This window comes from Trichocoleus sp. FACHB-591, assembly GCF_014695845.1.
Lineage (GTDB): Bacteria > Cyanobacteriota > Cyanobacteriia > FACHB-46 > FACHB-46 > Trichocoleus.
Genome location: NZ_JACJPA010000099.1, coordinates 57,672 through 106,464 on the forward strand (window position 1 = coordinate 57,672; position 48,793 = coordinate 106,464).

Genomic DNA, 48,793 nt, shown 5'->3' on the forward strand with positions numbered 1-48,793 from the left:
CAAGCAGAAGAAAAGGTGCGACAAGCCATGCAAGAGCAGGAGCAGATCTGGGGAGAGATGCAGCAGACGCTGAGTTTGTATGGCGAGGAAGCAGGAGGGGGAATTAGGGAAAGAGACAGGATAAAGCAGGAGGGATGAAGCAGGAAAGAGGGCCGAGCTAGCGGGTTATCGTTTAGCTGGCTTGGTTGGCTTCTGAATTTCTGGAGCTTTGAAATAAAATTTGACGCAACAAATTAGCGCTTTTCTCAGCCTCATGGGCCCGCTCCTGAAACTGATTTTCGGTGTGAGCATAATTTTGTTGGCGAGCATGAGAGGACATCCGCCGCGCCAAGGCTGCTTTTTCTTCTAAGGCTCGAACTGCGGCCCAGAGAGCTTGCTCTACCATATCGGCTTGCTCTGAGATTAAGCTATCCAGGGAGTAAGCATGCCCCACGTGGCAGCGGAAGCGCACCAAATTATCGTTGCGGATTTCCCAAAGCACACCTCCACACTCCGGGCAAGTGACAGCCGAAGCTCTGTTAGAATTCTCACCCTGCTCTGAAGCAGCTTTATCTGCGGCAACCACCTCCGCTTCTTGTTCGATCTGAGTTTCATCAGGGGGCATAGGTTTCTCTGTCAGAGGGCTAGACACTAACTTAGTTAAAATGAAGGCGATGTCGGTAGCAGGCAACACATAATCTATCTCTACATTCGCGATCGCACTGCGAGGCATGCTATCGAATACGGCTTCATTTGGGTCTTGAGCGATCGCAATGCCACCTTTGGATTTAATCAGCTCCAAACCTACGGTGCCATCGTCCAAAGCTCCAGATAGCACTACGCCAATGGCACGCGATTGGTAAGCTCTAGCGGCTGAACGAAATAACAGATCAATGGCAGGTCGGTGGCCGTTCTCACGGGGGCCATGACTCAGAAACATAGAATTTTGCCTGAGTAGCAAATGGTAGCCTGGGGGCGCAATGTAAATGTGCCCTGGCAAAATGCCATCTCCATCTTCGGCATGTTTAGCCAGCAAAGATCCAGAACGGTTGAGAATTTGGGGTAAGACGCTCTTACCGTAAGGCGGGAAGTGCACTACTATAAAAACTGCCGCTGAGAGATTTGCAGGTAGTTTTTTGACCAGTCGCACAAGCGCTTCCACCCCGCCTGCCGAGGCACCGATCACAATCGCAAACGGTACATCTAGATCTTTACTACTATCAGCATTGTGGTTAGCAGCCTGAGTCAAAGTAAGTTGAAATGAGGGGGTACTTCGAAAGTATCAAAATATATCTAGAAGCTCGTCCCCCTACAGGCAGCTTTAGCCTAGGCTGAGGCGGCGCGGCAGTTCTACACGAAAGGTTGAGCCTCGCCCGATCTGACTCTCGACTGTAATTTGGCCTTGCATTAGTTGCACTAGAGCATTGGTAATCGAGAGGCCCAAACCTGTGCCGTTATGTCGTCGAGCGATCGACTGATCTAGTTGGCGAAAAGCTTCAAAAATATGCGCCTGGTTGACGGGATCAATACCCATGCCCGTATCACTGACGGTAATCACGATTTGCTCTCTCGACAACTCGTGCACTTCTAAATAGACGCTGCCGCTGTCAGTAAACTTAATTGCGTTGGAAACCAAATTGATCAAAATCTGCCGCAGTCGGCCTGAGTCGTTGACGATCGCAATATTGGGTTGGGCCACATGCACTTTGAACTTCAGATGCTTTTCCTCCGCCAGGGCAGACATTTCTGCTGCGATAGCCTGTACAAGTTGAGCTAAATCCAGGACTTCTAGCTTGAGTGTTAAATGGTTTTCTTCGAGCTTGGAGAAGTCCAAGATTTCCTCAATCATGTCCAACAGATGTTTGCCATTTCTAAAAATGCATTCCAGCATGGCTCGTTGCTGTCGCTGTTGCCCTGGGTCAAACTGACGCAAGAGCAAATCGGAAAACCCCAGAATCGCATTCATCGGAGTGCGGAGTTCGTGAGACATCGTCGCCATAAACTGCGATTTTAGGCGATCGGCCTCGACGAGGTGGAGATTTTGCATTTGTAACTGCTGAATTTTTGCTTCAGCTTGCTTGCGGCTGGTAATGTCTCGCACCAGCCACCGTAGGGCGATCGCTTTGCCATCAGAGGGGCAACGAGCTGCTTCCACGGTCAAGGCTGCATCAAAGCGATCGGCCCTCCAGCCCTGCAACTGTACTTCCCACTCCTGCACCCGGCTAATTTGGGGTAGCTGATTAACCACAGAGCGAAACCCACGCCGAGCCTCTTCTGGGACAAAACTTGCAATCGGCTTACCAACCAGATACATCGGGTCAATATTGAGTAGGCGAGCTGCGGCTTGATTGGCTTCTTGCACAACTCCATAGAGATCAGTCACCAAGTAGCCATCGGGCGCAGACTCAAACAGGTCTAGATAGCGTTGCCGCTCAATTTCTATGACTGCCCGAGCTATCTGAAGTTCTTCATTTTGCTGGCACAACTCCTCCTCGGCCACGCGCAGTTCTTCTAGAGCCAGTTGGAGCTCTGTTAAACACTCGATCAGGATCTCTGGATGCTGCTCGAGTAGGTTCTGAGCCTTATCAACTAGTTTCTCAGCGTGTTGGGTTACTACTTCAAGTCGCTGAGCCAACATGCTCTCGTTGCACTTGGCATTCATGTGATTCTTGGTAAAAAATGGGTTTGTTTAAAGAGAGTTGAGCTTAAAAAACTAGTGGCCAGTAGAGAAAAATACTTAATCCAAGTGCCATGTAGTTTACTGAAGCCACAAGGATTAATCAAGCAATACGCCAACTAGCTTCTAAATTATTTAATACACCCAATCATAATGAGATCCCGAAATTTGATTTTCAGTCTTAAAGCAGAGACTTTCAAATCGTTGGAAATAGAAGCGATTATCTCAAATTTCCTTTGCAAAACATTTAAAGATAACCTGAAAAGCCACGTAAAACATGATTAGAAAACACAAAAAAGGGACAGGTAAAAACCTATCCCTTGTCTTACGATATTACCTACCACGAAAATTTTAAGGTTCTTAAAAAGCTCCAATCAATCCTAAGTGCTGCTTTGTCTATCAGTATAACCAATGACAGCAATTTTGTGGCGGTAAACGAGTTCAGCTCCATACCAACCAGAAAGACCTAAGAGCGTTGCAACAATTGTTGAAATAATGATCCCCGTTGGTAAAATTGCACCTGTGGTATTGCCCCAGCGCAATGCAAAGTTAGCGATCGAGAGTAACAGCACTGCCACATTCAAAGACATATGCGCCCAACCTGCTGTGCGCTTGCGAACGCGCTCGATCTTCAGGAAGTCCAGCATCCCAGTGATTGCAGCTACCACACCTGAGACTAAACCAACGGCTAATAACCAAAAAGAAGCTCTCGCCCAAAAAGCATCCTGGGTCAGCCAGTAGGCAAAATCTGTGCCTGCGGCTAAAACCAAGACTGCGATCGGAAAAGTTACGATTAATGGATGCAAAGGATGGCCCGCGATCGCCACAGTACTAACGATGCCATTATCACGATAGTCGCTTTCTTCGCTTTCAATAATAGGTGGAATATTGGGGGTCTGTACCATAATTGGTCTCCTTAGGTTTCAACTACTAATAACTCAAATCTCACTGTTTTTACAATTTAGACATAATCCAACTAGTAAAAACAGCTAAACATCCCATGACTCCAAAGTGAAGACGATGTGATGTCTAGCCAAGTTCAGTTATTTAACTCTCTCCGGAGGGAAACTGCTCTACAAGAGCATTGGCTTCTAGCGTTAAGCGGCCCTCTTGCACATTCAGCTGCTTTAACCGCAGGGACATGCCTTCTAACGCAAAATTGCGTAAATCTAATAAAGAGGTTGCTTGCTCTAACAAGGCAGTCGTGAGTTCTGGAGATAAACCTTCCCCTTCCGAGTACTCCACATCTTCCAGAGCAATTCGTTGGCCTCCATCCGCAACCTTAGGAGTGGCCGTAAAAGCAACTTGCTTGCTCTCACCAGAGCTTGCTACTTTCACGTTGGCACTGATGGCAAATTTACCAGCACTCGGCATGCAAAATCCTACTTGCTCAGCATTTACGGTCGTTTGCTGACCATCAATGGTCACGGGCAAGTTTTGCAGCTTCTCTCGAATAAAGTCTGAGTTAAAAGCGCGGTTCATGTCTTCTGCGGTGAGAACGACATGAACATCTGCTTCCGTCGGTCGCTGTAGTTCAATTTTGCCAAAAGCGGCACTCAAAGGATTGATAGAAATGCTACCAGTGGTGATCTGCATTTCTTCCATGCGCAGATCTTCCTGCATTACCATCCCTTTGCCGTCGATCGCCACTGAATCCACCTGCCCCTGCATCATCTTCAGGGGGTCAGTGCGGATATCCACGTTAATCTCTTCTACTTCATCAAGCTGGCTAGAAATTCCTACTTCTGCCACCTTACTGATGGCTTGTTCTCCGAGATCTGGCATATTAAGTGCTGCTTTAAAAAATTCTGACTGTTCGCCCTCACTCTAGGCCATTGTCTCCGGTGCATGTATCTACACCACGACAGAGAGACGAAAGGAGGCATAATCTAACTTACGACCAGACACAGATCCACCGAAGCATAAATTTCCGCCTCATTCAGCAAAATCGTCGCTTCGCTGCCAATCCGACCCATCTCTGGTACGGGGCCAAGTTCCATCTCTACTAAGTAGGCCCAAGTCTGGGCATAAGGTTGGCAACATTTCACCGTTCCTTGCCCACCCACAAAGTAGACTTGCTGACTAAGGTGAAATCGAGGTTGCGTGACTGCTGAGCCGACTCCTGCATCAGGCAAACCAACCGAATTAGCGATCGCCTGCTCCCAGGTGCGATCAAAAACTGAGCAATTCCGTAAGTACTGCTCCTTCGTATAAGCCCCCACTGGCTTTTGGCTAGAATCCCCTGCGGACTCTTCCGCTCGTCCCGAAATTGAGGAGTGACGGCCAGTCATAAACATCTCCGTTTTTTTATGGTTGAGGTTGGTATTATTCAGCAGCCACAATCACTATTGAGTGTGGGTGATAGGAGTGTGAGTGATAGGGTGAATATAGGGCGATCGCATATAGCTCGATCAATTTGTCTAAGTTATCTGCAGCACATCAGGCATGAGCTAAAACTTAGTCTTAAGCTGAAATCTTACTGAGCTGGTACTAGTTGTTGCGTTGCTTGTGCCGTTGGGACTAAAGTCCAGCCTGCCCGTAACAGTTTTTGATAAGTCGCCCAGCCCTTAGAGCCACCAGGAATGTTGTAGTCACTAACTGCAAGACCTGGACAAGCGGTATAAGGCTTCCAAGGTTGGCTGGGATGGGTCCGTAAATGCAGTACTTTCTCCCCATCTCCACCTGTGAGGGACAACCAACATATTTGACCTGGCATAAACTTCTCCTTGCAAATTAGCTATGTAGAAGAGAACTACTTACTGAGCGCCAACCTGGGCAATTTGCTCCTGACATCCTGTAACGAAAAGGAGCATACTTTGTTTGTAGCCGCAACTGATACTCGGTGTGTTCCTCCAAGAGGTCTGATTAAACCCTTGGGGGTTTATATCTACAGAGATAATTTACTGGAGTGACGAAATTTACATCGCTAGGCAACCTACCTCAAAACCGCCTGAAACAGCCGCCAAACATGAGCTGTATATCAAGTCAGCTAATGAAGCTTAGAAGTTTTAGTCGTGCAAAATAATGTAGTGCTTTGGATCTAGAGTGATTTTGCCTTGTTGTTGTAGTTTTCCTAGCAATCGCGTTACCGTAACTCGGGTGGTGCAGCAAGCATTGGCTAAGTCTTCATGAGTTAAGCGAACTGGAATCCGCACCCCATTAGACACAGGCTGACCTATTTCTTGTTTCAACAAAAGCAGAAAACTACGCAAGCGGTCTTGGACCCGTCGCCGTCCTGCTACGGCTAAAAATGCTTCGCTTTGTTGTAGGCGTTGGCTGATGTCAGAGAGCAAAGATTGGGCGAGTTCTGGCTTGGTAGCAATCTCCTGCCAAGTAATCGCTCCTAACTGCACTTCATCTGTAAGCGCTGTTACTTGGTAGACATGGAGCGAGGTCAAGCCAGATCCAAAAGCCATAGAAGGGCCTGCTATACCAACTAGCACTTCTTCGCCATTTTCTGAGAAGGTGCTTAACTTCACTAGTCCTTCTTGAACTTGCCAAATGGCATCTGCCTTACAAGGAATAAGCTCCCCTTTGACGTACTTATGCACGGAGGCATCCCCGACGGCGCTACGGCTTTGCCCTGCTATAAGAGATTTAACGGGATTGCGTTCTGCCGGTAGGCTACGAATTAGCCATTGCAGGCAATAAGGTTCGCCCTCTGTGCTGGGTCCAGTATTGGGCACAACAGAAACAGTGGCTTTGACTGTGACACAGCTATCCTCGCGGGGCTGGAGGGGTAATTCCCAGTCTTGCGATCGCTCCATTGACTGCAATTGCAAAATTTTTCGCTGCCACAGAAGCCGATGTTCTAGAGGAACAAAGCTCAGAAATGGTTTGCTAACGAGAAAACGTTGGGCCACGTTGAGTAAGGAAGCTGCTGCCCGATTGGCTTCGCGAATGACGCCGTCTGCCGTGGTGATTAGGTAAGCATCGGGAGCTAGCTCAAACAGTTCTCGGTAGCGATCGCGCTCTTGAACGAGTTGCTGTTGTAGGCCTACCAACTCATTGTTTTGCCGCTGCAACTCTTCAATGGCAACTTGTAATTCCTCTGAAGCCATGCCTACCTCCTTGAAAGCAGTAGGCACTAGCTCTATGGGGATGGCAGGAGAGACATTAGCGGCTTCATAAAGACGACTCAGCCGCCCGTTCATTCCGGTCATGTGGCGCAGCAACTTTTCTAACGTCGCGTTATTGACGTCAAAGTTTTTACCGAGAGAGGGCGGTTGGGCTGTCATGAAGGCGAATTGAGTCAGGACTAGGGCTAAATTATAAAGAAGTGCAACTGCAGGCAAAAGCTACTGCAAAAGTACTTAAATCTACGTTAGTTACCTTAAGAATAGAAGATGAATTATTCAAAAGTTTACGGTGTTGCAATAAGTTGTTTTGCAAAATCTTTAAACATTTGGGCTTTACCGTAAGCTAGGGGGAATCTTATGTCGCATAAATTACAAAAAACTTTAAATCTAGGGCGATTGCTAAAGCGCAGAAAACGCTAAAACCTCTGCAAAATATAGCTTAAATACATCCTCGTATAGATAGCTACATAGTTACGTTACACTAAAGTCCGCCTAAGGGTAGAAGTAAGGTAAAAGCTAGAATCGCTAGCTTCCTTAGTAGCTTAGATTACTAAAAAGTTGATGGTGCAGCTCGTATAAATCAAGCTTAAAAACTGATATATTAGGTTAGGTTTTGACCTGAGCGAAATCTTTAGCAAAACCTAAATCTAGTAACAAGTATTGATGCAAGCTCATTAATAAATCCTCTAGCTCTTTGGGTATCTGGGTATATTTGAGCTACTAGCCTACATTTAATTTTTCTTTATTTAAATCTTAAAATTTACCAACTGCTTATTTAGCTTCTGTTGGTTTCTAATATCAAATTCAATTGATATGTGAAAGAACCATTTGAGCGCTATACATCTGACAATGCGCCAATTTCATCAATTATTTAAGACTGGCCTATTTAATTTTTTCAGTCTTTTAATTAGACTTACTAGCTGCCGTAGCTCCACAGCCAAGCTTTTTGTCTCAGCTTCACGTCTCATTCAGCTTTGGCAAGCCCGATGATTCCTCATCGATAGATTTCGCCACAATTCGGTTCGTTCCTGAAACACCATCCCTGTTACTTGCCACCATGACTCAGCCTAGCCAAACCATCCAAGTGTCACAGCAGTTTTCTGATGAGCAGTTACTCGCCATTTGTGAAGCAGCCGATGTCATTGCTTGCCAATGCCCTAGCTACTTAGTTCATTTATTAAAAGAAGTGAAAGAATTTCATCGCTACACGCACGAGTGCATTCAGACCTCGCCTCAGGACGCCTCAACCCATGACTGGCTGAGTGCGCAAGCCGCACAAGTGGAGACGATGCTCTCGCACATTATCTTTGAGCTGTTGCAGCGTGAGAATCTGATTGACGAGCAAAACAATCTCGACCTTGGCAAAATGGCAGAACGATCCAGAGCGATCGCTGTACAGCAAACGGTAGGTCGCAACTCTTGTGCCTAGCGGTTGGAACCGTTCACGCGAGATTGTCGGCTCCACCAAGAAGCAACGCCCAAAAAGAGAAACCAACTTAGTAAATAGAGGCAAGTCAGCATCGCTGCCTCCTTCAAGCCAATAACATTGCTACAGCAGGTAAGCCCGCGATCGAAGATGCAATGCAAGTCCAGGCAAAGAAGCTCTCAATATCTTCCTGGTCTAAAGCAACACCCATCTGAGCCATTGAAAACGGAAATACGGCTAGTAGCAGTACGATGACCAGACCGTATTCTATTCCTGTCATGGTCGCCTCCTATTGATGACTTACATTGGATAATGTAAGTCACAACTCAATCTGCACTCCCTCTACGGTTGAATCGTCTGATGGCCTAGCATCTCTCCTTTAGCTAGGTCTAGCAACTTGTGTTCTTACCCACATAACGCTTTAACAGCAGACCCTTTCCCTTGATAGAGGGGGAAACAAGATGGCAACGTTAAGTTAAGTAACAACAGTTCCCTCCTGGCTTGAAGTCTTAAGGGCTTGATGTCCGAGGGCAAGTGTAACTCAGTGCTCCGTACTCCTATGAGTCCCTAGTTTCTAATCTGGGGACTTTTTTTGACCAGTTCAAAAATTAAAGGGAAAAATCAAAGGGTGAGAAATTCTTCCGCGCTGGAGGGATGGATACCGATCGCCTGGTCAAAATCTCGTTTGGTTGCTCCCATTCGGATCGCGATCGCCAAAGTTTGAATAATTTCGGCAGCGGCCTCACCCACCATATGCGCCCCTAAGACGCGATCGGAGCGACTATCTAGAACTAGTTTCACCAAGCTTTTTTCCGGTCGCCCCGTCAAACTGACATATAAGGGTGGAAATCGGCTGGACTCACAACGCACCGCATCCCCAAACTGCTCCCGGGCTTTCGTTTCAGTTAAGCCTACAGATGCCGCCTCTGGACGAGCAAATACGGCTGTCGGCACACAATCATAGTTGACTGGCTGGGGTTGCCCGCCAAATTCAGTTTCCACAAAGGCGATCGCTTCCATCTTGGCGACGGGAGTGAGGGCTAGGCGATTAGTACAATCCCCCACGGCAAAAACATTAGGTTGATGCGTGCGGCTATATTCATCCACCGCGATCGCGCCCTTAGGGTCTGTGGCAATCCCTACTTGTTCTAAGCCCAAGTCTTTCGTGTTTGGCGTGCGTCCTACAGCGCACAGTACTGTATCTACCGTCAGCGACTCAGAACAATCGCCTGCAAGTTGCAGACACAACCCTGCGGCTTCCGATGTAATTTCTTTGGCGGTGCTATTGCCGCAAAACTTAATGCCACGATGAATCAACCCTGCTTGCACTTCGTTACGCAGATCTGAGTCAAATCCAGACAAGACTTGCTCAGCATTATCAACCAAAGTGACTTCTGAGCCGAAATTTCGCAGCATGCTGGCAAACTCTACGCCAATGTAGCCACCCCCAATAATGGCAATCTGCTGAGGCAACTGGGACAGTTGAAACATCTCGTCAGAACTGAGGGCGTGCTCGGCTCCCGGAAAGTTGGGCTTGGTAGGTCTGCCCCCCACCGCAATCAGAATTTTGTCTGCCGTGACTTGGCGATCGCCAACTGCCAGCGTGTGGGGGTCTACAAAGATGGCGCGCTCCGGAAGTACCTCTACCCCTGCCTTAGATAGCGATTGTTGGTGCGACTGTTGGATTTGTTGCAGTTCTTGCTGGATCGCTTGCATCAACTTCGACCAATCAAACTGGGGTTGGACTGCTTGCCAGCCGTACCCGACGGCATCCTGGAACAACTGCGGAAAATCAGCCGCATAGACCATTAGCTTTTTGGGCACGCAACCCCGATTGACGCAGGTTCCTCCCATGGCGCTTTGCTCTGCGATCGCCACCCGCGCTCCATAAGCTGCGGCTCGTTTTGAGGCTGCAAGTCCTGCTGACCCACCGCCCATGATCAACAAGTCATAGTCAAAGCTCATGTACTTTTAGCCTCGCTTTTACCAGCTTCTTTTTGATGACAAACTTTGACAACAAGCTGATCCAGCTTTCAGCTTGCAAATCAATCTCAGCAGTCTAGTGGTAGGCTAACGCGGTCATAGGACGGAAGCAATCTATAAAAAGCTGGATTCGATGCTCCTCATTCCACGCCTGGCTCGGTATAAGCTTGCAGATTCTCAGTGGGGAAGTTGCGGAGAGTGCGAGTGGCCCGGTTGAGTAAAGCGCTAGAGCCGCGCACAACTACTAAATACTTTCCAGCATCGAGGCGATCGCGGTAAGGCAAGGTATCGCCACCCCCGATCAGCAAACCTCCTCCGCCTCCGATCACCGCCCCGCCCATCGCCCCAGAAATAGCACCCAGGACGCCACCGATCAGATGGTTACCCAAGCTCCCAGCCCAACTAAATAATTCGATGCCTGTAATGAAGTTAAAGACATAACCTGCTGCAAACCCAAAGGGAGCCAACCACAGAATCATTAGCATGGCTTGCTTGCGAGCGTCTGCGTTGGGGTCTAACAAGCCGTACTCGTCGGCACTCTGATACCCTTTGCCCAAAATCGCCACTTGATTAGGCTTGAGTCCTTCTTTTTCTAAAGCTGAGTAAGCTGCTTCAGCTTGAATGCGATCGCTCAGTACAGCAACAAGGTAGTTCATAACTTGGTTGAGAATTTCATCACCGGATCTAGTAATAGCAGAACGCAGAGAAGTCAGGAGTCAGAAGTCGGAAGCCAGAAGAGTTCTATCACCCTAGTTCTGAGATATTTCTGAGAAAATTGGGCAAATCTCTCCCAGGAGTATTGATCAAGATCAAAAAACTTTTTGGGGATCAGCAGCGGTGAGACGCTTTAGTTCTACAATGGCCTATTGTGGCAAATCGTCTTTATAGTAAGCCGTTACAACGCTGCCGCTCAATTGCTGCTGACTTGTTCAGTGGGGCAAGTTCTCCCTTTCGCGTTAAATCTGCCTACCATGTCAAAGGTTCTCGTCTCCGATCCCATCGACCAAGTTGGAATTGATATTCTCTCCCAGGTAGCCCAAGTTGATGTCAAAACTGGCTTACCCCCCGAAGAACTGATCCGGATTATCCCGGAGTACGATGCCTTAATGATCCGCTCTGGTACGCGGGTCACGCAAGAAATTATTGAGGCTGGCACGCAACTCAAGATTATTGGTCGCGCTGGCGTTGGTGTAGACAACGTGGATGTGCCTGCTGCCACCCGTCGGGGGATTTTGGTAGTCAACTCGCCCGAAGGCAACACGATCGCAGCGGCAGAGCACACGCTAGCAATGATGCTGTCTCTGTCTCGCTACATTCCTGATGCTAATCAATCGATCAAAAGCGGTCAATGGGACCGTAAGACCTATGTAGGCGTAGAAGTCTACAAGAAAACCTTGGGGATTGTGGGCTTAGGCAAAATTGGGGCGCATGTTGCCACAGTTGCCAGAGCGATGGGCATGAAACTGCTCGCTTACGATCCTTTCGTTTCTACGGAACGGGCGGAACAGCTAGGTTGCCGCCTGGTAGAACTCGATTTGCTACTACGCGAGGCCGACTACATTACGCTGCATTTACCTAAAACCCCAGAAACGACTCACTTGATCAATGCAGAGTCGTTGGCAAAAATGAAGCCCACGGCGCGAATCGTCAACTGTGCCCGTGGCGGCATCATTGATGAAGACGCTTTAGTGGAGGCCGTTAAAACTGGCAAAATTGCGGGTGCAGCCATAGATGTATTTGAAGCTGAGCCTTTGGGAGAATCCTCTCTGCGATCGGCAGGTAAGGATCTGATCTTGACGCCTCACTTGGGTGCTTCGACTGAAGAAGCTCAAGTCAACGTGGCGATCGATGTAGCTGAGCAAATCCGCGATGTGCTTCTAGGTCTGCCCGCTCGGTCTGCAGTCAACATCCCCGGTTTGCGTCCCGAAGTTCTAGAGAAACTGCGTCCTTATTTGCAACTAGCTGAAACTCTAGGCAATTTGGTGGCTCAGTTGGCTGGCGGTCGGGTGGAAAGTCTGAATATTCGTTTGCAAGGCGAGGTTGCTAGCAGTGATACGCAACCCATTGTGATTGCGGCGCTGAAGGGCTTACTCTCCCATGCGTTGCAAGAGCGGGTCAACTATGTGAACGCCAGCATTGAGGCCAAGGAACGCGGTATTCGGGTGGTAGAAACTCGTGATGCGTCGGTGAAGGACTATACAGGCTCTTTGGTGGTCTCTGCTAAGGGATCGCTCGGTGAGCATTCGGTGACAGGTGCATTGTTAGGTGGTGATGAAATTCGGATTACGAATGTAGACGAGTTTCCAGTCAACGTGCCACCTAACCGTTACATGCTGTTTACGTTGCACCGCGATATGCCAGGGATTATTGGCAAGATTGGCTCTCTCTTGGGCAGCTTCAATGTCAACATCGCGAGTATGCAGGTAGGCCGCAAGATTGTGCGTGGTGATGCAGTGATGGTGTTGAGTATTGATGATCCGCTACCGGATGGGATTTTGGCTGAGATCCTGAAGGTGCCGGGGATTCGGGATGCTTACACGGTGACGTTGTAGGTTTCGCGCTGTAAGGCGATCGCTTAGACGCTTGGTGATTTAGATGGGGCAGTGGGGATCAATTTTGGTTCTCACTGCCTTCTTTATGTTTGAACCTGAGTAGAATCCGAGCCTTGAGGGCACCTGCCCTCAAACTCCCGCTGAGGGACGGCTGCGTCCCCCAGACTCCCTCCACACGAGTCTGGTGGTAGGTGTTTCGAGGTGGTGGAATTTGAAGTCGGTGATGTGGATGATATCAGTTATAGATCTGAAATATGGCTCTGAAAAATTTGTGGCTGTAGAGATTCTTTCTGCGTCAATCTCGATCTTTTGAGAAGATAGTTGACGGAGATTGTTACAGTTGCTTTGGCGCGTACAATACTTCCGAGTGGATGGGTTGGTTGAGCATAACTTTGATCTGGGGCGGCAATCTTGGCAAATAGCTGGTGGGAAATTCAGGTTCTTTGCGATCCGGCGCTGGACGATTTAGCTTTTTGGCGGCTAGAGGATTTTGGCTGTAAAGGTACGTCTAGTGAAATTAGGGGCCATGCTTGTTTGGTAAAGGCGTATTTGCCCCAGGAACAGGCGCATCTATTGGATTTGGCGGCGTTGGCTTTGTTGCTGCGTCAAGATGCGCTGGCTGTGGGGATGCCTGTTCCGGCGGTGCAATGGGAAATTATTGATGAGGAGGATTGGTCTAGTAGCTGGAAGCAGCATTGGCAACCACAGAAGATTGGCGATCGCTTCTTAATCTATCCAGCCTGGCTGCCACTACCGGATGAGGCAACTCTAGAGGATCGTTTGCTTCTCCGTTTAGATCCTGGAGTGGCGTTTGGAACAGGGGCGCACCCAACGACTCAGCTTTGCCTGGAAGCATTAGAGATGCGGATGGGGCCAGGGGCAACAGATGTGGTTGTGGCGGATATTGGTTGTGGCTCTGGCATTCTTTCGGTTGGGGCAGTGTTGTTGGGAGCGCGGAAAGCTTACGCGGTTGACATTGATCCGCTAGCGGTGCGCTCGGTTCACGAAAATGTGGAGCTAAATCAGGTTGATCCGGACCGACTGTTGGTTGAAACGGGCAGTCTCGATCGCTTGATTCAAATGACTCAGGGGCCTGTGGATGGCTTTACGTGTAATATTCTGGCTGAGGTCATCTTGGATATGATCCCTGATATGGCGGCTTTGGCTAAAGCGACTACTTGGGGGATTCTCAGCGGTATTTTGCTGGACCAGGTGAAGCCGATCGCCGATACGCTGGAGCAAAATGATTGGATTGTGGCGACGTTGTGGCGGCGGCAGGATTGGTGTTGTCTGAATATTCGTCGTTCTTAGACCTGTATCCTAGTTGACAGGGATTAGGTGAAGTCCTGATGCCAACACCTACTAAATAGGTGCGATCGCCTCTACTCGTGGCGGTCTAAACTTTGGAAAGGATGCTGCACTGGAGAAGGGGAAATTGTCATGGTAGAAGCACCCACAGCCGATCGGATGAAATGGGCAAATGCCTTGTCAACTCGTTCTTCTTTGGAGGCGGCGATTGAGGAAGTGGTGGAACGGGCGCAGGAGAGCTTAGGCGTTGCAGCGAATTTTGGCATTTTGTTCATCTCAGCCGCCTTTGCCAGCGAATATTCCCGCCTGATGCCTCTCCTAAAGGAACGTTTGTCGGTGCCTACCCTCATCGGTTGTAGTGGGGGTGGCATTATTGGAGTTGATTCCAGTGGGGAGGCTCAAGAAGTAGAGATGGAGCCTGCTCTGAGCTTGAGTTTGGCTTATCTGCCAGAGGTAAAAATCCAGGCTTTTCATGTGACGGCGGAGGAATTGCCGGATCTAGATAGTTCGCCGGATGCTTGGGTAAAAGTGATTGGGGTTTCGCCAGAGGATCAGCCTCATTTCATTCTGTTGGTTGACCCGATGTCTTCTAAGCTCAATGATTTGTTGCAGGGGCTAGATTTTGCTTACCCTGGCTCTATTAAGGTTGGCGGTCTTGCCAGTGCCAACGCGATGGGCGGTAACAATGGTCTGTTTTGCAATTACGAACTCCTACGAGAGGGCATTGTAGGAGTCGCTCTCAGCGGCAAAATTGTGGTGGAAACGATTGTAGCTCAAGGCTGTCGGCCCATCGGCCCTACCTACCGGGTGACGGAAGGGGAGCGCAATATCTTACTAGGGCTGGAAGCTCAAACCGAGGAAGACTTAGGGGCAAGCAATGGTCAAGGCCGTACTCCACTAACGGTGCTGCAAGAGCTGATCCAAGAGATGAGCGAAGAGGATCGATCGCTGGCGCAGCATTCGTTGTTTGTGGGGGTGGCTCGCAATGCCTTTAAGCAAACGCTGGAGCAGGGGGATTTTTTGATCCGGCAGGTGCTGGGGGTTGATCCAAGAGTGGGAGCGATCGCGATCGGCGATCGGGTACGGCCTGGTCAACGGATTCGGTTTCATTTACGCGATGCTGAGGCTTCGGCGGACGATCTCCGCAATTTGCTGGAGCGTTATTGCCAACAAAATTCCGACAGCCCAACTTCTGAGGCGGCTTTAATGTTTTCTTGTTTGGGTCGAGGTGAGGGGCTTTATGGGGAAGCCAATTTCGACTCGCATTTATTCAGCCGCTATTTTGGCAATATACCTTTGAGTGGTTTCTTTTGTAATGGAGAAATTGGCCCGATTGGTGGCAGCACGTTTCTACACGGTTATACGTCTGTGTTTGGGATTTTGCGACAAGGTTAGGGCGGGTTTGTAGTTGGAAGATTTGGGTTATATATTGGTTTGACTAAATCCGAGCCTTGGGGGCACTCGCCCCCAAACCCCCGCTGAGGGACGGTTGCGTCCCCCAGACCCCCTCCAAACGAGTTTTGTTGTCAGTGTTTCGAGAGCTTAGACACGTCTATAGCCTACGTTCTCTTTTATTCTCTGGCTTCTACTTCCTCATTCCTGCTCCTTCATCCTTCCTCTCTCCTCCTTTCTCTAATCTCTTCCCTGTTACTCAGATAAGCTATCCCGTTGGTTGGAGGCGATCGCGCTGCTATTTTTTTAATCTACGGATAGGCATTTAATTGCAGTTTTGAAATTTTGGAATTTTTAATATGAATAAAGATTCTGCATCTTATCCCGATCCTTCAGGTATCAATCAACCGATGACTCCTGAGGAAGTCGATCCGCAGCAAAAGCGAGAGCAGAAAGAGGAAATGGATCGCGTAGGTAAGGGTAATCTAACGGCTAACCCTGGCGATCGCATTGATGATTCTAAGAGTCTGCAAGAAAAAGCACAGCAAGTTGCAGTAGATGCGCCAGACATCACTGGGGATCACATTGTCGTTCCTACCTACTTTGTGGTGGATGAACCTGATGGGACGCAAAAGCCCCTGCATCATGTGAAGGATGCTGAAGAAATTTCTGATGTGATTCGCCAAGCGCGGGTAGACGAAAACGGCGAACGGATTTGGCGGTAGTATTCCTTTCGTAGGGACATGAGGCGCTCACTTTAATCTACTTTGTGAAATGTAGGAGGGATTTTATGCCCTACACCGAAGTGAAGGAGTTACCCGATGCAGTTAAGCATCACCTGCCTCACCATGCCCAGGAAATCTTTCTAGCAGCGTTTAACCACGCTTTTGACGAATACGAAGGCGAGGAAGAGCGGGCTTTCCAGGTGGCTTGGGCAGCTGTGAAGCGAGACTACGAGAAAGGCGATGACGGCAATTGGCATCGCAAGCCTGACTAAGCATCAGATAACTTTCCCAAGGGCGCAACGTTGCGCCCTTGCCTTATTTAATTGCTTACCAATAACTATTATTAACTGCGATCGCAGTTAAATATTTAGAAATCTAAGAAATCTAAGTAGACACCAAAGCGAATAAATTTTAGGAGTTACATCGATGAACCTCAAGGCAGGTTGGGCGCTGCTAAAAGATACGGTAACTGAATGGCAAGCAGATAAAGTGCCCTTGTTGGCGGCAGCGTTGGCCTATTACACAGTGTTTTCGCTTGCGCCCTTGCTCGTCATTGTGATTGCGATCGCGGGCTTCGTTTTCGGTCCTGAGGCTGCTCGTAACCAATTAGACGAACAAATCCAGGGCTTGGTTGGTGCCCAAGGCGCTGATGCCATTCAAACGATGATCCAGAGTGCCTCCCACCCTTCCTCTGGCATTGTCGCCACGGTAATCAGTGTAGTGACACTGCTTTTGGGGGCTTCCGGCGTTTTTGCCCAGCTACAAGATGCGCTGAATACAATTTGGGAAATTCCACCTTCTAAGGAAGGTGTTAAAGGTATGGTGAAAGCCCGTGCCACTTCTTTCGCTATGGTGCTGGTAATTGGCTTTTTACTACTAGTTTCTTTGGTGGCGAGTGCGGCGCTGGCGGGAATTGGCAACTTCTTCGGCCATTTAATCCCTGGCCTCGCCATCCTCTGGCAGCTCGTCAACTTTGTGATTTCCTTCGGGGTTATCACTCTCCTCTTTGGCTTGATTTACCGAGTGCTACCAGATGTCAGAGTACCTTGGGGTGATGTGTGGCATGGTGCCATTGTCACTTCTTTATTGTTTACTGTAGGTAAGTGGCTGCTCGGCCTTTATCTAGGCAATAGTGGTGTTGCCTCTCCCTACGGGGCAGCAGGTTCTTTCGTAGTGGTTTTAGTTTGGGTTTATTACTCAGCCCAAATTCTGTTGTTTGGGGCGGAGTTTACCCAGGTTTATTCCAAGCACTATGGTTCCAAGTGGCGGCTTGCGCGCAGCAATACTCCTCTAGATGCTCAGAATGAAGCTCCCAAGCTCGGCCAAGAGCGGTAACGCAACCCATCTCTCATAAACAAGCTAACCCCGCATAGACGGCTACCAAAAATAAATATGGTTCCTGAGCCGTTTGTGTGGGAGTGCCGTTGACTGTAAAGTTGGCAAGCGCGATCGCACTTGCGGTAATCCCTTCGTCGCAAGCTGTGATCGTGAAATCACCAACAATGACTGGCTCAGCGCTTTCAGTAGTAGGGGCGAACTGCGGATGGTTCTCAGGAGCGGCAACGACAAACCGAATTCTGTACTGTCCAGCCTGATCTAAAACCAAGCAAGGCGTTAGGCTATCTGTATCCGACAAGCTGGTATGGCTATCGGTTGGCCACGCTGTTAGCTGCCAGTCAAAGGCGGGATGGTAAGTTAGAGAGCTAGTTGTCTTTACTCGTAAGTTCTGTTCAGCCGCCAGACGCATCCCTAACTCTTGCTGATTAGGAAAGGTCCCACTGACGCAGCGCGGTTGCCAGACGTTATATTTCTGGACTAACAACCATTGTTTCTCAAGTTCATAGCAAGTAGGCTGTGCCGTTTTCTGCGATCGCACAAGTAGCGCTGAACCTGTAGAACTGCTAGCAGCTAGATTTGCTGGCGAGCGAGGGTTGGAGCTAGACTCTGGGCAATCAACTAAGTTCCAGCCTGGACCTGATTTGATTGATGCTACTGTTGCGCTTAAAACTGTCAAAACCTTAGTTTTCACGGCGACCTACTTAAATCAAGTTATTGAAAACCTGAAAGTTAACTCATGCCTCTGGTTAAACCCCACACTGCTCTGTCAGAGTAAAATTTCTAGCTAAGTTCCAATCCTTAATCTCAATTTATTGGGTTTGTTCACAGTAAAAAGTATCCTGTCAACCTGAATTGAGGGTTGATCTGTGGTTTTTAAGCACTGCTCGCCAATAGCAGTTGAATCGAGGTCAACGTCAGTTTGTGATTCCTCCCATCTTTCCCTAGTGAGCGGTTGCGTCTCAGTATATTTTCTGTGTCCACACAAAAATAACGTGACTGTATTTTAGCTGACTACCTTTCTTCTGCGTAATATCATGCAGATCGAGACTAATATTTTTAACTAAATTTAATTTTGAGTGGCTACTCCTACGGCGAACTGATTTAACCTGCTCCAACACTCAGTAGCTCAAATTGGATCGAGACTGATAATCTCTACTAGGGGTGTGAATTACTTCAACTCTCTGAAACTATCTCGCTACGACGTGTGCCATGTCTGCAACTCTTGATCGGATTACTCAGATTTACCAACAGCCGTTACCAGATCTCCTCTTTGAGGCCCAACGGGTTCACCGAGAGCATCACGATCCGCATGCAGTTCAGCTATGCACGCTCAGCAATATCAAAACTGGTTTGTGCCCAGAAGATTGTGCTTACTGCTCCCAGAGCGTCCACAACCAAACTGATCTCAAACCTCAAGCCCTGCTGAATGTTGAGGAAGTATTAGCCGAAGCTCGCGTAGCTAAGGCAAATGGTGCTACTCGATTTTGCATGGGGGCTGCTTGGCGAGAAGTGAAAGATGGCCCCTTGTTCGATCGCGTGTTAGAGATGGTGCAGCAAGTTGCTGACTTGGATATGGAAGTTTGTTGCACCTTAGGCATGCTGAAGCCACACCAAGCGCAACAACTTAAAGCAGCAGGCTTGACTGCGTACAATCACAATTTGGATACTTCCCCTTCCTATTATTCGCAAGTAATTACTACTCGTACTTATCAGGACCGATTAGAGACGATTCGGGCGGTAAGTGAAGCGGGGATTTCTGTGTGCTGCGGTGGCATCTTGGGTATGGGCGAATCTGTAAGCGATCGCCTGGAATTGTTAGAGGCGCTTTGTGGCTTAGAACCTACTCCAGAATCTATCCCGATTAACTGTTTAGTTCCGGTGTCTGGGACTCCGCTTGAAGACACCACACCTGTAGATTCAATCGAGTTAGTTAGAACGATCGCCACGACTCGGATTCTGTTTCCTCAAGCAATGGTACGTCTGTCTGCGGGTCGCTTACAGATGAGCGATGAGTTGCAAGCACTTTGCTTCTTTGCAGGTGCCAACTCCATCTTTACAGGACCAGTTTTGCTGACAACTCCCAACCCAGACCATAACCATGATGAGCAGATGTTGCAGCGTCTAGGCATGACACCCAAGCCTCTTGCTGTTTCTAGTTCAGTCACATCTCCAAGCCTATAATTTCTTCTGCATCATCACGAGCTGGTAGGGGCAATCCCTTATGGTTGCCTTTAGATACGGCATGGTTAGGCTAGGTTGATATACAAAAATACAAAAGAGGGGCGATCGCTCTAGAGGAGTTGTCGAGCGATGGCTACCGCAATGTCCAACCTATCAAAGTAAACCCCGCTTCTTAAGCTTCATCAAGGCATCATCGGCAGCTTGCTTTTCTGCATTTTTTTTACTACGACCTTTTCCCTCACCATAAAGTTTATCAACTACATAAACCTTGGAAACAAATTCGGGAGCATGATCCATACCACCAATCTTTTCTGTGACATATCTTGGAGGAGTGGTCGCAACATTTGTCTGTACCCATTCCTGAAATCTATTTTTAGAGTCTACAGTTGAGCGAGACACGACAACTCCTTGGGGCACAGAGTCAAACAGTTGTTCTACTAAAACACGCAGTATTTCGATATTGCGTTTATTGTCTAGATAGTAAGCCCCAATAACTGCTTCAAAAGTGCTGCTAAGGAGATTAGGATTTTGGTAGCCACCATCGCGAATGGCACCTTGTCCCAATCGCATTCTGAAGTCTAATCCCACCTCAGTTGCGAATTTAGCAAGCTGTTTTTCATCCACAAGTGCTGCTCGTCTCCGTGTCATCTCATCCTCTCCCATTTCAGGATGATGCTGGTAAAGATATTCACCACTTATGAAAGTAAGCAGAGCATCGCCAAGAAATTCTAGACGTTCATTGTCTCCCATCATTTCTCCAGGATTCTCATGCACATAGGATCGGTGAGTTAACGCACGACGAAGGAGCTTTTCATCGTTAAACATCAAAAGTTTGTGCATTTTCTTACTGTATTGAAAGCTGAAAGACTTCTGAAATAGCTGTAATTCTGCCTTTAATCTAAAGTCAAAAGATTTTCAGTGATAGTTTTAAGGAATTCTTGTTAAAGGAAGCCTAGTTCACCTAAACAAACTTCCTTTAACAAGATTGGAACTCAAGGACAGCCTTTTCTCCAACGAGGTGGATACAGGCTATTGCCACGAGAGTTGTTGCATTGAAAACAAGCAAGGCGTAGATTTTCTAATGAGTTGGAACCACCTCGGCTCCTAGGAATTAAGTGCTCACGAGTCAATTTTTTTGGAGGTAAGCAACAACCGCACCACCAACAACAAGACTCATACAAAGCAATTAGCTGGTCTTTCTTGCTCAGCTGTTTTTTAGAACTCATATTTTCTCGCCATTCATTGCGTATAGTAGTGGCGGAATATCAAACATGGAAAGCTACCTCGCCAAAAAAGCGATCACATAACTTTGCCGATTCATGGTACACGTCTCAAGCGTACTACCTCCAAGCCTCAGACCAGCGCATATCTAGTACGCTGAATTAGTGCTTACTTGAAAGCCAATCTCTAACGCTCAGATAAACACTAAGCCAGCCTACTGGATATACGTTGATCTGAGAATTGGAGGTAGTACCCATGAGACGAACACCCAAATATGATATTCGTCACCTGACTCAATCCAAGCACAATAATACGTGTGTGTCAAACCAAATGCTTAGACGAATTTCGACAGCTTTTTGATCCTAGCAATCCCACCATTCTTTAAAATGCATCTATTTAAGGGCAGAGAAAATGTAGATGCTTCGCTGAGAAGTAGTAGGGAGACTTTGGAGTTCATTTGATGAAGAGACGGGCGAATTACTAGTATCAGTATTTCTATCACTGCTTGGGGATAATCGAGATACCACCGCTGCGTTCTAAAACGGCATATTTAATTTGATCCATGCGCTCTAATCCATGCAATTCTCGCGCGGCTGCTAGGATGTCATCAGCATCTACTCGTGCCTGCTTCATCCGGTCCTGTAATAGCTTTCCTTCCGCAACGATGATGACAGGAACCCCATCAATCCATTTCTCAACTTGAGGCGATCGCTGCTTCCAGAAAGACATAACGGTATCCAGACCAACCAAAGTCAAGATTACTAAGAAGGCGTTGGTGAGAGAGAAATCTTCGCCCAATAGTGCTTGCTGCGTGGCCTCTCCTACAATTAATACCAGCACAAAATCAAAAGTTGTAATCTGGGCCAGAGAACGCTTCCCACTGAGGCGAAAGAGCAGCATCAAAATAACGTAGAGCACAACAGCCCGTAGCACCGAGTTCATTATTTAGGGATATATTAATTGATTAAATCTAAGGGTTGGTCCTGTAACGACTCCAACCTGACCAGTTTGCAGACCTACTTGATCTGGCTGTAAGTAAAATGTCACGGCTGTAGGGCGATCGAGAGCAGTCGTGCGAAAAACATAAGTCAGGCGATCGGGGCTTGCTTCCACCCACTCTGGCTGCGGAGTCACCTGTTGCACTTCGGTTGACTCCAAGTAAGAGCGGCTCAACCAGACCTTCACCTTACCGTTCTGCTCACTGCCTGCTCCCAAGATGATTTTCAGCTTGGCTGGGGCGTGGAAGCGTCCGAAACGGTCGTACTCCAACTGTAGCGAATCGTTTGGACTGCTAACATTACCTCGACTAAGGGGACCTGAGCCGAATAAGCCTGCTAGTGCTCCTAGCGCAATTAGCCCCCACCCAATCCAGCTAAGACGTTGTATCGCCCAAGCGCGGCGCTGAAACTCCAAGTCTTGGACAATCTCCAAGTCACCAACTCGCTGAATATCGTTCATGCGAGGTTGCCTACTCAAGATCGCCTACTAGGTCTTCCTTAGTAACAGAATAGTCAACTCCTTTCAGATGCTTTTGTAGTTGAATGGGATTTACCGTAAACATAACTGTCCTTGGTCATTCAAAAAAGAGATCTTGTCAAGCCATGCTCAGAAGGATAGCTGTCTCTGATTTAGGTGAACGTCCACCTTAAGAGCTACTAAGAATAAGGGAGCCAAAAATTGCTTAGCAGCGATCGCTACTAATAGAAGTTTTATCTATCGCCTACCCATAGGTAGATATACAAATAGAGACTTGATTCGTTACATTCTCTACAGACTAGTGACGCTAAAATTCATTAAAAATCTATAAAAGTATAAAAAATCTTATGGTCACAACGCCTCCCTCTCAACTCTCTACCGAACAGTATGAGGTTACAGATGCTCAGGAGAAAGTTGAATCGCTGGTAGTAGCGGCTCCTAAACCCGAGAGTGAAATTGATTTAGAGTTTCTCTACACCAGGGATATTGAGTTCCGCCAAGAAACGATTTACTTCATCGTGGTCGATCGCTTTCATGATGGCGATCCTGACAACAGCGAGGGTCCCAATGCCGAACTATACGATCCAGAACGGCAAGATTGGGGCAAGTACTGGGGCGGAGATCTTCAGGGTGTAATTGATAAACTCGATTATCTGAAAAATCTAGGTGTGACGGCAATTTGGCTCACACCGTTATTTGAGCAGGTAGAAGAACTGTTTGTAGCCCAAGCAGCAATCCACGGTTACTGGACTAAAGACTTTAAGCGCATCAACCCTCGTTTTATTGCGGAGGGCGAAGACCCTTCCCTAAACAACACGCAGGAGACGAGAAATACTACCTTCGATCGCCTGATTGAGGAGATGCACAAGCGGCGAATGAAGTTGGTACTAGATATTGTCTGTAACCACAGCAATCCTGACTTCAGCGGCAAAAAAGGAGAGCTGTATGACGACGGAGTCAAGATTGCCGATTTCAACGATGACAAAGATAATTGGTATCACCACTATGGCGAAGTGACCAATTGGGAAGATGAATGGCAGGTGCAAAACTGTGAGTTATCTGGTTTGGCTACCTTTAATGAAAACAATATCCAATACCGTAACTACATCAAATCAGCGATTAAGCAGTGGCTCGATCGAGGTGTGGATGCTTTACGGGTAGACACAGTTAAGCACATGCCGATTTGGTTTTGGCAGGAGTTCAACGCCGATATTCTGAGCCACAAACCGGATGTGTTCATTTTTGGTGAGTGGATCTTTAGCAGTCCATTCAGCGATCGCTCGGTTGAGTTTGCCAACGAATCTGGCATGACCATGCTGGACTTTGGCCTCTGTCTAGCCATTCGCTCCACCTTGGCACAGGGATCAGATCTAGGGTTTCAAGAGATTCAAACTATTTTTGACCTTGATCATCGCTATAAAGGTGCAAATGAACTGATTACCTTTATTGATAATCACGACATGCCACGCTTTCAAAGCCTTAATTCAGATCCAGATCTGGTGAGGGTGGCGATCGCTCTAATCATGACTTGTCGGGGAATTCCTTGCATCTACTACGGCACTGAGCAGTATCTACATGATGATACCAATGGTGGCGATGATCCTTACAACCGTCCCATGATGAGCCAGTGGGATACCGATACACCGCTATATCGGGATATCCGTTTGTTGTCTGGCTTGCGTCGCCTCAACCCTGCGGTGTCAATGGGGGGGCAGTGGCAAAGATATCTCACACCCAATGTTTATTGTTATATCCGACGTTACCGTGATTCTGTTTGTTTCGTAGCGATGAATCGGGGTGAAGCCAGCCAAGTGCCAGAGGTCATCACCGATTTACCCGATGGTGAACATACCTGCATTCTGACTCGACGCAAGTTTGAAGTGGTAGATGGCAAACTGGTCAACTTAGAACTAGAACCTCGTGATGTGATTGTGCTAAGCCATGTAGGCGAGCGAGTGAAGGGACAAACCATTGTGCGGGCGCAACTCAACGGTGTACAAACCAAGTTGGGTGAGCGAATTGCCGTAATTGGTGACTGCCCAGAACTGGGTAACTGGGATATTGCGAAAGCTTATCCCTTGGAGTACATCAACACCAACACTTGGTTTGGCGAAATTCCATTTGATGAAAGTGCTGGCAAGCTGATTAATTACAAATATGTTTTGCTGCGCGAAGGCCAGTCACCCATCCGGGAAAACATCGTCTCCCGCCGTTGGGTCATTGCCAGCGAAGGCACCGTAAAGTGGCGCGATACTTGGTCTTCTGGACGCGAATCCTAAGCAGAAACATCAATACAGGAAATCCCTCATTGTGAAAGTAGGCGCTCATTACCTAAGTGACGCTCGGTGTCAGTTTACCGTTTGGGCACCGTTGCGCGAAAAAGTTGCTGTGAAAATTTTGGCTCCCCACGAGCAAGTGCTACCCATGCAGCCGCTGGAATACGGTTACTGGCAGGTAGTAGCTGAAGGAATCACACCAGGAACACGCTATATCTATCAGTTAGATGGAGATTTGGATCGCCCTGATCCAGCTTCTCATTTCCAACCCGAAGGAGTGCATGGTCCTTCAGCAGTAGTTGATCAGTCTGGCTTTGATTGGACGGATGGAGCTTGGACAGGTATCGCTCAGGAAGACTTGATCATCTATGAGCTACATATAGGCACCTTCACGCCTGAAGGTACCTTTGAAGCCGCGATCGCGGCTCTCCCTCGGTTAAAGGAACTAGGAATTACCGCAATCGAGATCATGCCTGTGGCGCAATTTCCCGGTGAGCGGAATTGGGGCTATGACGGCGTATATCCCTATGCGGTACAAAATTCCTACGGTGGGCCAGAGGGTTTTAAGCGCTTAGTCGATGCCTGCCATCAAGCAGGATTAACCGTGATATTGGATGTAGTTTATAACCATGTGGGGCCAGAAGGAAACTACTTGGGTGACTTCGGCCCTTACTTCACGAAAAAATATGGCGGAGATTGGGGAGAAGCCCTCAACTTTGATGGCGCTTACAGTGATGGAGTTACCGATTACTTCCTGGACAATGCTCTGTATTGGTTAGAGACTTTTCACATTGATGGCTTACGCTTAGATGCAGTCCAGGGCATTTTTGATCTCGGTGCTAGACATTTCTTGGATGAATTGAGCGATCGCGTGGAAGTTCTCTCTCAACAGCAGGGAAGAAACCTCTTTTTAATTGCCGAGAGTGATCTGAATGATGTACGGACTATTCGTCCTAAATCACAAGGCGGTTACGCGATCGATGCTCAGTGGTGTGATGACTTTCATCATTCCCTGCATACGCTTCTGACGGGGGAGCAGCAGCACTATTACCAGGATTTTGGTCAATGCCAGGATTTAGAGAAATCTTTGCGAGAAGGCTTTGTCTATTCCGGGCAGTATGCTCCCCACCGCAAGCGTCGTCACGGCAATTCATCGGCGGCTGAACTTGCTGAGAAGTTTATTGTCTATATCCAAAGTCATGATCAAGTAGGCAATCGAATATTGGCTGAAAGATTGCCAAAACTCACTTCTTTTGAGGGGCTAAAGTTAGCGGCAGGGACAATTCTGCTCTCTCCTTATCTCCCGATGTTGTTTATGGGCGAAGAATATGGAGAGGAAGCACCGTTCTTCTACTTCATCAGTCACTCTGACCCAGAACTGATTCAGATGGTGCAGCGATCGAAGGAGGAAGAGTTTGAAAAAGTAGGCATGGCTGGAGATCCTTACGATCCGCAGGCTCCAGAACCATTTCAAAAAAGTAAGCTGAATTGGGAACAGCAATATACAGGAAAACATCAGGTGCTGTGGGAGTTCCATCAGCATTTAATCACCCTACGCCGTACTCATCCTGCGCTGAAGCAGCTAGACAAACATTGTTTAGAAGTTTCTAGTCGCGAGACCGATAAGTTGATCTTGATGCGTCGATATGCGGAAGAGAGCCAAGTTTTTTATGTGATCAACTTTGGCGATCGCGCCACTACCTTTGAGGCAGATCCACATAGCCAAAACTGGCAAAAAATTCTCGATAGCTCTGAACCCAAATGGTTAGGATCTGGTTCAACTCTGCCAGACAAGCTAGGAATTAATGAGTTAGCCGAGATTCCAGCCAAGACTTTTGCCTTGTACGAAGCCTCTGTCTAGAACATGGCTAGCCCCAAGCATTAGGATACATTTCCTAGCACTTGGGGCTAGCTTGGAGATTAAAGTTCTGCTGAACTATCCGTAGCAGGGATATGTTGCATGGGATATCTCTGGCGCGGCAGGGGAGCCGAGATCAGGAGAATCCTCTCTAATAACCCAGGCGCAATCCGATGGCACCAGGCGACTAAATGACCTTGCCATCCGACTAAAATCTCAGCAGATTCCTTGCGCAGCCCAGTCACTAATGACTGCGCTACTTGCTGGGGAGTCATGGGAATGGCCCAGCGGAACCAGTGGAGGTCTCGGACCATGTCTGTTTCCGTCAGAGAGGGTAACAAGGCTGCTACCTGAACGTTGTAAGCCATTAACTCACCCCTTAAGGCTTGAGTGAATCCTAAAATTGCAAACTTGGTGGCGGAATAGGTGGCCATCGTGGGGGCTGCGACCTTACCCATCAAGCTAGAAACATTTACAATTTGTCCTTGTCGCTGGGCTGCCATGCGTCGGGCAATGAGACGGGTGATGGTATACATCCCCACTAGATTGACCGCAATCTCGTCTTGGACGTTTGACAGCTTCGACTGCAAAAAAGGCACCTGATGGGCAATGCCAGCACAGTTGACCAACAGATGAATTGGGCCATAATCTCGCCAAGCTTGAGCGATCGCAATGCTGACTGCCACAGGTTGAGATAGATCTAGAGCCAAAGTTACAACTTCTACATCCAGCGCTTCAATCTCTGTGGCGATCGCGGTTAACCGTTGTTGGTCGCGGGCCACTAGGAGCAAGCGTTTGATCCCTTGCTGAGCGAGTTCTAAGGCGATCGCACGACCAATCCCGCGAGAAGCCCCAGTCACAAGGGCTGTTTTTCCTTGAATATCCATAACCAAAGCCTCCAAAATTGAGGTCTTGTTGTGAGCTGATACCGAACCAAATAACTCCCTAAAGTTATCTTCTCGGCAAGTCTTGAAATACGAGAGGAACCTCGGTGAGAAACAGAACTTTCACAAGCTAGCAATGGGATCAAAGAGCTGCAACATTTATTAATGAAGGATCTAAGTTGTTACACAACAAAATGAGGCTCTCAGAAATTTAACGAGAGCCTCAAGACCACCTAAGACTGCCCAAGCAAGATAGCAGAAGGCTTTACGAGATTTATAGAGTTTGATTCAACTAGAAATTTGCTGAGAGATCGCGGTGGCTATACCGACGCAACTTATCCTAACGAGTCGCTTCTAAGGCTTGGTTCGCCACTTCAGCGGCTTGCTTAGCAGCCTTTTCCTTACGCTCACTGTAGCGATCGGTGAGGTAGTCTACCTGATGTCGTAGTAGTAGAGTGAACTTATAAAGTTCTTCCATCACATCCACCACGCGATCGCGGTAGGGCGAATCTTTCATCGTGCCATCTTCGTTGAACTCTTGGTAAGCTTTGGCAACCGAAGACTGATTGGGAATGGTAAACATTCGCATCCAGCGACCGAGCAGCCGCATGGTATTAACAGCGTTGAAGGACTGAGAACCCCCACTCACTTGCATTAGCGCCAAAGTTCTCCCTTGAGTGGGACGAACCGCTCCAATGCTGAGGGGAATCCAGTCAATTTGGTTTTTCAGAATGCCCGTAATCTGACCATGCATCTCTGGGCTAGACCAGACTTGGCCTTCTGACCACTGGCTCAACTCTCGTAATTCCTGCACTTTGGGGTGAGTATCCGGGACACTGCCGTAAATCGGGAGTTCTCGCGGATCGAAAAACTTTACCTCAGCTCCAAATTCTTGAATAATCCGAGCCGCCTCTTCTGCTAACAAGCGGCTATAGGAGCGCTCTCTTAAGGAACCATACAAGAACAAGATTCTAGGGGGATGATCGAAGGATGTCATAGAGATGTGGCTGTTCTAAATAAAGACGAAATAGTTAGGTAAATCACTATCCAAGAGGTGCAGTTGCTTCCTTCAGGGATGCGACTAGCTGAGTCACCCGTACTTTAATTTCATCTCGGACTCTTGGGAAAATCTCAGGCTGCTCGGCTGGGTCATCTAGCTGCCAGTCTTCGAAGACTTCCCTTGTTACCCATTCAGGTGGCAAGTTCACACCACAACCACAGAGGGAGATCACCACATCAAAATTATTTGGATTGAAATCACTCAGAGCATCAGAAGTTTGATTGCTAATATCAATCCCAATCTCTTTCATGGTCGCAATCGCCTCTGGGCGAACCTGACTGGCCTCTAACCCGGAACTGGTGACTTGTAAAACTCCCTGACCTAAGTTTTTGGCAAAGCCTTCAGCCATTTGAGAGCGGGCAGAGTTCTTTTTGCACACAAACATCACACGTTTCATCGCAAGTTGCTCCAATTCAATAGTGTTTTTAGGAAGTCACCACATTAATTTTGCTGGTTGGTGTTGGGCGGGCGAAGCCCGCCCAACACCACAAATCTAATGGAGTGAAGCACTAGGTAATATCTCGAATGATGTCTTGAAAGTTATTAGATAGCTGGCGGTAAATCAAGACAGCTAATTGTGCGCCTAAGATGGGAGCCACCCAATACAACCAATGATGCTGCCATAGACCCGAAACCAAAGCGGGGCCAAGCGATCGCACTGGGTTCATGCTGGCTCCTGTAATCGGTCCCATAAAGGCGGCTTCTAGTCCCACCGTTAGTCCAATAGCTACTCCCGCAAAACCAATGGGAGCCCGGCGATCGAGACCAGACCCCAGAATCACGAACATGAGAATAAAGGTCAAAATCGTTTCCAGCACCAACGATTGCAGCCAATTGTCGTTTAAGGGAAGTGTTGCCCCTAAGTTAGCGACGGGCCCTAGGGAGGCTAGCAGTGCGACTGAGGCAACCACGGCACCGAAAGACTGAGCCAAGATATAAGCTATGACATGCTTGCGGGGGAAGAAGCCACTGGCCCAGAAGGCTAGCGTGACGGCGGGGTTAAAGTGCGCTCCACTAATGTGTCCCAGCGTATAGATTAAGGCAGCAACAATGGCACCAAAGACAAAGCTAATACCCAGGTGAGTCACAGCACCATCACTGATTTGGTTCACCATGACAGCTCCGGTGCCCGCAAACACCAGGATAAATGTCCCCACCGCTTCCGCGATCGCTTCCCGCCGACAGGCAGGAAACGTCAGGTGATTGGTTCTCCATTGCCTTGGTTTTACCAAAGTCTTTGCTGCCCGCATGTGCAACTTAATACCGAAACTACATCCATTATTTCAATAAAAATTGATATGTCAAGCAGGTTTTGTTACTGATAGACTTGCAACGATATGGCTCAAAGTAAGTTCGATAGGGGTTAAGCGTTATCTCGACAACTGCGAGCAGGTAAGATCGGGCTGAAACGACGAAACTCGGATAGATATTGTTCTAAAACTACGAACTGAGGCAAGTTGAGACTGTAATAAATCCAGCGTCCCTCCTGCCTGGCTTGGACAAGTTGCGCCTCCTTCAACGCCTTTAGATGAAAAGACAGCTTGGATTGGCTGACTGCTAAAGCCTCACAGAGATCGCAAACGCAAAGCTCTTGACTTCTGAGCAAATCCAAAACCTGGAGACGCAGTGGATCGGAAAGAGCATGAAAACCAGCAGCGATTAAAGTGGAGGGCGGAGATGATACTTTTTGCATTAAATCCTGTTAAATCAACTTTGATTGAAGTGATGCTTCATTTTAGGTTTAACTTCCAGTCAATGTCATCCTCAGGGCGATCGCAGCCTGAATAAAGCCAGAGCTAACGAGTTTATGGAACCCAAATGCCATGAAACCCGTAGGGGACTCGCTGCGGTAGAGGGATACGGGCAACAGGTTCTCCAGCGAAATCCTGAGCGTTAATCATCACTAATTCGGAGGTGTCTGTGGTCTGGTCATGCACATAGGTCATCAGCCAGCCATCATCCTCAGCCGTAGCGTCAGGTCGGGGTACAAAGACACCTTCTCCGCCATAACGTCCTCTGCCAAATTCATGAACTTGGGTCGCTCCAGTCGTGAAGTCATATTTAATGAAACCATCGAACCGGGGCATAGAACCCTGAGCGCTTTTCGCTAAATAACCATAGCGGTTTGGGCGGCCTGTATAGTGCTCGTTAATCCGAGGAAATTCGCCAGGGAGCTCGCTCACTTTCTCCTCATGAACCTCACCTGTTTTGGGGTTGAAGCGCCAACAATACAGACAAGGAGCAGCAGAATCATCCTGAGAGAGGTCACTCTCGTCATGCATAGGTGAATCGGCAGCACCGAGGACATCTACCTCGCTCATCCGACAGGCCAGTAAAATCACTTCATCGCCGGATTCATAAGCATTGAGCGTGTGGAAGATATAGCAGCTGGGAGCTTCAAACCAACGAATAGAACTGTTGTCTCCATGACGGGGCAGGATGCCAAAGCGACTAGGGCGATCGCGTCGAAATACCAAGGGAGGTTGTCCCTGTTGCATCCGTTCTAAACGAAACTCCATTGGTAGATCAAGAAAAATCGTGTAGTGCTCAGTGATGGCAAAGTCATGCATCATCACACCCACAGGCAAGTCAATCGGAACGGTCCGAACCAGTTCCCCTTCAGGAGAAACAACACTGTATCTCAAATAGGGCGGCTGGAAGAGAGAGTAGCCAAAGAACAGCATTTCGCCTGTTACGGGGTCTACTTTGGGATGAGCGGTGACGGCAGAGGTGAGTTTGCCCTGGTAGGTATGGGGGCCAATGGTGTCTAGCTCAGGTACCGTAACGGCGTGGGGTGCACCACCTTCCCAAGTGGCGAGTAGGCGATCGCGATGCCAGACTAGGGCAGTATTAGCAGCGTTCTTGACAGGGCCATAGGGATTATCGAGAGGTGTGGGTTCCAACATGCCACCCCACAAGGCTTTGCCTGCTGCTCGCTCGGCTTCATATCCCATCGTGCGGACGTAGCGGTTGCGGTAGCTGGCTTTACCATTTTGAATCTGTACCCCGTGCAACATGCCGTCTCCATCGAACCAATGGTAGCGACCAAGGGGCGGAAATTGTGGGTTGGGGCCATTGCGGACAAACATGCCGCTGAGATCAGCCGGAAGTTCTCCCAGCACTGGGAGGTCTTCGACAGTAATTTCGCTACGGATCGGGGCAAAGTTGCCAGCTAGATAAGGGTTGATGCCTGTGGCAGTCATGGAACCTAAAAATGAGCCTGCTACTCTGTTCTAACAAAAACTTGCCATAGTCTGCGATCGCCCTTGTGATTGCAATAGTGTGATCCTCGTAGATAGATGCTCATTTCTCTAATCATCCAGTGTAGTAATAACTGGGCGTGACGCGGATAAATCTATCTTCTGATCAATCTCCTTTTTTACCTCCCATGTTACGGTCAATCTGGAGGAGAGTATGATGGCTCCATTTCGCTCGACGCGACGACAGTTTATCCAGGCGATCGCTGGAGAGGCAGGAGTTCTGGCTCTTCTTGGTTGTGTTAGGCGTGAGCAAGCAATGGTAACTCTCTACACCTTTGGCGATTCGATTTTAGATTGTGGGCGGTACAACGAGTACGGAGTGCATCCGGGGCAACTGCTAGTGCGTAATGACGATCGCCTGTTTCCCGAATTCCAAGGTCAGGATTTGCAGTCGCAAGGAACGGCTCGCCTGGAGCATCGAGCTGAGGATGGGGCAACCGTCAGATGGCTACCATCTCAGGTGCAGGGATTACAGGCTGAAGGTGAAGCGATCGCGTTGATTACCATTGGTGGCAATGATTTGTTAGGAGGACTAATTCGCGATTCAGGTCCAGGGATCACCACATTTGCTAATGACCTTGACACCTTTGTGCAACAGTTGCCGATTCGTCCGATTTTGTTAGGTAATGTGTACGACCCCACTCTAGGAGATGATCAGCGCAACTTTTCAGGAGTTGATCCGGCGATCGCCCGCACTAATCTTCGACGCATCAACACAGCTATCCAAGAAATTGCGACGCGCTATGGGCAGTTAGTAGACATCCATGCTCACTTTTTGACGGGTGACCCCTCATGGTTCACCGCCACCATCGAGCCAAGTTTACGGGGAGCTTCGGAAGTTCGGCGGGCTTTTCTGCCCTATGTTTTGGGTAAATCTTGAGTTGAGCCTTACTGTTTCTAGCCCAGCATGTTTCTACTCCAACCCAGTATGGGCGGGCCTAGCTGTGATGTTGTTCTTTGATAGAGCGGTGCAACAAGCGACAGGGCCAGAAAAAGGCTCCACCCACACTGACAGCGGTAATGACTAAAAAAACTTGTAAAACTTCTACAGGTGTTTCAGGACACTCTGCGGGCTTCTCTTGTGTACCTTTTAAGAGTTCTGGAACCAAATGGGAGAGCTGGTTGGCAGTAGTAATTCCTTCGATCGCGGCTCCGATCAAATACGCTACCAAAGCGACGCCGAACCAGGAATGCATAAATATATTTATTTAAATGAAGTCCGCAAAGGAGCTGGATAATCGGTGCTGTTGTCGCAAACGCCAATGAATGACTTTACCGAGCACAGAGGCGGCTTTCAGCGGTATCACGAATTAAAGGCAACTTCGCTTGAATATAAGTATTGAGGCTGCTGGCTGTTTGAGCATCAATGGGCTGCTCTGCGGTGAGCTGCTTGAGGAGTAACTGCGCCAAGGCAGAATCATCAAATTGCAGCAGAGTGCTGACTTGTGTCGTGTCCACTAAGCTCCAGAGCTGACGCATCATTTTAGGAGTCATCATTGCATCCTCCACCCCTTAAGATTTTCTTTATAATTAACATGATTTCCGATGTCGCATCAACTTTCTGTTGCAGATGTCACAAATCAACATAGGCGGCTTACCCTTTCTCATAAATCCTCCGAGCGGCTCATCTTAGTGATCGCGCTTTCAGTCCGATCCAGGGTGCTTTTATGCCACCATGTAAAGTCTGAGAAGGGAACGCTGTATGAACAAATGGATCAACCTACTGCGCTGGGTGCTAATCGGAGTTCTGATTGTTTTAGCGATCGGCCTACTCAACCAAGTGGGAATTGAGCGAATTCGTCAGCAGGTGGATCAATTTGGAGTTTGGGCACCTGCGATCGTATTTGCACTGCGCTTTACTAGCATCATCTTGCCAGTGCTGCCGGGAACGGCCTACGCCATTTTGGCAGGCGGCCTGTTTGGCTTTGCTGAAGGGCTGCTGATTGTAGCCTTAGCAGATTTAGCTTCTTGTACCTTCAATTTCTACATTGCCCGTCGTTATGGACGCAGCTTGGTGGAGCGATTTGTCGGGCAGCAATTTATGGAGAAAGTCGATCGTCTGGCTCAACGCCATTTAGAGCGCAACTTTTTCCTGATGACGGGTTTTCTTATGACTGGCTTATTTGATTTTGCTGCCTACGGCGTTGGCCTGACTCAAGTGCGCTGGCACAGCTATTTGCTGGCTTTAGTCTTCAGCATTCTCGTCGCTAAACCGCTTTGGGTGGCAGCGGGCGCAGGTATCTTCGAGGATAGCCAATTACTTTTAGGTTTTGCTCTCCTCGCAGCGTTCGGGATTGGCATTGTGACTGCGGTGGTGCAACGACAGCCTGATTCATCCAATTCATAGTAGTTCATAGTAGCGTGTTAGTTCAGAGTGCTAGGTCATCGCGATCGCAGTGATAGGATAGAGGCCGTAATGTGCTCCTGTTATGCATCGAACGTTCATTCCTGGTACTGCTGCCCCCGAAGTTCAATCTAGCCCTGCTTGGTGGTTTGCGTTTCTGGGTAACAAATTATTGGTTCAGATCAATGGTACTCACACCATACCCCCCCACCTGATCAACTTGGCGGCAATCGGCTTAGTGCCTGTGCGGACTCAGTTTCTCGGCACCCTAGATGGTGAGCCTTGCTACTCCGCAGAACTTCCCCAAGAAACAGCAATCCCAGAGAATATGGCTGTGCGAGGGCTCCGCGAGCTATATGGTGCTTTAGGCGAAGAGCTATATGGCGTGAGCAGTCGAGCAATCCAGATCATGGAGTGGGATCGGACCCATCAGTATTGTGGTTGCTGTGGCACTCCCACGACTCAACTACCTACCGAGCGAGTAAAGCGTTGCCCTAAATGCAGTTTAACGAATTACCCGCGTCTCTCTCCCGCCGTGATTGTCCTGATCTCGCGTGGCGATGAAGTACTCCTTGCGCGGGCTCCTCGCTTTCCATCCAACATGTACAGTGTGCTAGCTGGATTTGTAGAACCAGGAGAGTCATTGGAAGAGACTGTAGCGCGAGAAGTACGAGAAGAAGTGGGCATTGAGATCAAGGATATCCGTTATTTTGGATCGCAGCCTTGGCCCTTCCCCAACTCCTTGATGATTGGCTTCACGGCTACCTACGTCAGTGGCGAGATCGTCATGCAACCAGAAGAGTTAACTGATGCCGCTTGGTTTCATAAACGCAACTTGCCTCCAGTTCCGTCCAAGCCAAGCATTGCTCGTAAGCTGATTGATTGGTTTGTTACCACACCCTAGACCTAGCAAATTCTCTGGTCAGCTCTGCAACAAATGCTTCTAAGCTCGCGATCGCCTCATCGTAGTCTTGAATGGCATCAATGCGGTCGAGATCAATCGTCATGGCAGCACCGTTCCTGACCGCTACTTAAATTATGCAGCTTAGATCAATACATTGATCAGTACTGATCAGGCTGTAGGTGCACCGAGTTGAAGGGCGTAGAGGTTGGCGTAGATACCTTGTTGAGCGATTAGTTCGGCATGAGTGCCAGATTCTACAATTTGTCCCTGCTGAATCACTAGAACTTGATCGGCTTGGGTGACAGTGCTGAGGCGATGGGCGATCACGAAACTGGTACGACCCTTTAGGAGACGGGCGATCGCATCTTGGACTAAAGCTTCAGTGCGGGTGTCAATGCTGCTAGTGGCTTCATCAAGAATTAGAATTCGGGGGTCGATCAAGACAGCGCGAGCAATACTGACTAGTTGCCGTTGTCCTTGGCTGAGCGGTGCTCCTCGCTCTCCTAATTGAGTCGAGTATCCCTGCGGTAGGGAGATGACAAACTCATGCACATTCGCGAGTTGAGCAGCAGCTTCAATATCTGCTTGAGTCGCATGAGGAGAACCAAAAGCAATGTTCTCTGCTACAGTGCCGCTGAAGAGAATATTGTCTTGCAAAACGATGCCAATCTGACGACGCAGGCTGGCTTGGGTAACACTGCGGATATCTACTCCATCAATTTTGACTGCCCCACCCGTCACATCATAGAAGCGCAGAATCAAGTTAATAATTGTACTCTTCCCGGCTCCCGTTGGCCCCACCAAAGCAATCATTTGGCCTGGTTTTGCACAGAGATTGACTTCCTTCAGCACTAATTGATTGGGGCTATAACCGAAGGCGACATTTTCAAAAGCCACTTCTCCCTGAATCGATGGCATTTCTGTCGCGTCAGGAGCGTCCTGGAGTTGAGAGGGTTCATCGAGTAGCAAAAAGATTCGCTCCAAACCTGCTAGGGCTGATTGCGCTTGTGTGTAGAATTGGCTGAGAATTTGAATAGGGCGAAAGAACTGCTGCACATACAGCAAGAAAGCCGTCACTACTCCCACGGTGGCGGCTCCCGTTACTGCTAAGTAACCGCCATAGGCCAATACCGCAGCCGTCGCCAAGGTATTGAGAAAATCGATGGAGGGGAGAAACGCCGCAGTAATCGCGACCGCTTGGACATTGGCATCCCGGTTAGCCGCATTTACCAAATCAAACTCTGCAATATTCAACTCTACACGGTTAAAGGCTTGGGCTTCTCGGACACTGGTGATGCCTTCTTCTAACTTGGCCGAGAGATCGCCAATGGTCTGACGGGTGACGCGGAACCTAGCTCTGGCCCAGCGCGCAAAAAAGCTAGTGGTAAAGATCATCAGGGGCACTGCCAAATTACTCAATAACCCTAGCTTGAAGTTGATCGAGAACATGGCAATAATGATGCCGAACAAGCTGAATGTGTTACCCAGCATTTGCGCGATCGTCTGGCCAAATGCCTGATTCACGGTGTTCACATCATTTAGCAGACGGCTCATCAAATCACCCGCTTCACTGCGATCGAAAAAGCTGATCGGGAGACTCTGAATCTTGGTGAAAATATCTTGGCGAAGTTGACCCAGCAACCGCTGCATAATCCAGCCCACCCGCAAGATCTGACCTCGGATCGCTGTGATGCCCAGGATATAAATTAACGCTAGCAATGCTAACATCAACAGCAATCCTGATAGATTTCCTTGGATGATGAGGTTGTCAATTGACCAACCAATGAGAAAGGGACCAATAGACTGAGTTGCAGCACCGATCGCTACTAAAAGGAGAGCGATCGGAACCTCTTTTTTATAAGGTCGGAGATATTGCAGAAAGCGCTGCAAGGTTGAGAGCTGACGGCTCGCCTTTTGCTCCGCTGCGACAATTGGCTCTGCACTTTTCATTAATTTCCTCTAACTTCACTCTACATTTTCAGAAAACAGTTTCCAAGGTTTGTGTTTTGAGTTTAATTACAAAGTAGAAGCTGAAGGTTTTTCCAAACTTGCATCTATTGCAATCAGTTTTAAATCAACTGCATATCTTTCTGCTATTACATCAATAGACTCGCGAACCTCCTCAATTTTCTTTAGGTCTTCTTTGTAGTGAAATATGATCAAGTAGTAGCCATACTTAATTTGTTCTGCTCTCAGGTAAGTAGTAAGTTGGCTCTCTAAACCTTTCAATAACTTTGGATTGCTTGCAAGCTTCACTTCTAAAAGAGCACGATCGCTATATCCAGACGAAAATTTAAAGTCTACAGGTCCTCTACCAATATTCGCTTCTCTAGTTAAATCAATATTATTCGCCTGACAGTAGCTTCTGACTACCGAAACAAAGGTGATTTGAGCTGCATTTTCCTTTTTAGGTACGCGCTCTTCTTTTTTCTTGCCATTATTTCTATTATTAGAATCATCCAAATCTTCTTTTTGCTCATCCAGTTCATTTAAAGAATCAGAGAAGCTTACTTGGGAAGCAGTATCGGGCTGAATATCAAGGGCCGCGTTACTATCCTTATTAAGATGCTGATTATCACTACTTTGTATTTTTTTTGATTCCTCGTACTCCTCTTCAGATTTTTTCTTAGTCTGCAAGCTTCGTTTCTCATTCCAAAGCAGTTCCCAACCAGCATTCTCCTCAATGAATACTCGATATTGCTCAATCATCATGTTAATAGAATCAAGAAAGGTTCTAGAATCTATTGCCGTCAGTTGCAGAGGGTTGGAATATATAAAGTTTGTGGTTTTCTCAGCAACTTTTTCTGCTGTAGTCTTATGCGGTTGGTATAATCTACTTTTATCCTGCTCTAAATCATATGGTAGGATTTCAACTTCATTTTCTATGTGATCTATGAACTCATCTATCCATTCAGGATGTTTCTTGGCAATCTGAACAGAAATTGATTTTGTTTTGAGATTTCTCTTTTTAGTTTCCTCTTCTACAAATTCCTCACCTTCTTCTAAATCTTTTTTCTTGATCTTTTCTTTTATTTCTTCATATATCAAATAATTCAAGTCATTCCTTATCTCTTCATCCTTGTATTCCCAGATATAATCCATGAAACCAGTAGAACTAATCGCAGGACTTAGGCGCAAAAAGGAGGATGGCACTAAAATCACTGCTTGCTTAAGACGATAAGGATTTTGAGGAAGGCGATAGTAGGCACTGTTCCAGCGTAGGTTCCTCTCGTCAAAATGAATGTTTTTGATATGAAAATTTCTGGTTGGAATATTTAGTTCATCACATATTTGTTTTGTGTATTGAATAAACTCTTGTTTCAAAATATTTGCAGTAACATCGCTAACCCTGTCTTTTCCGATTCCAGTCGTAAAAATCTCTAATTCCTCAAAGTGATTCAGGCTCATTCTTCCCAGTGAAATGGCATCCAAAATTCCTCCAGCAAGTATCGTCGCAAAACCACCACCTGTTCCTGAGCCTGAGGTACTTCCTTGAGAGTATCCAAGACACAACTCTGGAACCTCAGGGAAAGTCAACATATTTTTAAGTTTTTTGTATGCAGGGTGTAATTCAGAGCCTTTCGTCTTAATGGCAAGGTCAAAAGCTACCTTAAAGAAGTCAACAAACTTATTACGCGTATTTCTAAAGTGTGGAACATCTGTTTCAAATATTAGAAACGGATCTATAAAAAGTTTTGTATCATCATCAAGTCTTGCGTCAAACCAATCATGTTCTACAATCTTACTGATTCTGTATTCTTGAGAAAAGAACATATACGGCTATCCCTTTATTTTTTAGTTCTCCACAAGAAATTACTTAACAAAAAACGATGACTATTAGTTTAAATGCTTTACTTGGGATTCTAAAATCGCTCCATACAGTGGACTGTTACACATCAATTCCTCATGGGTTCCCTGCGCCATTAGTCTTCCTTTATCCATGAGTAAAATGCGATCGGCATTCTGAACGGTACTAATGCGTTGGGCGATCACAAAAGTTGTGCAAGCTTTTTGCCGCATCAGGTTGTCGAGTTCCGTTTGGATCTGGGCGGCAGTTTTGGCATCGACGGCAGAGGTGCTGTCATCTAGGATGAGGATTTTGTAGTCAGTCAGGAGAGTTCGGGCGATCGCAATCCGTTGTTTTTGGCCTCCCGACAAGCCCACGCCACGTTCTCCCACAATGGTTTCGTAGCCATCCGGTAAGCTGGTGATAAAGTCGTGCATTTGGGCGGTTTTTGCCACCTCAATCACTTCTTCTAGAGTTGCATCTGGTTTGGCATAGGCAATGTTTTTGTAGAGAGTGCCAGAGAATAGGGTGGTTTCTTGGAAAACAATGCCAATGTGCGATCGCAAACTCTCCAGGGTGAAGTCTCGCACATCTCGACCATCAATCCGGATTGAGCCAGAGGTGACATCATAGAAGCGCGGTAACAGGTTCATGATGGTGCTTTTACCAGAACCCGTCATGCCCAAAATTGCAATCAGTTCTTTGGGTTTGGTTTCAAAAGAAACGCCTTTTAGAGCCTCGGTTGTAGCTCCGGGATAACGGAAGAAAACATGCTCAAACGTGATTCTGCCCACGCAACTGTCAAACAAGCTGGCATGGGGGCGATCGCGGATCTCAATTTTGGCATCTACTACCTCATATACTCGTTCTGCCGAAGCAGCAGCCTGAGCGATCGCAGGAGCGGCAAAACCAATCAACAGAATCGGTTGCAGAATTAGGAGCAAGTAGGAGTTGAACGCGACTAGTTCTCCAATCGAGAAGCGCCCACCAATCACCGCTGCACCGCCGTAGCCCACGACAACTACGGTGACTAAATTACTCAGCAAAAAGATAAAAGGAAACGTGTCGTGAATGGCGCGAATGGTCTTCATATTGGTCTTGACCAAAGCGTCATTCAGCGTTGTGTAGCGTGCCGTTTCGGTAGACTCACGCACAAACGCTTTCACCACTCGCACGCCAAACAAGTTCTCCTGCAATACTGCGTTCAAATCACCGAGTTGCTGTTGCACTTGCCCAAATAAGCTACTCGTTTTGCTGAGGAATTGGGCCATCAGCCATCCCGCCATCGGCACCACAGTCAGCGTAATCAGTGCTAGTCGCCAATTCATCAGCAGCAAAATTACAGCGACGCTCACCAATGTCACGATCGCACTAATGACCTGCATCAAGCTGGTGCTTAAAAACGTGCGGATTTGCTCAATATCACTGGTAACGCGAGTCAGTAGTTGTGAAGTTTGCGATTGGTCGTGATAGCTGAAGCTGAGGTTTTGAATCTTACTAAAAATTTTATTCCGCAGATCGTAGGCCACACCTTGAGACGCTGCCTCTGCCCAAAAGCTTTGACCAAAGTTAAATAAACCTCTGGCGATCGCGGCCCCCACCATCCAGCCCGCACTATAGAGAACTACCCGCAAATTTCTCTGAGCAATCCCTGCATCAATGCCCCAACGAAATAGTTGAGGCGTCACCGCATAGGCAGCGGTCAGGAGTAGGGTGCTGAACAAAGCACCGATCGCAGTCCAGCGGTAAGCACTTAAACTGCCCAAGACTCGCTGGAGCGGGTGCGGCAATGAGGGTTCTCGAAAGTCTGGTGAGAGCGCCAATAGAACTCCTTGACTGTTGCTTCAGGCAGTTTTTGTTGAATGATGCCTTTGAAAATTTTCTGCTGATTTAGATTAATCCTGAATCACCATTCGACGGATTTTCTACTAGTTCTCTCCTAAATTTGAGCTCAGGCGATCGCCCCTCTAGGCCAGAAAATCTATGAGCGAAGCTAGCGTATCGACGGGAGGAGGGCAAACCTTGGTCTCAAAGCTAGCCTAGAAGTAAATCGCTAGAGAAGTGAGCCAAAAAACATAGGAGCAGAGTATGCAGGATATTCCATTCACCTTCTTTATTGTGTTTGGTTTTGTCTGGGTAATTATGGGCATTGTGGCTGTTGTGGCTGTGCTCAAAGCCGATGGCCAAGAAATCCGCTTTGGCAAACAAGGGTTGCTGGTCGCCATCCCCATCCTTATTCCCATTGTTCTCACCCTGCTTTATCAAGTGTTCAGGTCGCTAAGTTTAGGGCATCACGCCTAAGTGTAACGACCCCTACACACTCGTCAATCTGCTCCGAACTGGGATGTCTATACTGGAAGCACCCCTGAGAACACCGAGCGGGTGGGAAGCAATTGCCCACTTTCTCCAGCCACTTTCCAGCCAGCCCCCGCCCGCGATGCGGACAAAAATTTATGGATGACCTACTCAAAGAATTTGAAGACCTCTTAGATCAAGGATTTGAGGGTCTGTTAGAGATTGTCAGAACGCTGGAAGGCAGAGCTGAGCCGGAAGAGTTCCAGGCAGAGGTGCGGCGTAGCTCTACCAAAAGCTCCACCTCCGAAAGTAGCAGAGAAGCCCCGGCTGAGCGTCAAAACTCTACTTCTGCGAGTCGAGTCCAGTCCAGACCTACTTCACCTCCGCCATCCTCGACGACGGACGAAGTCATTATTACACCTCCCCCAGCTGGTAGCGTTGCCCCTGTCTCTTTGGCAGGTGTGGGCGGTTTGTCTGAGGTGATTAGAGAACTGCGAGAGTTAGTTGAGCTACCGCTGAAACGTCCAGATTTGCTGACTTCGTTGGGATTGGAGCCACCTAAGGGAGTGCTGCTAGCTGGACCTCCCGGTACAGGCAAAACGCTGACAGCCCGTGCCCTGGCCCAAGAGCTAGAGGTGAACTACATTGCGATCGTCGGCCCGGAAGTGATGGGCAAGTACTACGGGGAAGCCGAGGCGCGCCTGCGAAGCATTTTCTTGAAAGCCGCTCGATCGGCTCCCTGCATTGTCTTCATTGACGAGATTGACACCCTCGCTCCCGATCGCGCCAAGGTAGAAGGAGAGGTGGAAAAGCGGGTAGTTGCCCAACTGCTGAGCTTGATGGATGGTTTTGCCAAGAGTAAGGGCGTGATTGTTCTCGCTGCTACCAATCGCCCCGATCATCTTGATCCTGCCCTACGCCGTCCGGGACGCTTTGACCGAGAAGTGCAATTCCGTGTGCCCAACCGAGTGGGACGGTTAGAGATTCTCAGGATCTTAAGTCAGACCATGCCGCTAGAGCGATCAGTAGATCTGGTGGTGATCGCGGATCTCTCTGTAGGCATGGTGGGCGCCGACCTGAAAGCGTTATGCCAAAAGGCTGCTTATACTGCCCTGCGGCGACATGCACCTGCTTTAGATGGTCCTATTTCTGCAAACTTGACGGTATCCCAAGCAGATTTTCTCCAGGCGATTAAGGAGATCAAGCCAGCGGTCTTGCGATCGGTGGAGGTAGAAGCACCCAATGTCTCCTGGGATGCGATCGGTGGGCTGGAGAGCCTGAAGCAAACCCTACAAGAATCGGTTGAGGGAGCACTGCTCTATCCCGAACTCTACCAACGCACCAAAGCCAAAGCGCCACGCGGTATCCTGCTCTGGGGGCCTCCAGGCACAGGTAAGACCATGCTGGCTAAAGCAGTGGCCTCTCAAGCCCGTGCTAACTTTATTGCAGTTAACGGCCCGGAACTGCTGAGCAAGTGGGTCGGTGCTTCCGAACAAGCAGTGCGGGAACTGTTCACCAAAGCCCGACAAGCCGCTCCCTGTGTGGTCTTTATTGATGAGATTGACACACTAGCCCCAGCCAGAGGCAGTTTTGGAGATTCAGGCGTCAGCGATCGCGTCGTTGGTCAACTCCTCACGGAACTAGACGGTCTGCACGAATGCCCCAATGTTCTGCTGATAGGAGCCACGAATCGTCCAGAAGCTCTAGACCCTGCCTTATTGCGATCGGGCCGCCTAGACTTACAACTGAAGGTTGATTTACCCGATCAAGCCAGTCGTCTCGCCATCTTGCAAGTTCACAACAGCGATCGCCCCTTAGCTGAAGTAAATCTAGCTCACTGGGCTACCCAAACCGAGGGTTGGAATGGCGCTGACCTCACTTTGTTAAGCAACCAAGCCGCTCTAGAAGCCATCCGTCGCTATCGCAAGCAAGGTCTTACTGACCCCACTCGTATTCAAATCACAACCGACGATTTCACTGCGGCTCATCAGCGACTTTGCGAACAACGACAAACCCTCTAAAAAGGAGTTTCAGATTTTAGATGTAGCGTTTTGCCAGATTGGGGATGCTGGAGGCGGAGCTTTCTGGCATGGAGATGTAATCGCTTAGAATCTGCGTTGCATCCATATAGGCGATCGCCCAATATTGGTATCCCCAATCCTTGTAGATCAGCCGCATGCACCCTGAGCTGATGGGTCCGTCCTGTCACTGGAAAAAACTCTAGACGAGTATGATCTCCTTCTCTCGCTATAACGCGAAAGCGGGTGATGCTCAGTTTACCCTGCTGCCAATCTACTTTTTGATAAGGGCGATCGCTAGGATCTCCCCACAACGGCAGCTCAATCACACCCTGCCCCCTGGCAACGAGACCCGCTAAGACTGCCTCATAAACCTTCTGCACTTGCTGCGCTTGAAACTGCTGGCTTAATTGTCGATGTGTTTTTGGATCACGAGCCAGCACCAAAATCCCTGAAGTGTCCTGATCCAACCGATGCACAGGCAAAAGTGCTGCACCATCTGGCAGGAGATACCGTAAGCGACTGAGCACACTATCCTGGCGATCGCGATAGCGTCCGGGTACAGAGAGCAGTCCCGCAGGTTTATCAACAATAATTAGCCACTGATCTTCGTAGAGAATAGTTAAACTCTCTGCATTCGGTTCCCCTACCCCTTTCACACTGGGGAAAATTAGCTGTTTTGTTCCCTCCACTATTGGGGGGTTGGGGGGGCTTATAGTAGATCCTGCGAGGAGAAATCCCATTAATAACTGACATCGCTCTGCACAAGCACCATAGAACTCTCCCTGAACTTTATCTCCGCTAACCGACGCTGGCCCCCACCAAAACTCCGCCATTGCTAAGGGCTTGAGATTGTGAGTGGCTGCATAATGCAGTAACTTAGGCGCACAGCAGTCTCCGGTTCCCATCGGAGCAGACCCCAACACCAATTGTTCTAAGGAGAGAGATTGCCCAGCAAAATTGGTCAAATAATAAGCCTGCTGCATTTGGGTTTGCAGTTGATGAGATAGAGCTTTACGCTGTTGTTTCAGTTCTCCTATTTTACTGTCTGCTGTTGACACTACCTGTTGCAGCGATCGCAACGCCACATCTCTTTCCCGTTTAAGCTGTCGTCGTTCTATCCCATCTTGGCGGCTGGCTTCATCGAGTTGTTGCAGCGCGATCGCGAGATCTTTGCCAATCAGTGTCTCCGAGAAAATTTGGCGTTTCTCTTTCCGTTGTTGTTTGTGTTTTTGATGGCGATCGCTCATCCTCTCGAAGCGTCGTTCCCAGTCCTGACATAACTGTTGGTACTGTCTCCGTTCTGGCAATTCTTGCAGAGTGATGATCTCCTGTTTCAGGGTATCTAGCTCCCTCACTGTCTGAACTTCTACCATTGCTACTTGATCACGCCCAGAAATTGGAGGCACCCATCCTTCAACTTGACCTTGACCGTTCAGCAACCCAGAAAAAGCTTTCAGAACTCGCTGTTCTCTGGATGGCAGTTCTACCAATAGCACCCCATACATTTTGCCCTCATGCGAGTAAACCGTATCCTTGGCTAGCTGTTGCATCAGACCAAAAGCGATCGCTTCTGCTGAGGAGGTACGAGGTAATCTCAACCAAGTAGCACTTTGAGGACAACGCCCCTCATACCAATAGCTGGGAATGACATTACCGATCACAACATTGTTGTCAATAAAATTCGAGAGTCTATGCAAAACCGCCATATCTGGTGCTAAAGCTACTGCCTCCTGAGGAAAGAGAAATTAGCCTGTTTCCCTCTATTACTCTAAAGCGTCATGTAACCCAGAAGTATTTAACCTTACAGGATGAAAAATCTCTCATGCAGTTGGAGGAGGCAATCGCTCAACTAGCATCGTGATAATAAACCCAACGAGATAGATGCAATCTACAAGCCCAGCTCCCCGGCTGAAAAGCTAAAGAGCATTGAATCACTTCATCAATTTTGAGGAAATCCTGTGCCAAGAAACATCCTTACCTGTGCCCAGACTTTAGGAATTTTATTGCTTGCGATCGCCCCTGCCCAAGCCATTACCTACGGTGAACCAGATGGCAATGGACATCCGAATGTAGGTGCCATGATGGTAGACGCGGGAAGAGGACTCCGTGCAATTTGCTCAGGAACGCTCATTTCTCCCAAGATTTTTTTAACCGCATCCCACTGTATTGAAGCAGCTGAGTCCCGTGGCATCACTCAAGCATTTGTCTCCTTTGACTCCGATCTGACGGAGGGTGCCACTCGCTTTCCAGGGAAAATGCATATCAATCCGGGCTACAACAAGAGCCAATCGGATACGGGGGATATTGGAGTTATTGAGCTAGATCAACCAGTTACTGGAATCACCCCTGCTCAATTACCGACAGCAGGTTTCTTTGACCAAGAAGCTGCTAAAAATGGTTTAAAGGACAAAAAATTTACGGCAGTAGGCTATGGATCTTTAGAACGGCAAGTAGGTGGTGGGCAACCAAGCTTTGGTGGCAGCAATTTGCGCATGGTTTCTACTTCCAGCTTTAGTGCCATTAACCCTACGGTACTCCGCATGTCACAAAATCCCGCTACAGGGGATGGTGGTGCTTGTTTTGGCGACTCCGGTGGACCTAATTTCCTGGGTGCTACAAATGTTGTCGCTGCGATAACCGTCTCTGGAGACTCCGTCTGCCGAGCCACGAATGTCACCTACCGACTCGATACAGAATCAGCTCGTAACTTCTTGAAAAACTATGTAACGCTGCCTTAAAACTAGGTAGATGCAATGCTGAAATGTTTAAACTTAGCTACTAGCTTATCTGCGATCGCGCTCCTAGCCTGCCCTGAAGCTGCTTCTGGTCGCTCTCTCTTTGAGAATACCGAATATCCTCTAGAACCCGCAAACTTGGCTTCTTTAACTTGCTACGCCCAGACAGAAGCGGGGCAGATTGTTAATCTGACTCAGTTGTGTGCTCAGAGCCAATCACAAGCTGATTGCAGTCCTGCATATCCTGATATCTGTCTTTCACCAAAATTATCAAGCTTGACTTGTAATGACATACCGCATCGCAATTTCCGGGTACTGTCGCCTGATCCCTATGGACTTGATCCAAACAATAATCGGATTGGCTGCGAACCTTTAATCGGGCAATCACCTGTGCGATATCACTGGTGGCCCGGAAAGTAGCATACCTTCTGTTCCTGCCAGTCCTCCCAGCCATTGCACATCAAACCCTGAGTTTAGCAATCAGGGGACGATGATCCGAAACGCCGGGAGGTGCTGTCATCACCTGATCAACTCGTATGCTAGGACTGACAAAGATATGATCGAGAGGAACCTTGATGAATTGGAAAAACTTGTGGGTTGAGGGAGTCGCCTTTGCAGAAGTGGCATAATACCAGGTGGGATGCAGACCATGGCCCACAGAAGCATTACGCAGTCCCGATCGCTGGCTAAACTCATGCAAATAAAATGACCACGCTGTTGTATTGAAATCACCCATCACAATCAATGGTGTTTTCTGTTGTTTCGTATAAGCTGCCAAGGTCCGTAGAACTTGGTTACGACGATTAAAATAGTTTTTATTTTGAGGCGCAGGTGGTCGAACTGCAACGACTTGAATGGTTTTACCCGAAATTTCTAGAGTAGCAAAGAGACTTTGATGGGCTGATTGGAGGTTGTCTGTCTTTGCAGCCTGAATGGGATAGCGGCTAAACAAGCTGAGGTTGCCACCTGTGGCTCGGTAGTAGTGAGGATATAGATCTTTAACTTCATTCCATAGCTCGGTCGCTTGCTCTTTAGTCGGTTCAACTAAGGTAAAAATATCCGCAGGATAAGCTCTGATCAATTTTTCGGTAGTTGTGGTATCCCATAACTGGTAGTTAACGTTATAAGTCATGACAGTTACAGGTGCCCCGCCTGGCTTCATGTCCCGGAGTCTAGGGATATACCAGCTTAGTGTAAATTGAGCATAGAAAATCAACGCGATCGCTAGCACAATTTGTAGCCCCCGCTTGGGTCGTAAGGGTTTGATCAGCAGCACACTGATCCATAGCAACAGAGTGGCTCCAGCAAACCACAAGTACCCCGTCCCTAAAATCTCAAGTAGCCAAAATTTGTACCACCAAGCAGTTACTAAACTCAGCCCTAACAGTGCGATCGCCGATATCCAAAGAACTAAGTTGAAAAAGATCATGAGTTAAGCACACGGATTTAGTTAAGGGGAAGGCAAACTACTGCAAGCTCTATCTAGCCAACCTTACCCTCTACTAAAACAAGCCAGAATCAAGAGATTTCGTATTCTATCGCTTTCATTCCCTAGGGTGCGATCGCCGCTAAGGTAGTACCGAGTATTCCTTGTGGCTAGTGCTATTTTAGACAAGAGCATACGAGGGCTTCTCAGTAACTCCCTCTTTGTATAGATGTATACTTCCCATTCTTGATCTATCAAAGAAGAGAATCGTTTGAAGCTTGGTTAGGGTTTCATGTTGCCTTTAGTCTTGTCCCATGAGCTAGTACATCCCTTTAAGTTTTGGCATCACAACGAGATCCGTGAGGGAATGTTCTCTGGCAACGAGCTGTACCGTCTCTGCACGACCTATAAGGCTGAAGATAGGCAAAAAGCTTTTGGCTTAGCAATAGGTTTGTCGGAACACGGTGCTCAAGTTTGTATTACCTGCATGAGAAATGAATACAAGGTTTGGGTTGGCTTAAGAAATCTGCCTACGGCAGCTTCTGCTTCTTTGGAAGAAGCGGTCATAGTTTAAACTCGTGCTGCGAAATTGCAACGGGCAAGTAGCTCACTTACCTATAACATTTAACCTCCGTTCAAATAAAACGATCCAAATAAAAACGATCGCTCCTCCGCTAATTCAGAAGAGCGATCGTTTCTCAAACTTTACGTCACGATTCGTTCGGATTAAATGATGCTCAGCTACTGAAGGTCTCAATTGGCACTTTCACGCAGGTATTCTAAAAGTGCAGACTCTTCGAAAATTTGTCCTTTTTCTTCGTTTTTAGTCGGGAGTTTCATAAATTGAGTTAGTGAGAGTTAGGTAGATCTCCGCATGATCGCCACCCCCAATCCCACTACTCCTCAAGTTAATCTGACGACGTGTGGGAGTGCCACCTTTGGGAACGGTGAAATTCACTTGCTGCTGGTCTTCCAAGTCATCTGTATTCTCGGAAGTTCCTTCAAATAATTTGGCGGTTCCCGTGACTTGAACCGCATTTTTTTGAACTACCTGAGCCCGTAGCTCGACTTCCACTCGGCACTCACCGCCCCAGCGTAAGTGAGGCACCTGAACGATTCCTGCTGGCTGACCCTCATCCAAAATGACATCAACCCCCTGCTCTAGATGTCCACGTTCATCACTGAATGGCCAGCTCTCATCATCAGTGCCGTCAATCACAACAACGCCTGCAACTCTTCTAGTCATAGTAAATTCCTGCTTCACGTAAGAGAATATTGACTGAACTACCTCCTATTCTGGAAAAGTTAGTTAAGGCACCGCAGTACCCTTCAGGGTACTCTTGCATCTTGATAACAATTGCACTATCTAATATGCAATTGCACGACATTAATTTCGCTGGTGAGGTACCTTCTTAAAGACTCAATAAGGTACTGCTAGGCTAAGAAAGTAGCAAACCTTATCGGAAATTAGGACTTAGAATTATACCGTGCACCTGGAATGAGGTCGGTAGATGAAAATGACATATGCGGAACTACGAACCAAACCGCAGACCTTGTGTAGTTTAACCGGGCTCACCCCCAAAGAGTTTGAGGCTTTGTTAGAGAG

The 48,793-nt window shown here is 48.0% G+C and carries 48 protein-coding genes (1 of these 48 running past the window's edge); 19 read left to right on the forward strand and 29 right to left on the reverse strand.

Translation table 11 applies throughout. The features are described from left to right. Positions 1–138, forward strand: partial view of a hypothetical protein gene (locus H6F90_RS19575; protein ID WP_190553951.1) — the final stretch only. The gene continues 444 nt to the left of window position 1, outside the view; 138 of the gene's 582 nt are visible here — the last part of the coding sequence; the start codon falls outside the window, past its left edge; the stop codon is at positions 136–138. A 34-nt stretch (positions 139–172) separates the two neighbouring features. Here the strand turns inward: H6F90_RS19575 and H6F90_RS19580 are convergent, their stop codons facing one another. The 7 genes from H6F90_RS19580 to H6F90_RS19610 all read right to left on the reverse strand — a co-directional run bounded on the left by H6F90_RS19580 (position 173) and on the right by H6F90_RS19610 (position 6,894). Then, positions 173–1,228 (reverse strand): chemotaxis protein CheB, encoded by a 1,056-nt coding sequence (locus tag H6F90_RS19580; protein WP_199296046.1) that lies wholly within the window; start codon positions 1,226–1,228, stop codon positions 173–175. Between the two features lie 72 nt (positions 1,229–1,300). After that, complete coding sequence (locus H6F90_RS19585) at positions 1,301–2,641, reverse strand: ATP-binding protein (protein ID WP_190553952.1); 1,341 nt, start codon at positions 2,639–2,641, stop codon at positions 1,301–1,303. Between the two features lie 395 nt (positions 2,642–3,036). Beyond that, entirely contained in the window at positions 3,037–3,561 is a 525-nt protein-coding gene (locus H6F90_RS19590) for a DUF2231 domain-containing protein (protein ID WP_190441811.1), read from the reverse strand. Between the two features lie 142 nt (positions 3,562–3,703). Continuing rightward, the gene (locus tag H6F90_RS19595; protein ID WP_190441809.1) at positions 3,704–4,441 is read right to left on the reverse strand and encodes a DUF2993 domain-containing protein; all 738 of its coding nucleotides are present in this window, start codon (positions 4,439–4,441) and stop codon (positions 3,704–3,706) included. 104 nt (positions 4,442–4,545) lie between these two features. Beyond that, positions 4,546–4,947: a hypothetical protein gene (locus H6F90_RS30790; protein ID WP_242024547.1), complete on the reverse strand. Its 402-nt coding sequence runs from the start codon at positions 4,945–4,947 to the stop codon at positions 4,546–4,548. 185 nt (positions 4,948–5,132) lie between these two features. Next, the gene (locus tag H6F90_RS19605) at positions 5,133–5,372 is read right to left on the reverse strand and encodes a hypothetical protein (protein ID WP_190553953.1); all 240 of its coding nucleotides are present in this window, start codon (positions 5,370–5,372) and stop codon (positions 5,133–5,135) included. A 292-nt stretch (positions 5,373–5,664) separates the two neighbouring features. After that, positions 5,665–6,894, reverse strand: coding sequence for a helix-turn-helix domain-containing protein (locus H6F90_RS19610; RefSeq protein ID WP_190553954.1), 1,230 nt, complete (start codon positions 6,892–6,894; stop codon positions 5,665–5,667). An 898-nt stretch (positions 6,895–7,792) separates the two neighbouring features. Between H6F90_RS19610 and H6F90_RS19615 the strand changes: the two genes are divergently transcribed. Then, positions 7,793–8,164: a hypothetical protein gene (locus tag H6F90_RS19615; protein WP_190553955.1), complete on the forward strand. Its 372-nt coding sequence runs from the start codon at positions 7,793–7,795 to the stop codon at positions 8,162–8,164. A gap of 103 nt (positions 8,165–8,267) precedes the next feature. Here H6F90_RS19615 and H6F90_RS19620 read toward each other — a convergent pair whose 3' ends face one another. The 3 genes from H6F90_RS19620 to H6F90_RS19630 all read right to left on the reverse strand — a co-directional run bounded on the left by H6F90_RS19620 (position 8,268) and on the right by H6F90_RS19630 (position 10,800). Then, positions 8,268–8,441, reverse strand: coding sequence for a hypothetical protein (locus tag H6F90_RS19620; protein WP_190441802.1), 174 nt, complete (start codon positions 8,439–8,441; stop codon positions 8,268–8,270). A gap of 341 nt (positions 8,442–8,782) precedes the next feature. Continuing rightward, entirely contained in the window at positions 8,783–10,126 is a 1,344-nt protein-coding gene (gene gorA / locus H6F90_RS19625) for a glutathione-disulfide reductase (protein WP_190553956.1), read from the reverse strand. 158 nt (positions 10,127–10,284) lie between these two features. Next, positions 10,285–10,800 (reverse strand): hypothetical protein, encoded by a 516-nt coding sequence (locus H6F90_RS19630; RefSeq protein ID WP_190441798.1) that lies wholly within the window; start codon positions 10,798–10,800, stop codon positions 10,285–10,287. A gap of 315 nt (positions 10,801–11,115) precedes the next feature. On the opposite strand from H6F90_RS19630, the gene serA reads away from it, so the two are divergent. The 6 genes from serA to H6F90_RS19660 all read left to right on the forward strand — a co-directional run bounded on the left by serA (position 11,116) and on the right by H6F90_RS19660 (position 17,456). Then, the gene (gene serA, locus H6F90_RS19635) at positions 11,116–12,696 is read left to right on the forward strand and encodes a phosphoglycerate dehydrogenase (RefSeq protein WP_190553957.1); all 1,581 of its coding nucleotides are present in this window, start codon (positions 11,116–11,118) and stop codon (positions 12,694–12,696) included. 411 nt (positions 12,697–13,107) lie between these two features. After that, a complete protein-coding gene (gene prmA, locus H6F90_RS19640; RefSeq protein ID WP_190441794.1) occupies positions 13,108–14,007 on the forward strand; it encodes a 50S ribosomal protein L11 methyltransferase in 900 nt (299 codons plus the stop codon). Between the two features lie 129 nt (positions 14,008–14,136). Beyond that, positions 14,137–15,399: an FIST N-terminal domain-containing protein gene (locus H6F90_RS19645; protein ID WP_348229157.1), complete on the forward strand. Its 1,263-nt coding sequence runs from the start codon at positions 14,137–14,139 to the stop codon at positions 15,397–15,399. 356 nt (positions 15,400–15,755) lie between these two features. Beyond that, positions 15,756–16,121 carry a hypothetical protein gene (locus tag H6F90_RS19650; protein ID WP_190441792.1) on the forward strand — a complete coding sequence of 122 codons (366 nt, stop codon included), beginning with the start codon at positions 15,756–15,758 and terminating at the stop codon, positions 16,119–16,121. A gap of 65 nt (positions 16,122–16,186) precedes the next feature. After that, complete coding sequence (locus H6F90_RS19655) at positions 16,187–16,393, forward strand: ChaB family protein (RefSeq protein ID WP_190553958.1); 207 nt, start codon at positions 16,187–16,189, stop codon at positions 16,391–16,393. Between the two features lie 154 nt (positions 16,394–16,547). Further along, positions 16,548–17,456, forward strand: coding sequence for a YihY/virulence factor BrkB family protein (locus H6F90_RS19660; protein ID WP_190553959.1), 909 nt, complete (start codon positions 16,548–16,550; stop codon positions 17,454–17,456). A gap of 13 nt (positions 17,457–17,469) precedes the next feature. On the opposite strand, the gene H6F90_RS19665 is transcribed toward H6F90_RS19660, so the two are convergent. Then, on the reverse strand, positions 17,470–18,150 hold the full coding sequence (locus H6F90_RS19665) for a hypothetical protein (RefSeq protein WP_190553960.1): 681 nt from the start codon (positions 18,148–18,150) through the stop codon (positions 17,470–17,472). A gap of 518 nt (positions 18,151–18,668) precedes the next feature. Between H6F90_RS19665 and bioB the strand changes: the two genes are divergently transcribed. Continuing rightward, complete coding sequence (bioB, locus tag H6F90_RS19670; RefSeq protein ID WP_190553961.1) at positions 18,669–19,640, forward strand: biotin synthase BioB; 972 nt, start codon at positions 18,669–18,671, stop codon at positions 19,638–19,640. 153 nt (positions 19,641–19,793) lie between these two features. On the opposite strand, the gene rnc is transcribed toward bioB, so the two are convergent. The 4 genes from rnc to H6F90_RS19690 form a co-directional block, all read right to left on the reverse strand. Next, positions 19,794–20,465 carry a ribonuclease III gene (gene rnc / locus H6F90_RS19675; protein WP_242024548.1) on the reverse strand — a complete coding sequence of 224 codons (672 nt, stop codon included), beginning with the start codon at positions 20,463–20,465 and terminating at the stop codon, positions 19,794–19,796. A 167-nt stretch (positions 20,466–20,632) separates the two neighbouring features. Continuing rightward, positions 20,633–20,866: an HNH endonuclease signature motif containing protein gene (locus tag H6F90_RS31600; RefSeq protein ID WP_190553963.1), complete on the reverse strand. Its 234-nt coding sequence runs from the start codon at positions 20,864–20,866 to the stop codon at positions 20,633–20,635. Positions 20,867–21,359: 493 nt separating this feature from the next. Next, a complete protein-coding gene (locus tag H6F90_RS19685; protein WP_190553964.1) occupies positions 21,360–21,803 on the reverse strand; it encodes a DUF421 domain-containing protein in 444 nt (147 codons plus the stop codon). 3 nt (positions 21,804–21,806) lie between these two features. After that, complete coding sequence (locus H6F90_RS19690) at positions 21,807–22,337, reverse strand: hypothetical protein (protein WP_190553965.1); 531 nt, start codon at positions 22,335–22,337, stop codon at positions 21,807–21,809. Positions 22,338–22,684: 347 nt separating this feature from the next. On the opposite strand from H6F90_RS19690, the gene H6F90_RS19695 reads away from it, so the two are divergent. Both H6F90_RS19695 and treZ read left to right on the forward strand, forming a co-directional pair. After that, entirely contained in the window at positions 22,685–24,616 is a 1,932-nt protein-coding gene (locus H6F90_RS19695; RefSeq protein WP_190553966.1) for an alpha-amylase family glycosyl hydrolase, read from the forward strand. A gap of 31 nt (positions 24,617–24,647) precedes the next feature. After that, entirely contained in the window at positions 24,648–26,474 is a 1,827-nt protein-coding gene (gene treZ, locus H6F90_RS19700) for a malto-oligosyltrehalose trehalohydrolase (RefSeq protein ID WP_190553967.1), read from the forward strand. Positions 26,475–26,533: 59 nt separating this feature from the next. Here treZ and H6F90_RS19705 read toward each other — a convergent pair whose 3' ends face one another. The 6 genes from H6F90_RS19705 to H6F90_RS19730 form a co-directional block, all read right to left on the reverse strand. Further along, the gene (locus H6F90_RS19705) at positions 26,534–27,358 is read right to left on the reverse strand and encodes an SDR family oxidoreductase (RefSeq protein ID WP_190553968.1); all 825 of its coding nucleotides are present in this window, start codon (positions 27,356–27,358) and stop codon (positions 26,534–26,536) included. Between the two features lie 337 nt (positions 27,359–27,695). Next, positions 27,696–28,352, reverse strand: a complete 657-nt coding sequence (gene arsH, locus H6F90_RS19710; RefSeq protein ID WP_190553969.1) for an arsenical resistance protein ArsH — start codon at positions 28,350–28,352, stop codon at positions 27,696–27,698. Between the two features lie 46 nt (positions 28,353–28,398). Then, complete coding sequence (gene arsC, locus H6F90_RS19715) at positions 28,399–28,812, reverse strand: arsenate reductase, glutathione/glutaredoxin type (protein WP_190553970.1); 414 nt, start codon at positions 28,810–28,812, stop codon at positions 28,399–28,401. 112 nt (positions 28,813–28,924) lie between these two features. Continuing rightward, positions 28,925–29,665, reverse strand: coding sequence for an MIP/aquaporin family protein (locus H6F90_RS19720; RefSeq protein WP_190553971.1), 741 nt, complete (start codon positions 29,663–29,665; stop codon positions 28,925–28,927). Between the two features lie 113 nt (positions 29,666–29,778). Then, positions 29,779–30,108: a helix-turn-helix transcriptional regulator gene (locus H6F90_RS19725; RefSeq protein ID WP_190441771.1), complete on the reverse strand. Its 330-nt coding sequence runs from the start codon at positions 30,106–30,108 to the stop codon at positions 29,779–29,781. A 112-nt stretch (positions 30,109–30,220) separates the two neighbouring features. Beyond that, complete coding sequence (locus tag H6F90_RS19730) at positions 30,221–31,618, reverse strand: carotenoid oxygenase family protein (protein WP_190553972.1); 1,398 nt, start codon at positions 31,616–31,618, stop codon at positions 30,221–30,223. 211 nt (positions 31,619–31,829) lie between these two features. Here H6F90_RS19730 and H6F90_RS19735 point away from each other — a divergent pair, with 211 nt between their 5' ends. Next, positions 31,830–32,555: an SGNH/GDSL hydrolase family protein gene (locus H6F90_RS19735; protein ID WP_199296047.1), complete on the forward strand. Its 726-nt coding sequence runs from the start codon at positions 31,830–31,832 to the stop codon at positions 32,553–32,555. Between the two features lie 58 nt (positions 32,556–32,613). On the opposite strand, the gene H6F90_RS19740 is transcribed toward H6F90_RS19735, so the two are convergent. Both H6F90_RS19740 and H6F90_RS19745 read right to left on the reverse strand, forming a co-directional pair. Then, positions 32,614–32,871, reverse strand: coding sequence for a hypothetical protein (locus tag H6F90_RS19740; RefSeq protein WP_190441761.1), 258 nt, complete (start codon positions 32,869–32,871; stop codon positions 32,614–32,616). A 76-nt stretch (positions 32,872–32,947) separates the two neighbouring features. Next, positions 32,948–33,172 carry a hypothetical protein gene (locus H6F90_RS19745; protein WP_190553973.1) on the reverse strand — a complete coding sequence of 75 codons (225 nt, stop codon included), beginning with the start codon at positions 33,170–33,172 and terminating at the stop codon, positions 32,948–32,950. Between the two features lie 205 nt (positions 33,173–33,377). On the opposite strand from H6F90_RS19745, the gene H6F90_RS19750 reads away from it, so the two are divergent. Both H6F90_RS19750 and nudC read left to right on the forward strand, forming a co-directional pair. Then, complete coding sequence (locus H6F90_RS19750; RefSeq protein ID WP_190553974.1) at positions 33,378–34,022, forward strand: TVP38/TMEM64 family protein; 645 nt, start codon at positions 33,378–33,380, stop codon at positions 34,020–34,022. Positions 34,023–34,104: 82 nt separating this feature from the next. Continuing rightward, entirely contained in the window at positions 34,105–34,923 is an 819-nt protein-coding gene (gene nudC, locus H6F90_RS19755) for an NAD(+) diphosphatase (RefSeq protein WP_190553975.1), read from the forward strand. Between the two features lie 168 nt (positions 34,924–35,091). On the opposite strand, the gene H6F90_RS19760 is transcribed toward nudC, so the two are convergent. The 3 genes from H6F90_RS19760 to H6F90_RS19770 form a co-directional block, all read right to left on the reverse strand. Next, on the reverse strand, positions 35,092–36,873 hold the full coding sequence (locus tag H6F90_RS19760; protein WP_190553976.1) for an ABC transporter ATP-binding protein: 1,782 nt from the start codon (positions 36,871–36,873) through the stop codon (positions 35,092–35,094). Positions 36,874–36,939: 66 nt separating this feature from the next. Continuing rightward, complete coding sequence (locus tag H6F90_RS19765) at positions 36,940–38,697, reverse strand: hypothetical protein (protein ID WP_190553977.1); 1,758 nt, start codon at positions 38,695–38,697, stop codon at positions 36,940–36,942. 63 nt (positions 38,698–38,760) lie between these two features. Further along, positions 38,761–40,533: an ABC transporter ATP-binding protein gene (locus H6F90_RS19770; protein ID WP_190553978.1), complete on the reverse strand. Its 1,773-nt coding sequence runs from the start codon at positions 40,531–40,533 to the stop codon at positions 38,761–38,763. A gap of 265 nt (positions 40,534–40,798) precedes the next feature. Between H6F90_RS19770 and H6F90_RS19775 the strand changes: the two genes are divergently transcribed. Continuing rightward, positions 40,799–41,011, forward strand: coding sequence for a hypothetical protein (locus tag H6F90_RS19775; RefSeq protein ID WP_190553979.1), 213 nt, complete (start codon positions 40,799–40,801; stop codon positions 41,009–41,011). Positions 41,012–41,163: 152 nt separating this feature from the next. Further along, on the forward strand, positions 41,164–43,026 hold the full coding sequence (locus H6F90_RS19780) for an AAA family ATPase (protein ID WP_190553980.1): 1,863 nt from the start codon (positions 41,164–41,166) through the stop codon (positions 43,024–43,026). Here H6F90_RS19780 and H6F90_RS19785 read toward each other — a convergent pair. Continuing rightward, complete coding sequence (locus H6F90_RS19785; RefSeq protein WP_190553981.1) at positions 43,023–44,732, reverse strand: RluA family pseudouridine synthase; 1,710 nt, start codon at positions 44,730–44,732, stop codon at positions 43,023–43,025. The genes H6F90_RS19780 and H6F90_RS19785 overlap by 4 nt on opposite strands. 252 nt (positions 44,733–44,984) lie before the next feature. Between H6F90_RS19785 and H6F90_RS19790 the strand changes: the two genes are divergently transcribed. Both H6F90_RS19790 and H6F90_RS19795 read left to right on the forward strand, forming a co-directional pair. Then, positions 44,985–45,764: a trypsin-like serine protease gene (locus tag H6F90_RS19790; protein ID WP_199296048.1), complete on the forward strand. Its 780-nt coding sequence runs from the start codon at positions 44,985–44,987 to the stop codon at positions 45,762–45,764. Positions 45,765–45,779: 15 nt separating this feature from the next. After that, on the forward strand, positions 45,780–46,181 hold the full coding sequence (locus tag H6F90_RS19795; protein WP_190553982.1) for a hypothetical protein: 402 nt from the start codon (positions 45,780–45,782) through the stop codon (positions 46,179–46,181). Between the two features lie 40 nt (positions 46,182–46,221). Here H6F90_RS19795 and H6F90_RS19800 read toward each other — a convergent pair whose 3' ends face one another. Then, positions 46,222–47,190, reverse strand: a complete 969-nt coding sequence (locus H6F90_RS19800; RefSeq protein ID WP_190553983.1) for an endonuclease/exonuclease/phosphatase family protein — start codon at positions 47,188–47,190, stop codon at positions 46,222–46,224. Between the two features lie 289 nt (positions 47,191–47,479). Between H6F90_RS19800 and H6F90_RS19805 the strand changes: the two genes are divergently transcribed. After that, positions 47,480–47,761: a hypothetical protein gene (locus H6F90_RS19805; RefSeq protein WP_190553984.1), complete on the forward strand. Its 282-nt coding sequence runs from the start codon at positions 47,480–47,482 to the stop codon at positions 47,759–47,761. 249 nt (positions 47,762–48,010) lie between these two features. On the opposite strand, the gene H6F90_RS19810 is transcribed toward H6F90_RS19805, so the two are convergent. Beyond that, a complete protein-coding gene (locus H6F90_RS19810) occupies positions 48,011–48,433 on the reverse strand; it encodes a hypothetical protein (RefSeq protein ID WP_190441734.1) in 423 nt (140 codons plus the stop codon). Between the last annotated feature and the right edge of the window lie 360 nt (positions 48,434–48,793).

What these genes read in the sequence shown, in the direction of transcription:
- H6F90_RS19585 (WP_190553952.1), bottom strand. Translation starts at nt 2,641, where the DNA reads ATGAATGCCAAGTGCAACGAGAGCATGTTGGCTCAGCGACTTGAAGTA.
- H6F90_RS19590 (WP_190441811.1), bottom strand. Translation starts at nt 3,561, where the DNA reads ATGGTACAGACCCCCAATATTCCACCTATTATTGAAAGCGAAGAAAGC.
- H6F90_RS19595 (WP_190441809.1), bottom strand. Translation starts at nt 4,441, where the DNA reads ATGCCAGATCTCGGAGAACAAGCCATCAGTAAGGTGGCAGAAGTAGGA.
- H6F90_RS30790 (WP_242024547.1), bottom strand. Translation starts at nt 4,947, where the DNA reads ATGACTGGCCGTCACTCCTCAATTTCGGGACGAGCGGAAGAGTCCGCA.
- H6F90_RS19605 (WP_190553953.1), bottom strand. Translation starts at nt 5,372, where the DNA reads ATGCCAGGTCAAATATGTTGGTTGTCCCTCACAGGTGGAGATGGGGAG.
- H6F90_RS19610 (WP_190553954.1), bottom strand. Translation starts at nt 6,894, where the DNA reads ATGACAGCCCAACCGCCCTCTCTCGGTAAAAACTTTGACGTCAATAAC.
- H6F90_RS19615 (WP_190553955.1), top strand. Translation starts at nt 7,793, where the DNA reads ATGACTCAGCCTAGCCAAACCATCCAAGTGTCACAGCAGTTTTCTGAT.
- H6F90_RS19620 (WP_190441802.1), bottom strand. Translation starts at nt 8,441, where the DNA reads ATGACAGGAATAGAATACGGTCTGGTCATCGTACTGCTACTAGCCGTA.
- gorA (WP_190553956.1), bottom strand. Translation starts at nt 10,126, where the DNA reads ATGAGCTTTGACTATGACTTGTTGATCATGGGCGGTGGGTCAGCAGGA.
- H6F90_RS19630 (WP_190441798.1), bottom strand. Translation starts at nt 10,800, where the DNA reads ATGAACTACCTTGTTGCTGTACTGAGCGATCGCATTCAAGCTGAAGCA.
- serA (WP_190553957.1), top strand. Translation starts at nt 11,116, where the DNA reads ATGTCAAAGGTTCTCGTCTCCGATCCCATCGACCAAGTTGGAATTGAT.
- H6F90_RS19645 (WP_348229157.1), top strand. Translation starts at nt 14,137, where the DNA reads ATGGTAGAAGCACCCACAGCCGATCGGATGAAATGGGCAAATGCCTTG.
- H6F90_RS19650 (WP_190441792.1), top strand. Translation starts at nt 15,756, where the DNA reads ATGAATAAAGATTCTGCATCTTATCCCGATCCTTCAGGTATCAATCAA.
- H6F90_RS19655 (WP_190553958.1), top strand. Translation starts at nt 16,187, where the DNA reads ATGCCCTACACCGAAGTGAAGGAGTTACCCGATGCAGTTAAGCATCAC.
- H6F90_RS19660 (WP_190553959.1), top strand. Translation starts at nt 16,548, where the DNA reads ATGAACCTCAAGGCAGGTTGGGCGCTGCTAAAAGATACGGTAACTGAA.
- bioB (WP_190553961.1), top strand. Translation starts at nt 18,669, where the DNA reads ATGTCTGCAACTCTTGATCGGATTACTCAGATTTACCAACAGCCGTTA.
- rnc (WP_242024548.1), bottom strand. Translation starts at nt 20,465, where the DNA reads ATGTTTAACGATGAAAAGCTCCTTCGTCGTGCGTTAACTCACCGATCC.
- H6F90_RS31600 (WP_190553963.1), bottom strand. Translation starts at nt 20,866, where the DNA reads ATGAGTTCTAAAAAACAGCTGAGCAAGAAAGACCAGCTAATTGCTTTG.
- H6F90_RS19685 (WP_190553964.1), bottom strand. Translation starts at nt 21,803, where the DNA reads ATGAACTCGGTGCTACGGGCTGTTGTGCTCTACGTTATTTTGATGCTG.
- H6F90_RS19695 (WP_190553966.1), top strand. Translation starts at nt 22,685, where the DNA reads ATGGTCACAACGCCTCCCTCTCAACTCTCTACCGAACAGTATGAGGTT.
- H6F90_RS19705 (WP_190553968.1), bottom strand. Translation starts at nt 27,358, where the DNA reads ATGGATATTCAAGGAAAAACAGCCCTTGTGACTGGGGCTTCTCGCGGG.
- arsH (WP_190553969.1), bottom strand. Translation starts at nt 28,352, where the DNA reads ATGACATCCTTCGATCATCCCCCTAGAATCTTGTTCTTGTATGGTTCC.
- arsC (WP_190553970.1), bottom strand. Translation starts at nt 28,812, where the DNA reads ATGAAACGTGTGATGTTTGTGTGCAAAAAGAACTCTGCCCGCTCTCAA.
- H6F90_RS19720 (WP_190553971.1), bottom strand. Translation starts at nt 29,665, where the DNA reads ATGCGGGCAGCAAAGACTTTGGTAAAACCAAGGCAATGGAGAACCAAT.
- H6F90_RS19725 (WP_190441771.1), bottom strand. Translation starts at nt 30,108, where the DNA reads ATGCAAAAAGTATCATCTCCGCCCTCCACTTTAATCGCTGCTGGTTTT.
- H6F90_RS19730 (WP_190553972.1), bottom strand. Translation starts at nt 31,618, where the DNA reads ATGACTGCCACAGGCATCAACCCTTATCTAGCTGGCAACTTTGCCCCG.
- H6F90_RS19735 (WP_199296047.1), top strand. Translation starts at nt 31,830, where the DNA reads ATGATGGCTCCATTTCGCTCGACGCGACGACAGTTTATCCAGGCGATC.
- H6F90_RS19740 (WP_190441761.1), bottom strand. Translation starts at nt 32,871, where the DNA reads ATGCATTCCTGGTTCGGCGTCGCTTTGGTAGCGTATTTGATCGGAGCC.
- H6F90_RS19745 (WP_190553973.1), bottom strand. Translation starts at nt 33,172, where the DNA reads ATGATGACTCCTAAAATGATGCGTCAGCTCTGGAGCTTAGTGGACACG.
- H6F90_RS19750 (WP_190553974.1), top strand. Translation starts at nt 33,378, where the DNA reads ATGAACAAATGGATCAACCTACTGCGCTGGGTGCTAATCGGAGTTCTG.
- nudC (WP_190553975.1), top strand. Translation starts at nt 34,105, where the DNA reads ATGCATCGAACGTTCATTCCTGGTACTGCTGCCCCCGAAGTTCAATCT.
- H6F90_RS19760 (WP_190553976.1), bottom strand. Translation starts at nt 36,873, where the DNA reads ATGAAAAGTGCAGAGCCAATTGTCGCAGCGGAGCAAAAGGCGAGCCGT.
- H6F90_RS19765 (WP_190553977.1), bottom strand. Translation starts at nt 38,697, where the DNA reads ATGTTCTTTTCTCAAGAATACAGAATCAGTAAGATTGTAGAACATGAT.
- H6F90_RS19775 (WP_190553979.1), top strand. Translation starts at nt 40,799, where the DNA reads ATGCAGGATATTCCATTCACCTTCTTTATTGTGTTTGGTTTTGTCTGG.
- H6F90_RS19780 (WP_190553980.1), top strand. Translation starts at nt 41,164, where the DNA reads ATGGATGACCTACTCAAAGAATTTGAAGACCTCTTAGATCAAGGATTT.
- H6F90_RS19785 (WP_190553981.1), bottom strand. Translation starts at nt 44,732, where the DNA reads ATGGCGGTTTTGCATAGACTCTCGAATTTTATTGACAACAATGTTGTG.
- H6F90_RS19795 (WP_190553982.1), top strand. Translation starts at nt 45,780, where the DNA reads ATGCTGAAATGTTTAAACTTAGCTACTAGCTTATCTGCGATCGCGCTC.
- H6F90_RS19800 (WP_190553983.1), bottom strand. Translation starts at nt 47,190, where the DNA reads ATGATCTTTTTCAACTTAGTTCTTTGGATATCGGCGATCGCACTGTTA.
- H6F90_RS19805 (WP_190553984.1), top strand. Translation starts at nt 47,480, where the DNA reads ATGTTGCCTTTAGTCTTGTCCCATGAGCTAGTACATCCCTTTAAGTTT.
- H6F90_RS19810 (WP_190441734.1), bottom strand. Translation starts at nt 48,433, where the DNA reads ATGACTAGAAGAGTTGCAGGCGTTGTTGTGATTGACGGCACTGATGAT.